Raw genomic sequence first — 55,682 nt, forward strand, 5'->3', positions numbered from 1 at the left:
CCGACAACGACGTGTCTGCGTACAGCGGCAAGCCTCGCAAGGGCTATCGCGCCCTTCTCGCTGACATCGACGCAAAGCACATTGATGCGGTGCTCGTGTGGCACACCGACCGACTCCACAGGTCACCTCGGGAACTCGAGGAGTACGTCGACCTCTGCGAGCGACACAAGGTCACGACGCAGACCGTCAAGGCGGGGGAGCTCGACCTCGCCACCCCGGCTGGGCGAGCCGTGGCGCGCACCCTCGGGGCATGGGCTCGGTTCGAGGTGGAGCACAAGAGCGAGCGAACCAAGCGGGCGCAGTTGCAGGCCGCCCAGGCAGGGAAGTGGCTCGGTGGGGCGCCGCCGTTCGGCTGGAACCTGCAGGACGATGGCAGCGCGACCCTGAACCGCCGCGAGGCCGGTGTCATCCGCGAGGCTTGCGCGTCCGTGCTTGCCGGCGCCTCCCTCGGGTCGCTCGTAGCTGACCTGAACCGCCGCGGCATCACGACGTCGACCGGGAAGCCCTGGAACTACACGAGCATGCGCCAAGTGCTCACCCGTCCGCGCAACGCTGGGCTGTCGACTCTGAACGGGGAGATCGTCGGCAAGCTCACGTGGCCGGCCATTGTCAGCGAGGAGACGTGGCGCGCGGTCTGTGCCGTCCTGACGGACCCCAGCCGCCGCCGCTCGACGAGCAACCGCGCTCGGTGGCTGCTCGCAGGCATCGCCATCTGCGGCACCTGTGGCGCCCCGCTCAAGTCGGCAACCGTGGCGCGGAATCGAGCCAAGCGCACAACGCGCACCATCTACCGCTGCCCCACGCCGGGGACGGGGCATGTTGCCCGATCGGCCGACGACCTCGACGAGCACGTGACTGGCGTGCTGCTGGCGCTACTGGGGCGTTCCGACGTTGCCCCCGCCTTGGCCGCCCAAGCGGTGGCATCCGATGGTGAGGCGCTGCGGGTCGAGGCTGTGACCATCCGGGCGAGCATGGGAGAGGCCGCTGACCTGTTCGCCGCGGGGAGCATCACGGGCGCGCAGCTCGCCAAGATCACGGCTGGGCTGCAACAGCGGCTGCAAGACGTCGAGGGCGCCATGGGTCGTGCTACTCGGGGGAGTGCGCTCGCCCAGTTCGCGGGTCGTGACCCGGAGCCGGTGTGGAAAGGGCTCACGATGGACCGCAAGCGCGCTGTGGTGCGCGAGCTGATGACCGTGACCGTGCTGCCCTCTGGGCGTGCGGGAAACGTCTACAACCCTGACTTGGTCAGGATCGAGCCGAGGGGGCAGATGTGAGCGACGTGATGGCCGACTACACGTTGGACGTCTACTGCGACCACAGCCGGAATCCGCTGCCAGAGAGTCGCATCGAGCGGCACGTGGCGCGGATCCTGCACGTCGATGCCCCGACTGGGGCAGTGGGTTTCATGGAGTGGCGCGAGGGTGTCCTTCCTGACGCGCCCGACTATCCCAGCGCCCTCCAGACGTTCTACGGGGAAGCAATGCGACTTGGCACCTTTGGCCTGCGCGCTGCCGATGGATCGCATCTTCGCCCGCAGCAGCTTGTGCGCGGCATGACGGAGGGGGAGCGCTGGCGTTTCTGGTGCGCCGACTGTGACGACACTTTTCCTGTCCGCGGCAGTCGAATCCGTCCGTATCTTGAGATTCTGCGTAGCCACGGGCTGGAGCGCGTAACGCTAGCGGCCCTTGCTGCTACTATCTAGGCACCTACCGGGCAGCCCCGGGCATTTTTCTATGCCCTGGAGGCGCCCGAAATGTCTCTCCACAGTCAACGCGGTCGAGTTGCCGCGCTGAGCAGGTCGCGAACCGCTGACGACCCCGACCTGATCGATGCTCGCCGCGCTCTGAAGTCCGCTCGGCTCGAGCACGCCATCGTCAAGACGGTGGCCGAATGGCCGCCACTCACCACGGCTCAACTCGACCGGCTCGCGATCCTGCTGCGAGGTGAGTCCGCTTGAGCGAAAAGCGAAACGGACCCGGTGGGCTAACCGAATCCGTTCCTGGAAGTCTCGACGCGACCAAGCCTCTCGACTGCTCCGATTCTCTCACGGGTCAAGGCTTTTCGCGACCTGCCAGCGTGATGGATTACTCGGCGGAGCGCTTCGCGGGATTCGTCGACGGCTACGCGTGCGGATACCGCGACGGCGCCCAGGCGGAGCTGGAGCGCCGCGAGGCTGACGACCGGCGCCTCTACGCCGAGGCCGTACGGATCGTGCACACCCTCGCCAACGTGCCCACGCATGAGGAGCTGCAGGAGATTCGCCGTAGTGGCTACGCGCGGAGGGCTGACCAGTGAAGCGAACCGCCTATCTAATCGACACCTCCTCCCCGCGCTATGTCCTCCTACGCGGTGCGCTGCGCCAATGGCTCAAGGACCAGCGCATCCCCGCCACGTGGGCACCCGCCCACCGTGGCTGGTTCCTCACCCGGGGTCGAGTCGCTGACGTCACCGCGCGCCTCGAGCACGCCGGCTACGTGGTGAAGGGGGACGTGCGATGAGCGCCGCTATCGACTGCATGACAGCCGACCAGTACGACGAGCACGGACGGCGCGTGTCGCCTTCAGGGGAGCAGCACTCCGGACAGGTCCGCATGGCCTACCGACTCGCCCGCAGCCACGTCGACCGCCTCCTCTACGTGCACGGCATAGGCTGGCACGCCTGGGACGGGCGGCGCTGGGCCGAAGACGACCACGGCCACGCCCGCCGAGCCGTCCTCGACGTTCTCTCCGACGCGCTCGCCGAGTCGGTGGGAGACAAGCAGCTCCGGGCCGACGTGGGGCGCTGCGAGTCGGACGCCGGCATCAGTGGCGTCCTCGGAATCGCCTCTGCTCTGGTCGAGTTCGCCGCTACCGTCCGCGACCTCGACGCCGACCCGTACCTGCTCAACGTCGCAAACGGCACGCTCGACCTGCGAACCCGCCGGCTGCGTCCGCACGACCCCCAGGACAGGCTCACGAAGGTCACCAGGGGCGCGTACTACCCCGACGCCGACACGAGCGTCTGGGATGCCTTCCTCGCCTCAGTTCTGCCTGACGCCGACGAGCGAGCCTATCTGCAGCGCGTCGTCGGACAGGCAGCCTACGGACGCGTGCGAGAGCACCTGTTCCCTGTCCTGATAGGAACCGGCGCCAACGGCAAGGGCACCGCCTACGGCGCCATGACGAACGCCCTGGGCGACTACGCGACGGTCATCAACCCCGACATGCTCATGGTCCGCGACCGTGGCGGCATCGGCGGGCCCGAAATGATGACCCTGCTCGGCGCACGCCTCGTCATCGGCTCAGAGACGGAGGAGGGGCGCAAGCTCGACGAGGCGACGATGAAGCGGCTCACGGGCGGCGACGAGCTCACCGCTCGCAGGCTCTACCGCGAGCCCGTGACTTGGCAGCCGACTCACCAACTGCTGTACGTCACAAACGCCCTGCCCATCGTGAAGGGCAACGATCCCGCGGTGTGGCGACGGGTGCGCGTCGTGCCGTTCGACGTCGTGGTGGCCCCCGAGGACCGCGACCCCGGCCTGCCCGAGCGGCTCGCCCTGCACGCCGACGCAGTTCTCTCGTGGATTGTCGCCGGCTACCTCGACTACGAGGACAACGGCGGCATGCGCGAGCCGGCCTCAGTGCTCCGCGCGACCGGCGCCTACCAGGCCGACAGCGACGCAGTGGCCCGGTTCATCGCTGAGCGCTGCCTTGTGTCGCCAGTCGCGACCTGTCCGACGCGTGACCTCTATGCCGCATGGCAGCGCTGGGCGCTGCGCGACGGGGCCGAGCCCATGTCCGAAAAGGCGTTCGCCAAGGAGCTTGATCGGCTTGGCCACGAGGTGCGCAGAACCAAGAGCGACAGGCGACGAATCGGCCTCGGACTGCTCGCCGACGACGACGAGACGGGAGGTGGTGACGGGTGGTGACGCTTCTATGTAAACCTCCCCGCGTAGGGGAGATAGGGAAAGTTCGCATAAACCCGTCACCACCCGTCACCCGAGCACAAAACGCGCCTCGCTGCCCTGTCTGCGGCGGCCAGCTTCGACCTAGCGTCGCGGTGCATCCGTCCTGCCAGAGGGGCACCCGATGAGCGCGCACGACGAGCTCGCACGGGCACTCGAGGAGGCCGTCGACCTCGGCCTCATCATCCCCTGCGCAGGCTCCGACGACTGGACCTCAGAAGACGCCGACACTCGCGCAGCCGCGGCCCAGCGCTGTGACGGCTGCCCGTGCCTGAACGAATGCGCCGCAGCCGCAGACGAGACGAAAGAGCGGTGGGGCGTCTGGGCCGGACGCGACCGCTCACCCCGAACCAAGACCAAGGAGAACCCCGCAGCATGACCACCAAGAAGACCCGACCCAGGACGCTGCACGTGTGGCGAGCCGAAGTCATCACCCCCAGCGGACGCCGCCGCCCCGTTTTCGGACGCGGCGTGCAGCTCCGCGGCCAAGAGACCGCTCTCGAAGCCATGCGACAGAGCGTCGACAAGCACTCACCCTTCGACGTGACCGCTGGCGACTGCGCCTACGGCCACGAACACACCCCACCCGCCCACGGATGCGACTGCGGCGTCTACGCCGTCACCGACCTCGCCGACCTCGACCTCGTCCTGCAGGCCGCAGAGTTTCAGCCGCCCGACGACCTCGCCCACCTGCAAGAACCCGGCACCGTCGTCCTCGCCGAAGGCATCCTGCGAAACGCAATCCCCTTCCCGACAAAGGCCGAGCACCGCCTCGTGCCCCTGCTCGAGGACGGCACCGTGCAGGGCAGCATCTTCGGCGGCCTCACCGCCCTGATGCTCGGACGCCCACAGCCGCGCGTCGTCGGCTACGGCATGGCAGGCGACCCCGCCACCACCGTCCGAGGCTCGTCCTTCACGTGCGAACGCCTCTACGTCCGTGCAGAGCACGCCAGCAGGCGCTACCTGCGTGACCTTCCAGTGCCCGTCATCCCCGTGAAGGGCGCACTCGCCACCTACGCAACCCGCACCGACGAGAGGAGCAACGCGTGAACGGCACGAGTAACGCACTGGTCGACGGCATCGAGCCTCCCGCCTTCGCGCACACCAACACCTGCCGCGGCCCACGCTTCACCTGGCGCATCGGCAGGGAAGGTGACCGTCTCTGGAAGTGCCACGGCTGCGGCCGGTTCAAGGTCGAGCAGACCACCAACGAACCAGCTCCCGCGGACGTCCCCGAGGCCAAGCCAAGCCGCGGATATGTCTGCCGCCCTCACTACGCCGACGTGACCTGGCAGGGCAGCGGATGCACCACGTGCGACGCCGAACTGTCCATGACCAAGAGCGCCCGCAGGCGCCGCCGACGCAACGAGCTGGAGGCCAACCGTGAGCTCTGACGACCGCGCGCGCCGCCTCATCCTTGAGCTGTGCCCTATCGCGGGAGACGCCGAGAAGGTCAGCGCCGCACTTCTCGCCCACGCCCGCACCGGAACCGCCGAGGACGCCGCAATCCTCGCCATGCAAGCACTGCGGGTGATCTTCACCGACTGCCTGCCCGAGCCCGTCCCCACCCAAACCGAAATGAGCCACGCATGAGCATCCGCGACGAGTTCCGAGCAGCAGCCGAGCAGTGGACGCCGCCCGACCCCGACCACAACGAGACCCCAAGAGAGCGCCACGACCGCCTTGCAGCCGAGTTCGCCGCCGCGCTCGAGGCCCACTTCGACAACACCGACAACACCCCTGAAGCCATCGAGAAGGAGCTTTTCTGATGTACGCAGCCCAGCACGCCAACGAGATCCACGCCCTCACCGCGACCGCGGCACGCCTCGGCGTCACCCTGCCGGCTGACCTCGACGCGCAGGCCCGCCACCTCGCCGCCCTCCAGGAGCAGCAGCGCACCACCCAGCCGCCCGCGCCGGCACAGTCCGCAGTCGACCTCACCGCCCACCTCGGCAACCCGGCCAGCATGAGCAAGGCACTGGCCAAGGCTGCCGCAGACCTCGCCAACGCCGAGGCCCAGCAGCGCATCCTCAGCGCCCTCGTGGACCGCTGCGCGTCCGTTGTGCGCCAGCGCTTCCGCCAGTCCGCAGACGCCATCCTCGACGCCTTCAAGCCCGCCCTCGGGGCAGCCCTCGCCACCCTGAACGAGGACGCCCACAAGCTGCCCCAGGCGTTCAAGGTCGAGCACGCCGCCGACCTTGACCCCGAGACGTTCGCCGCATGGACCCGCGTCCGAGACGCCTACGCCCTCCTCGAGTCCATCCAGAGCGCAGTCCGACCGCTCTACACAACCGCAGCCAACGACGTCCTCACGCCCGAGGCCGTGCGAGCCCTGCGCTACGTCAACCCGCCGCAGCTCGACAACCCGAGCGAGGCAGCCACCTTCGCCCGCGCCCTCGCCGGCATCCGCCACGGCGGCTCGACCGTCGGCCCCGTCAACCTCGACGGCATCTTCGCGCCAGCCGCAGTGGCACACCTCGGCGCCACCTTCGCCTGGGGCAACGCATCCACGGTCGCCGCCCGAGCCGAAGCCATCACCACCGCAGCCACACCCCGCAAGTCCGGCGTCCTCGCCGCGTCGTAACCAGACCGGGCTGGGGTGGAGGCGGGCACCTTCACCCCAGCCCCCAGGGCTAACCCGTGTGGAAAAACTCAAGGGAGGGGGAGACGCCACTGCCGAGAGAGGCGTCGGCGCCCGAAAGGGGTCACCGCCCCACCCACGCCCGGCTAACCCGAACACGTGTTCTAACCTTGAGAGATGGCAGGCGGCTCGGGACGAGGCGTTGAACACCCCATCCCACCCACGCCCGCCGCACGTCAACACTGCTGGGTCACCGGCCCAGACAAACGCCCACGGCCCGGCCTGCTCATCAAGTGGGAACGCCGGCAAACCGGATGGTTCGGCCTCGTCGTCTACTGGCTCGAAGAAGACTCGGCGCTCATCCAGCAATGGCTACCCGCACACCTGCTCGGCCGAGTCGGCTAGCGCGCCGCCTTGGCGCGCATCGCCGAGAGGATCTGCTCAAGGTGCCCCGGGTCGCCGCCAACCGCGACAACCCACTTCGCCTCCTGATGCACTTGATCACCCATCCCGGTGTAGTACTGCGCGCCGTCCTTTGCCTGCTTCTCGCTCGGGTATGTCGAGAACCGAACAGGAACGCCCGCCAAGCGACAATCCACGTACGAGGCGCCAGTGATGTCGGGATCAGGCGACGTCGACTCACAGTTGTTCCCTACCGCATCGAGTGCAGCCAACCGGAGATCGTTCGGCGCGGACACCTGAAGGGAAGCCAGCTCGGAGCCGCCACTGCTGCAGGCTGAAAGGGCACACGTCGCGGTCAGGGCGAGCTGGATTACAAGTCTCATGCGACCGAGTGTCACGGACTAGTGACTCTGATACGGACGAAACCGCATATTCTCGACGCCGTCCCCTTGACCCGGGCGGCCCTCTCCGTGTCCCTCACGTCAGGCACTCGGCATACTGACGCCTTCTCTCCACGCAGTTTCTGGGCCCTATGAAGTGGCCTCACAGTGGAAAAATGCTCTGTGTGTGAAAGCGTCAGTATGCCGACGAGCCTGACCGGCTGGCCGGCCTCGGGGTCCCCGCCCGGGGGCGAGATGGGCGGGCCAGCGAACTACTGCGGCAAGTCGTTCACACGCCCCGGCTCGGTCAGGGCGAGCGCAATCTGCTGGGCGCCGAAGCCGATGAAGTGGAGTGCTTCCGCGAGCTGTCGCACTTCGGGTGAGTCAGCGCTCTCTTTGAGTCGCGCCGCGATGGTCGTTCCGTGCGCCATGTTTGAGCGCGCCTCGTCGAGTGCCTCTTTTGTCGTCAGCATGACCGGACGCTAGCAGCGCATTTGGTGACAAGTGGGTCGGGCACGTGGACCTTCACGCACACGTCGCACAACGTAAGGTGCGGCCATGGCCACTGTGCTGTCCATTGTTGCGTTGTGCCTCAGCGTGGCCTCCCTTACGTGGCAGGTCACGTCCTTTCTGCTTACCGGGGCGCGGATCAAGGTGTCTGCTGCGTATGCCCTGCCGGTGGGCGGCCTCGATCGCCTGCCTGAATGTATGAGCATCACTGCTCGAAACGTCGGACGCTTTGCTACGACGGTTCGCACCGTGGGGCTCGAGGTCCGACCTGACGGAACGCAGGCGGTAATTAGCCATCAGTTCATACGTCAGCTCAGCACTGACATCCCGCATCGACTTGAGCCTGGCGACGAGGCTTCTTGGTTCGTGCCACTTGACGTGGTGCGTTCGATCAGCGCTGACCACCCAGCGAAAGGTTGGGCAGTATTCGTCACCTTGGGAACGGGCAAGCGGGTTCGAGGACGCAGGGGGAAGGTGCCTCGGTAGAGCCGGGTCACTGGCCCGGATGAACGGAACCCCCCGCCGCAGTGACGAGGGGTCCCAGCCTGACCGCACTACTCGGCGTGGGGCGCCGCGGTCAGCGTGTGCGATGTGGTCGCGCTGCGAGGCTATGACGCAGCACCGACAGTGCTCTCTTGCGTCCGGACAATCTGGGCCGAGGCCGGCAAGCCCCAACGCTCGAGGGCTGCGTCATCGCTCGGCAGGTCAAGCCTGGACAGGAGCGAACGTACTCCCTCACGGGTCACGCGCGGCCTTGACAGCGACGCCATGCCAGCGAGCTGCTGCCCGTCGAGCTGGCCGTGCTCATAGTCGCCGGGGGCGTCGTCGTGGATCCGGTGACCGAGGCGTGCGATCGCTCCGCCGAGGTTGCTCACGGCGTAGGCGAGCGAGCATCGCGGCTCTGTGATCCACAGTTCGAGCCGGCTGGCCTCGTCGCTCTCGAGCTGGTTCTTGGCGCGCCTGATGTATTTCTGGGCGGCGGTTGCCACACTCTTGGTCATGGTCGTGATGCCTTTCTAGGGAAGGTTGATCGTTCGAGGCCCCCGGCTGACGTGCCCGCGACGGCCGGGGGCCGTTCTGCATTCCTACGTCCGAGGGCAGCCCGTCGCCACTCGAACCCGGTTTGCACCGTTCGTCGGTGCTGTGTCTAAGCATTACTTGCGGTGCCCGGCATGTGCACCCTCCACGCCAACAGCGCCCGCGAGGCGGTCACCAAGATGTGCACGCTGCCCCTGCTGGCAGGTGAGAACGTGTCGAGCAGGTTCGTCGTGCCGACTGTGGCGGCGGCCGTCGACCTCGTGGTGCACGTGGCCCTCGAGCGTGATGGCGTCCGCCGGGTGCGCGAGATCGTCGCCGTGCCCGGCCGCGCCGAGGGCGACGTCATCGAGATCGCCGACCTTTTCGTCACGCGTGACGGGGCGCTGAGGCGCGCCGACGGCTTCCCGCCGCACCGAGAGGCGTTCGAGCGGGCCGGCTACGACGTGGCCGCTCTGCTGGGGCAGGTACACCCGTGATCCCGCCGTTGGCTGTCGGGCTGATCCTGGGCGTCGGAACCTTCTTCGTCTACTGGTCCTTCTGGCCGCAGGAGCCGGCGCAGGAGCGCACCCGTCAGGGCGGCTTCACCGCACAGCTGAGAGACCATCTGCACCAGGCCGGCTACGCGTCGCTGACGCCGGTGAACCTCGTGGTCGGGTCGTTCGTCCTGCTCGCCTTCACCTTCGTGCTCGTGGCCGCCCTGACCCGCGTGGTTCCCATCGCGCTCTGCTTCGGGCTGATGGCCGGCGCGTTGCCGATCTCGCTGGTGCGCATGCGAGCGCGCAAGCGCCGCAACAAGCTTCGTGACCTGTGGCCCGACGTCGTCGACAACATCACCTCCGGCGTGCGAGCCGGGCTCGCGCTTCCCGAGGCACTCTCGCAGCTGTCGGTCCGAGGTCCGGCCGAGCTGCGCCCGGCGTTCACGGCGTTCGCCGAGGACTACCGCACCACCGGGCGCTTCCACGACTGCCTCGACCGCCTCAAGGACCGGCTCAGCGACCCCGTCGGCGACCGCATCGTGGAGTCGCTGCGCATCGCGAGGGAGGTCGGCGGCAGCGACCTCGGCAAGCTGCTGCGCACGCTGTCGTCCTTCCTGCGGGAGGACGCGCGCACCCGGGCCGAGCTCGAGACGCGCCAGAGCTGGACGATCAACGCAGCCCGGCTCGCTGCCGGCGCGCCGTGGGTCATCCTCGGCCTGCTGGCCCTCAACGGCAGCTCGCTCGAGGCCTACTCCTCGCCCACGGGCTGGGTGGTGCTCGCCGTCGGGGCCGGGCTGTGCGTCATCGCCTACCGGTCGATGGTCTGGATCGGCCGGCTGCCCGAGGAAGAACGGGTGCTGCGGTGAGCGGCGCGGCCGGAGGCGTCGTGGACCTGCTGCGCGACGGCTGGTCGTGGACCGGCGCGGCGGCGGGGCTGCTCCTGCTCGCCGGTGTCGCTCTCGTGGTTGCGGGCCTTCCCGCGAGCCGACGCCCGACGCTCGACGACCGCCTCGAGCCCTACCTGCGCGACACGCCCCGGCCGTCCAGCCTGCTGTCGCGGCCGGCGCCGGCCCGGGGTCCGTTCGGCTTCGGCGAGCTGCTCGCCCCCTACGTCAGCCGGCTCGGCGCCCGCGTCGGTGCGGTCATGGGCGGTGCGTCGTCCGTCGAACGACGGCAGCTGCGGGCCGGGCGGCCCGCCGACGTCGACCGGTTCCGTGCCGAGCAGGTCATGGCCGGGGCCCTCGGTGGCCTCGGGGGGCTCGTCTTCACCGGGGTCGTGGCGGTGGCGCAGCGCCGCTTCCCCGTTCCGGTCCTCGTGTCGATGGTGCTCGTCGGGGTCTTCGGCGGCATCGCGGTGCGTGACTACCTGCTCACCCGGGCTGCAACGCGTCGCGAGGCTCGCATGCTGACCGAGTTCCCCACTGTCGCAGAGTTGCTCGCGCTCGCGGTGAGCGCGGGGGAAGGGGCGGTCGGTGCGCTCGAGCGCGTTTGCCGGCTGTCTCAGGGTGAGCTGTCCGACGAGCTCAGGCGGTGCCTCGCCGATGCCCGAGCAGGCGCCAACCTGCCCACCGCGCTCCAGGGACTCGCCGACCGCACGGGCCTGATGAGCCTCACCCGCTTCGTCGACGGCATCGTCGTCGCCGTCGAACGCGGCACGCCGCTCGCCGAGGTGCTCCGTGCCCAGGCGCAGGACGTCCGCGAGGACGGCCGGCGCACCCTGATGGAGCAGGGAGGGCGCAAGGAGATCTACATGATGGTCCCGATCGTCTTCCTCACCCTGCCCGTCACCGTGCTCTTCGCGCTCTACCCCGGCCTCAGCTTCCTGCACTTCCGGCTCTGATCACCTCGAGCCCGTGCAACCACCACACCGATCACAGGGAGAAAGACATGAACCGCATCATCGCCGCCCAGGCCCGCGCCCGAACGGCGTTCAACGCCGTGGGCCACCGCATCTCCGGTCCCCGTGACCGTGGTGACGTGCCCGGCTGGGTCCTCATAACGATCATGACCGCGGGGCTGGTCACCGCCCTCTGGGCCATCGCCGGTCCGCAGCTGGGGCAGCTCTTCAGCGACGCCATCTCCGACGTCAAGGGCCCGTGAGCCTGACGGTTCTCGGCACTCTCCCGACCCCGGCGACGCTGGTCGCGCGTGCCGAGCGGCATGCAGGCACGCACGCGCTCCCGCACGCGCGCGCCCTCGCCTCGAGGGACCGGGGCTCCGCCATCCCGGAGTTCGTGATGGTCGCGGCCCTGCTCCTCTTCGTCGCCATGGGGGTCTTCCAGCTCGGCCTCGCGCTCTACGTGCGCAACACCCTCATCTCCGCGGCGTCCGAGGGCGCGCGCTACGGCGCCCGAGCCGATGCCTCGCCCGGCGACGGTGTGGCCCGCACCGAGGCCCTCATCACCAGCTCTCTCAACGGCTCCTTCGCAGTGGACGTGCAAGGGGCACGCACGGTGACCGACTCCGGCGTGCGTGTCGTCGAGGTCCGGGTCACGGCGCCGCTGCCCGTGATCGGGCCCGTCGGCCCCTCCGGCATGCTCACCGTCTCCGGTCGCGCCTTCAGCGAGGAGCAGGTCACCACGGGGGCGTCCCCGTGACGCCCGCCGAACGCCTGCTCGCTCGGGCAGCACGGCGCGGCGCCCGGCGCGATCACCCAAGCGGCGCCGACGACGGTCGGGCCATCATCGAGTTCATCTTCCTCGGGATCCTGCTCCTGCTGCCGCTGACCTACCTCGTCCTCACGGCTGCCCGCATCCAGGCGGCGTCGTTCTCGGCCTCGCTCGCTGGGCGCGAGGCCGGCCGTGCCTTCGTGACCGCGCAGTCCGACGACGAGGGCCTGGTCCGGGCCCGTGCAGCGGCGGCCCTGGCGTTCGGCGACTTCTCGTTCGACCAGGGGGCCGCGGTCGCCGTGACGTGCGACGGCCAGCCGTGCCTGCGTCCGGAGGGCAGCGTCACCTCCGTCGCCACCATCGAGGTCCAGCTGCCCCTGGTGCCTGACTTCATCGCCGACCACGTCCCCTCGTCAGTGACGGTCACCTCGACGCACGTCGCGTCCGTCGACAGGTTCGTGGCGCGATGACCCTTGCGTATGCCGCCGGGCGCGCAGGCGCCTGCACCGCCCCCCGCCGCGTCCTCCGTCGCGTCCTCCGGCGCCTTCGCCCACCCGGTGCGGCGGACGAGGGGCAGATCGGCGTCCTCGTCCTCGGGCTCTTCGTCCTCGTGACGCTCCTCGTCCTCGGCGCCGTCGACGTCACCGCCGCGCAGCTGGCCCGGATGCGCCTGCTCGACACCGCCGACGCGGCAGCTCTCGACGCCGCGGACGCCCTCGACGAGCGCGTGGCCTACGAGGAGGGAGTGCTCGACCGGCTCGCGATCACCGACGGGTCCGTGTCACGGGCGGCTCGCGACCACCTCGCTCGCACGCCGCTGCCCCCGGGCATCACGTCGTGGGCAGTCGTGCCCGACACCGGCACCTCCGACGGCGCCACCGCCGTGGTGACCCTCCAGGGCACCGCCACCCTGCCCATGAGCGGGTGGGTCCTCGAGTCCCTCGGCGGCAGCGTGACGATCACCGTCACCTCCCGGGCACGCGCCCCTCTCGGCTGAGGCTCCAGACGGAGCTGAGGCTCCCGACGTAAAGGGGCAGTTCTCGCAAAACGGACTCACGGGCGTGCTTCTGGCCGTAGCCTCCGAGTCGACGCCCGCGCCGTGCCCAGCACGTCCAAGGCCGGCCGGTGCGGTGCGTCAGGACAGGGATCCGTGGCGCCGCCCTTCGGGCGGCGCCACTGGCATGCGACGCGGCCGCCGAGCCGCCCGGGTGAAGGAAGCACATGCACGCGTACGTCAAGAAGGCCGTCGTCGCGGCCACCGGCCTCGGCCTCGCCGTGGCAGCCCCGATCGCCGCCGCCGGCTCGGCCCAGGCCCTGCCCGCGATCATGATCTACAAGGTCCAGTACAACTCGCCGGGATCCGACACGGGCAGCAACACGAGCCTCAACGCCGAGTACGTCGTCATCAAGAACACGACGCGCACCAACCGGTCGCTCACCGGCTGGACGCTGCGCGACAAGACGGGCTACACGTTCAAGTTCCCCGCCTTCACGCTCAAGGCGGGCGCCACCGTGACGGTGCACACGGGCCGCGGCACCGCCACGGCGACCAACCGCTACTTCGGCTACACCTGGTACGTCTGGAACAACTCCGGCGACACCGCCTACCTCCGGACGGCCGCCGGCACGACGGTCCACACCTGCTCGTGGGGCAGCTCGGGCAGCGCGAAGTACTGCTGACGATCCCAAACCCCCGACGAAGGCCCAGCCCGCTTGCGCGGGGTGGGCCTTTCCTCGTTCCCGACCCGGCCGCCCTGTCCACCGAAAGGCCCGCAAAGGTCAAGAGATCGTCAAAAATGCCTCACGCAAGGACGAAGTCGATAATTTGGACAAACAGCGCCACCTCCCGGCGCACGCGGCGTTCATGAGCAGGAGCACTACATGAAGCGGATCGTCCTCGTCGCACTCGCGACAGCCGGAGCAGCAGGCATCGCCCTCGGCGCGGCCGCCCCCTCGCAGGCCGCCAAGCCGGCCCCGGCTGCCCCCACTGCGGCGTACCTCGGCCGTTGGGCCACCCAGGCCGTCGTCTACGACTCGACCGGAGGCGGCAACTGGTTCCGCATCGCGGAGGCGGTGAGCGAGTGGCGCACCTCCGGGTGGAACGTCGTCACCACGAGCGACCCGGCAGCGGCGAACATCACCGTCGTCGCCGAGGACTCCTCGATCTTCGGGGCGGTCGGAGACGCCAGCCCGTCGAGCAGCGGCGGCGTCATCACGTCCTGCGTCGTGCACCTCTCGCCCTCGTGGGCCACGCTCAAGGGCGGCCAGCAGCTCGCCATCCACGAGCTCGGCCACTGCGGGGGTCTGCCCCACTCCAGCTCGAGCAGGAGCTCGATGTACGCGTACACCAGCTCCTCCTCGACCCTGTCCAGCCCGACCCGGGACGACCTCAGGTGGATGGCCGGCAACTACAAGTAGGCAGCACCTCCGGCGTCACGACGAGGGGCCCACGGCAGTCCGCCGTGGGCCCCTCGCCGTGACCGGCGCCGGCCACGAGGCCGTACGCCGTCAGCGCGTCACGGGGTGAGCGCCGTGAGGTACGCGTGCTGGAACCGGAACTGACGCATCGTCGCGTCCTTGTACTGGTCGGAGCCGGACTCGAAGTTGACGTAGACCCAGTCGCTGACGGGGCCGGCCGCGCCGCGCGGCACGTTGACGATGCCCTCGCTCATCGGCGGGATCTCGATCGAACGGCCGTAGGTGCTCGAGCCGATCTTGCGGAACTTCAGGCGGCTGTAACAGTTGCGTCCGTAGGACGTGCTGAAGATGTAGTGCCCGTCGGCGACGACGGCGCCCTGCACCCGCGTCGGGGTGCTGATCGCGACCGGGGTGCCGGTGGGCGCCTGGGTCGAGGTGAGCGCGTAGCGCCACATCGTCGAGCTGCCGTTGAGCGCGTCGCTGAAGGTGCCGACGTAGAGGTAGCCTCCCGACGCCGTGTTGTACGAGCTGGCCTTGACCGACCAGGAGCCGTTCGTCTTCAGCGCCGTGTTGTGGGGCGCGAGCTCGAGCGCCCGCAGCGAGAAGCGGAAGAGGTTCCTGCCGTTCGAGCTCGTCGAGAGCAGCAGGCTGCCGCCGGCGACGGAGACGCCGCCCATGTGGCCCTCGATCTGCGCGCCGCTCGAGTACTGGACGAAGACCTTCTTGACGAGGGCGCCCGTGGAGCGGTTCTTCACCGCGAGGATGTTCTTGCCCGGCAGCCAGGTGTCGTCGCTCAGCGACGTGATGAGCCAGTCCTTGGCGGGCCAGTACGCGAGGCCCTGCGACACGTAGTCGGTGTTCGTGTAGGGGATGGTCGTCCCCGCGTCGAAGTTGTTGTTGAACCACGTCAGTCCCAGCCGCGGCGGACACACCACCGCGGCCTCCGACGGCGTGGAGGTGACGACTCCCATCGGAGCGACGAGCCCGACGACCGCGATGAGCCGCACGAGCGCAGCACGAATGCGCATACCCCTGTCCTTCCCCTGTTCCCCTGATCGACCGAGCGGCCTGGTGCTCACCCGGTGTGCGCATCCTGACCCACGGGGGCGCCGCTGGCAATGGGCAGGACTACCCGTGTCGGCGGCGCCCCTAAGCCGCACCCCGTCACGACGCGTCGAGGAACGTCACGACGGCGTCGTCCCAGCGGGCGCGGTCCGCGTTCCACGACTCCGCGTGCAGCGCGCCGGGGAACTCGACGAGCGTCACGAGGTCGGGGCGGGCGTCGCGCAGTCGGGTCGGGACGGTCGGCGGCACGGTCGGGTCCGCCGACCCCTGGGTCACGAGGGCCGGCACGGTGAGCCAGCGCGTGTCGTCGAGGTAGTCGACGGCGCCCCAGTCGATGCCGTAGCGCAGCGAGGCGATCCGCTCGGCCGACCACAGCAGGGTCCCGGGCACCGCGACGCCTCCCGGCAGCGCCTCGCGCGCGCCCCAGGCGACGACCTCGTCGAGCGAGAGCATGGGGCAGTCGAGGACGATGCGTGACACGGCCGAACGCCGGTCGGACTGCTCGAGGAAGGCCGCGACGACGGCACCTCCCATCGACTGGCCCGCGAGCACGACCCGCGTGGCACCGTGCGCCTGCACCCACGCGACGGCTGCGTCGAGGTCGCGCCACTCGGTCGCGCCGTACTGCAGTCGTCCTGAGGGATCGGCCGGAGCGGCGGCGTCGTTGCGGTAGCTGATGACGAGCACGGGCAGCCCGGCCCGGTGCGCGGCCTCGGCGAAGCGCAGGCCGTCGAGACGGGTGCCGTTCTGGCCGTGCACGAAGACGGCCGCCGTCCCGGCGACGGCGTCACCGGCAGTGCCGGCGTCCGCCGCGATCCACCACGCCGGCATACCGGCGACGGTGACCTCACTGAGGGTGAGACCGAGCTCCTTCGACGGGTCGGCGACGAAGTACGCGCGCTCGACCGCCGCGCCCGCGCCGGGCTTCGGCGCGACTCCCGTCACGACCTCGAGGGTGCGGGTGACGGTGCCGTCGGCGTTGACGGTGGCCGGGCCGATGTGACCGGCCCCGCCGTCCCACGCCATGCCGTAGGACGCCACGGCCTCGAAGTTGGAGGCGGCGTCGACGCCCCGCGCCAGGGTGACGCGGTCGCCGTCGACCGCCGTGACGCGTACGTCGTCGTGGGCCGGCGACATGGTGCCCGGCATCGCGGCAAGGGCCTGGCTCTCGATGCGGCCGGCGAAGTACCAGCCTCCGGCGGCGTGCACGACGAGCAGGAGGGCGGCGAGTCCCGCGAGCCACCAGCGGAGCCGGTGCGGGCCACGTCTGCGGGATGTCGTTGCTGCGACGTCGGTTCGTGGCCTGTCGGGCGCGGACCGGATGGTCATGACGCCCACCTCCTCCGCGTCCGTCCGGGACGATGCGTGCGCGGGGACGTCGGACGCTCAGCCGTTCCCATCCGACTCTCGTCCCGCGGCAGCGCACGGGTCAGAGGACAACGTCCCGCGCCGCCTGTGGCGTCGCTCACCCGTCCCGGCCGCACCGGCCACCGCCACCGCCGCACCCGTGCACGGCGCGGCCCGTGCTGCCGTAGGCTGTTGGATCGTGGCTGTTGACTTCACGCAAGAGATCAAGGAACTGCGCGCGACGATGGATTCCGTGCGCGGGGTCACCGACCTCGACGCCCTCGGCGTGACCATCGCCGATCTGGAGAAGCAGGCCTCCGCCCCCGACCTGTGGGACGACCCCGACAAGGCCCAGCAGGTGACGAGCGCGCTGTCTCGCGCCAACTCCGAGCGTGACCGTGTCGTCAACATGGACGCGCGCATCGAGGACCTCGAGACGCTCGTCGAGATGGGCCAGGAGGAGGCCGACCAGGCCACCCTCGACGAGGCCGAGCGCGAGCTCGACGCGCTGCGCAAGGACGTCGGCGAGCTCGAGGTGCGCACCCTGTTGTCGGGGGAGTACGACGAGCGCGAGGCGGTCGTGACGATCCGCGCCGGCGCCGGCGGCGTCGACGCCGCCGACTTCGCCGAGATGCTCATGCGGATGTACCTGCGCTGGGCCGAGCGCCACGGCTACCCGACCAAGGTCATGGACACCTCGTACGCCGAGGAGGCCGGCCTCAAGTCCGCCACCTTCGAGGTCAACGTGCCGTACGCGTTCGGCCACCTCTCGGTCGAGGGCGGCACGCACCGCCTGGTGCGCATCAGCCCCTTCGACAACCAGGGCCGCCGCCAGACGAGCTTCGCCGCAGTAGAGGTCATCCCGCTCATCGAGAGCGACGACTCCATCGAGATCCCCGAGAACGAGCTGAAGATCGACGTCTTCCGTTCGAGCGGCCCCGGCGGCCAGAGCGTCAACACGACCGACTCGGCCGTGCGCATGACGCACCTGCCGACCGGCATCGTCGTGTCGATGCAGAACGAGAAGAGCCAGATCCAGAACCGCGCCGCCGCCCTGCGCGTCCTCCAGTCGCGCCTGCTCCTCCAGCGCAAGGCCGAGGAGGCGGCGGTGAAGAAGGAGATGGCCGGCGACGTCAAGGCGAGCTGGGGCGACCAGATGCGCTCGTACGTCCTCAACCCGTACCAGATGGTCAAGGACCTGCGCACCGAGTTCGAGACCGGCAACCCGGCAGCGGTCTTCGACGGTGACATCGACGGTTTCATCGAGGCCGGAATCCGCTGGCAGATCGGCCAGAACCGGCGCCAGGGCTGACATCGAGGGCCGGCGGTCCGAAGTCGCGTTTCGGCGGGCGGGAGCCCCTCATCACTCGTAGGGTCGCGTCATCGGCTCCACCCGAGAGGCTCCACCCATGTCTTCCCTCCACGTCCTCCGGCGCGCCCTGACGACCCTGGTCGCGGCCGCCGCCACCGTCCTCGTCACCGTCGGTCCCGCGTCTGCGGCCCCGACGGCCCCGGCGACAACGAGCGCCGCCGCCCCGAGCGCGGTCGCCGCCACCTCCGCGCCGTGCTCCAGCGTGCGCCAGATCGGCGACAAGAAGGTCGTCGCCGACCTCGGCATCTCCGCCTTCACGGTGCGCCAGTACATCGGCTGGTGCCGCGACGCCGGCGGCTCGACCTGGATGAACTTCGCCTCCGTCTACGTGTGGGACCAGTATCACGCGCGGGGCACGGCCTACCGCTCGATGGTCGGGGTCGCCGTGCGCGGCGAGCCCGACACTCGCGGGTTCACCACGGGTGCGCTTCGACAGCAGCTGAGCTACTCCGTCCCGGTGCGCACCACCGCGCTGTGCACGCAGGGCTGGGGCAAGCTGGCGCGCTCCGGCGCGGAGTCCGCGCAGGGCCTCACCACCCTCGTCTGCTGACTGCCGGACGGCGCCCGGCCGCCACGCCGGGGCTGCCGGTTTTCCACGGGTTTCGCCGCCGCGGCCCGTAGCCTCGGAGACGGTCCTGCGCTCCCGCCCACGTATGCCGTCCACGCTTGCCGTCGACGTATGCCGCCCGGGTGGCCGCCCAGCCCGACCGCTGTCCCGCTGCAGTCCAGTACGAGTCGAGGCCCGACGCATGATCCTCTTCGAGAACGTGACGAAGACCTACCCCCGCACGACCCGTCCGGCGCTCGACGACGTCAGCCTCGAGATCCCTCGGGGCGAGTTCGCCTTCGTGGTGGGCACGTCCGGCTCGGGCAAGTCGACCCTCATGCAGCTCGTCATGAAAGAGCAGGACGCCACGCGCGGCCGCATCCTCGTCGCCGGTCGCGAGCTCGACCGCCTCCCCGAGCGCAAGGTCCCGGCGCTGCGCCGCGAGATCGGCTGCGTCTTCCAGGACTTCCGGCTGCTGCCCAACAAGACGGTGTTCCAGAACGTCGCCTACGCCCTGCAGGTGCTCGGCAGCAGCCGCGCGCGCATCCGCCAGACGGTGCCCGAGACCCTCGAGCTCGTCGGCCTCGCCGGCATGGAGAAGCGTCTGCCGCACCAGCTGTCCGGCGGCGAGCAGCAGCGGGTGGCAATCGCCCGCGCCTTCGTCAACCGGCCGCCGGTCCTGCTCGCCGACGAGCCCACCGGCAACCTCGACCCCGACACGAGCCTCGGCATCGTGCAGCTGCTCGACCGCATCAACCGCACGGGCACCACGGTCGTCATGGCCACGCACGACACGGTCACCGTCAACGCCATGCGCAAGCGCGTCATCCGGCTCGACCGCGGCGTGCTCGTCAGCGACATGGAGGCCGGCGACTACACGACCGGGTCGATCCCGCGCGTCCGGCTCGACGAGCCGGACGAGGCGCCCCGCCCGCTCGGTGCCGACACCCCGGACGTCGCCGACGGCTTCGACGACGCCGACCCGACGGCATACGGCGACGGGGATGCCGGGGCCGAGGGCGACCCCGACGCCCTGCCGCCCATCGGCCGCGACGCCGACGAGCCGCGCCCTCGTGGAGGGATCTTCAAGCGGCACAAGGCCGTCCAGACGAGCGACCGCTGACCGCGAGACGGAGCCAGACACACCATGCGATTCCAGTTCCTCCTCGGCGAGATCGGCAACGGCCTGCGGCGCAACCTGTCGATGGCGGTCTCCGTCGTCATCGTCACGATGATCTCGATGTACCTGCTGGGGCTCGGTCTCATGGGCCAGCGGCAGGTCGACACCATGAAGGACTACTGGTACGACCGCGTCCAGGTCACCGTCCTGCTCTGCGCGGAGAAGACCCGCTTCACCAACTGTGCGGGTGAGCCGACCACCGAGGCCCAGCGCGAGGCGATCAAGGCCGAGCTCGAGGCGCTCAAGCCGACGGTGAAGGAGGTCTACTACGAGTCGCGCGACGAGGCGTACGAGCGGTTCAAGCAGACCTACAAGAACTCGCCGCTCGCCCGGGCGGGGGAGTCGTACTTCGCCGACTCGTACCGCGTGAACCTCAACGACGCCGGCAAGTTCGACGTCGTCGCCAGCTCGATCAAGGGCATGCCCGGCGTCGCCGACGTGCAGGACCAGAAGAAGCTGCTCGAGAAGTTCTTCACCTTCATGAACACCGTCTCGTGGGCGGCCATCGCGCTCTCGTCGCTCATGGTGCTCGCGGCCGTCATGCTCATCTCCACGACGATCCGGCAGACGGCGTTCAGCCGGAGACGCGAGACCGGCATCATGCGCCTCGTCGGTGCCTCGAACTTCACGATCCGCTTCCCGTTCGTCATGGAGACGGTGCTCTCCAGCGTGCTCGGTGCTGTGCTCGCGATGGGCATGCTCTGGGCGACGGTGCGCTACGGCGTCGTCGGCTTCCTCAGCCAGACCCTCACCGACACCGCCTTCATCGGCGTGGCCGACGTCTACTACGTCGCGCCCTTCGTCGTGCTGGGCGTCGTCGTGCTGTCGAGCCTCACGTCGTGGGTCACGCTGCGTCGCTACCTGCGCGTCTGACGCATTCCCCGTCGCCACCGCGGGCGAACCGGCACAATCGTGCCGAACCCTCCCCAACTCCAGTGGCGTGTGGTACCAATGACACGTATGTGGCTCATGAGGCGTGATTCCCATCGCAGGCCCGCGACCGCTCTGACGGCCGCTGGCCTCGTCGTCGCGTGCACCGTCTCGGTCGGCACCGGCCTCGCCGCACGCGCCGACTCGGTCTCGGACCAGAAGAAGCGCAACGACAAGCGGATCGCCGCGCTCGGGCAGCAGCTCGAGGGCACCAACGCCGCCCTAGCGCGGGCCTACGTCAACCTCGAGCGCACCAACGCCGCCCTCCCGATCGCCCAGCAGCGGGTCGCCTCCGCCCAGGCCACCCAGGCACGTGCGCAGGCCGCGCAGGTGGCGGCCGAGGCCACCGAGGCACGCGCCATCGCCGCCGAGGCCAGTGCGCGCGCCCACAACGAGGAGGTGGCCCAGAAGCTCGCGGTCGCCCAGGCCAACGAGCAGCGCGCCAAGGAGCGCCTCGCCAAGAGCGCGACCGACCTCGTCTCCAGCCAGGACGCCCTCGACTCCTACGCGGCCGAGGTCTTCCAGGGCTCGAGCCAGGAGTCCCAGCTCGGCATGGTCTTCGGCTCGACGTCGCCGCAGGACTTCGCCGACCGCCTCGTGATGGCCGACACCGCCAGCGCCGTCGCGAGCGACACCATCGACAAGCTCGCCGCCATGACGGCCGACAACACCTCGACCCGCTCGTACCTCACGTCGGTGCGCGGCGAGATCGCCGAGCTCAAGCGCCAGGCCGAGGCAGCCCTGCGCAGCGCGGAGGCTGCCGCCGCCGCCGCGACCGACGCCAAGAACCAGGCGATCGTCGCCAAGAACAACGCCATCACCGCCGCCCAGAACGCGGCCGCGGCCAAGACCCAGCTCGACCAGCTCAAGTCGAAGCAGTCCACCTACGCCGCCGACCTCGCGGTGCAGCGCAAGAGCGAGGCGGCCGAGCTGTCCGCAGCCCGCGCCGAGTCCGCGCGCCTGCAGGCCATCCTCGTCGAGCGCGCCCGCAAGGCCCGCATCGCCGAGCAGAAGCGGCTGGCCAAGCTGCGCGCCGAGCGGGCCGCGAAGATCCGAGCCGAGCGAGCCAAGGCTGCGGCCGCGAAGAAGCGCGGGCAGGTCTACGTGCCCAAGACGCCGCCGCCCGTGCAGAACACCGACAACACGCCGTCGAACTACCTGACCTACCCGGCCAACGGCCCGACGACCTCCGGCTTCGGCATGCGCTGGCACCCGGTGCTGCAGAAGTGGATGCTCCACGACGGCCTCGACTGGGGGATCGCCTGCGGCACCCCGGTGTATGCCGCCGCGCCGGGTGAGGTCATCCGCGCCGGCTGGCGTGCGAGCGGGTGGGGCAACCAGGTCCTCATCGACCACGGCATCCACCGGGGCGTCGACCTCGTCACGAGCTACAACCACCTGTCGAGCATCGTGAAGTTCGGCGGCAGCGTGCAGCGTGGCCAGCTCATCGGCTACTCGGGCACCACCGGCTACTCGACCGGCTGCCACCTGCACTTCGGCACCTACGAGGACGGCACCCCGGTCAACCCCCGCCGCTGGCTCTGACCGCTCGCGTCAGGCCCGGCGAAACCCGCTCTGAGAAGAGCAGCCCTTCGGGGTAGCGTTGGTGCGCCCACCGCGCCCCGCGGCGGAGCAGAACCGCGCAGCCCCAGTCGGAAGGACGGTCCGGTGCCCAAGGAGAAGGAGCGGTCGCTCGTCGCGAGCAACCGCAAGGCCCGACACGACTACCTCATCGACGACACCTTCGAGGCCGGCATCGTGCTGTCCGGCACCGAGGTCAAGGCGCTGCGCATGGGGCGCGCCTCGCTCGTCGACGGCTTCGCGATGTTCACCGGTGACGAGCTCTACCTGGAGAACGTCCACATCCCCGAGTACCTCAACGGCACGTGGAACAACCACGCCCCGCGCCGCAAGCGCAAGCTGCTCCTGCACCGCGCCGAGCTCGAGAAGATCGCGCAGAAGACGCGCGAGAGCGGCCGCACCATCGTGCCGCTCTCGCTGTACTTCAAGGACGGCCGTGCCAAGGTCGAGATCGCGATCGCGACCGGCAAGAAGGAGTACGACAAGCGGCACGCCCTGCGCGAGCGGCAGGACCGTCGCGAGGCCGACCGCGCCATGAGCGCGGCCAACCGGCGTCGCTGACCCGCCCGGAACCTCACGCACCCGCGCAGCGTCCGGTGTCAGGATGCAGGGACGACGACTGGAGGGACCCTGATGATCGGATCGAGCGTGCGGCGCGGCAGGCGCCTCGGCGTGCTGGCCGTGCTCCTCGCGGCCGCGGTGCTGCTGGCCGGTCCGGGGGTCGCCGCGCACGCTGCCACCGACGAGGGGATGGACTCCTACGCCGCCGTCTACGACCTCCAGCCCGACGGGAGCATGAAGGTCACCGAGACGATCACGTGGCGCTTCCCGAGTGGTGCCGAGAAGCACGGCATCTTCCGCAACATCGTCGTGCGGATGGGCTGGAACGACGAGGAGGACCGCTACCGCTACTTCGACCTCACCGACGTCGACGTCTCGAGCCCGAGCGGCGCCCCCGACGCCTTCCGCGTGAGCGACAACGGGGCCTCCAAGGAGATCCGCATCGGGTCGGCCGACGAGTTCACGAGCGGCACCCAGGTCTACGAGATCCACTACACGCTGCACGACGTGCTGAACCCCATCACCGCCGACGGCCGGCCGGCCACGGGCACGGCCCCGGCCGACACCATCGAGCTCTACTACAACGTCTTCGGCGCCAACGAGATGACCGAGCGCGACCGGGTGTCGCTCACCGTCAACGCCCCGGCCGGGTCGACGAGGGTCGCCTGCTACCAGGGCGTCACGCGCTCCGACACCCCGTGCCAGGCCACGTCCGGCGAACCGGCGAGGTTCTCGGCGCAGGGCCTCACGTCGGGTGAGGCCATGTCCGTCCTCGCGTCCTACCCGGCGTCGGCCTTCGGCGACGTACGGCCCGACGTGCGGCAGGGCAGCTCGGGCTCGTCGGTCGGGTCGGCCGCGGCGCCCGCCGCCAACGCCGCCGCCTGGCTCGGTGGCATCGGCGCCCCCGTGCTGGCGCTGGCCGTCATGGGCACCCTCGTGTGGACCCGTGGCCGAGACGAGCGCTACGCCGACGTCACCCCGGGCCTGTCGCCGTCCTTCGGCACCGGGGCCGCCGGCGACGGCACACCGGCCGCCCCCACCGTGCGCGGCGGGTCCACCACGGTGGCCGTGCAGTTCCAGCCGCCGAGGGGCGTGCAGCCCGGCATGGTCGGCACCATTCTCGACGAGACCGCCAACCCCATCGACGTCTCCGCGACGCTCATCGACCTCGCCGTGCGCGGCTTCCTCCGCATCGAGGAGAACGACTCCGGCGGCATGTTCAGCCGCACCGACTGGACGCTCACCCGGCTCACGCCGCCGGCCGCCGAGCGACTGCTGCCCTACGAGCGCCAGCTGCTCGACGGCGTCTTCTCCAGCCGCGGCGACACGGTCCGTCTGTCCGAGCTGAAGAACACGTTCGCCAGCACCCTCAAGCGCATCCAGTCCGAGATGTACCAGGAAGTCGTCACCCGCGGCTGGTTCCGGTCCTCGCCGCAGACGCAGCGCGGCGTCTGGCAGGGCCTCGGACTCGTCCTCGCGGTGCTCGGCGGCCTTGTCCTCTTCTACGGTCGTCCCGCCCTCAGCGCCCTCCTCGGCGGTGGCTTCACCGGCGGCATCGCGCTCGGGATCGGCCTCGTGCTGTCGGGCCTCATCGTCTGGTTCCTCGGCGGCCGCATGGCCGCCAAGACGGCCGAGGGGTCGGCCGTGCTCGCGCAGTCGCTGGGCTTCAAGGAGTACCTCACGACCGCCGAGGCGGGGCAGATCGAGTTCGAGGAGGCGAGCAACATCTTCAGCCGCTACCTCCCGTATGCCGTCGTGTTCGGTGTGGCCGACCGGTGGGCCAAGACGTTCGCAGACGTCGCGAAGGCGGCCGAGGCCGCGAACCAGCCCCTCATCATGCCGACCTGGTACGTCTGGAGCGGCAACGCGTTCCCCGACTTCACGAGCATCGCCGACGGGGTCGACTCGTTCTCCACGACCTCCACGGGCACGTTCACGTCGACGCCGGGATCGTCCGGCTCGTCAGGCTTCTCCGGCGGTGGCGGCTTCTCCGGCGGCGGTGGTGGCGGCTCGTCGTCCGGCTCCTGGTAGCTCGGTCCGAGCAGAGGCTCCCCGGCGGCCCGCACGTCCTGACGCGAGGGCGAGCAGCGCGCCGATGCCCGCCACGACGCCGCAGAGGGGCCAGATCAGTCTCGGCTGTGCGGCGTACACGATCCCGCCGAGCGGCGGCCACCCCGACCCCGAGCCGGGTGAAGCCGAAGACGACGAAGCCGGCGGCCACGAGCACGTAGCCCGTGGCGATGAACGGGAGCGCGGCGCGACCGCGTCGTACGCGCCACGCTCTTCCCGATCCCCGACGTCACGGGTTCGGTCGGCGACGCCATCGAGATTGTCCGTGCCCTCCGGCACGAGGGCGACGGCGATGCCGCTAGCGCACGCGGCTCAGCCGGCCGGTCCTGCCTTCCCCGAGCTCGGTGCGGTAGGCCAGCACGTCGTCGCCGAGGACGAACAGCTCCCCGTCCCCACGGGGCACGCACTCGGGCGCGCTGCCGGGCGCGTACGACGGGATCGCGAACTCGAAGACGGGCCCGTCGCTGACGTGCAGGAGCTGGAGGGTGCCGACGCACGCCGGGACGGCGGTCGACAGGGTGCCGCAGTCCGCACCCTCGCTGCACGAGTCCGTGACGACGAGGGTCATCGGGGTGCGCTGGTCGCCCAGCCGCGCCACGCCGGTCCAGGTGCCCGTCAGCTGCTCGAGCGCAGCGGCCCTGGGTGGCGGCACCGGCGCGGGCGCGGGGGTCAGGAGAGCGTCATCGGCCTCGACCCCTGGCCTCGAGATGGTGCCGGCCCCCGACGTCGACACGACGGCGGCGACGTCCCGGCCGGTGGCCGGAGGCGGCAGCAGGCGGGTCAGCACGTTCACCCCGCCCGTGATGGCGAGCGCGCACATGGCCATGACGAGCGCCCATCCGGCCGCGCTGAGTCCGCGTCCGCGGCCCGAGCCGGCCGCGGGCCTTCTCGGCTCCTGAAGACCGATCATCACGCACCTGCCCAGACGTCCCGACCGTTCGAGCGTACCCACGCCCGGACGGCCCCCACAGGAGAACGCCGGGTATACCCGCCCTGGAGATCCGGCTCAGCCGATGACGACCAGCAGATCGCCCCCTTCGACCTGCTGGTGCGTGCCGATCGCCAGACGCGAGACCGTGCCGCCGGTGGGGCTGGTGATGTTCGCCTCCATCTTCATCGCCTCGATGGTGGCCACGACGCCTCCCGGTTCGACGGTGTCGCCCTCGGCGACGGCGAGCGTGACGACCCCGGCGAACGGCGCCGCCACCTGGCCCTTCGCACCGGGGTCGGCCTTCTCGGCCGACTTCACGTCGGCCTCGACCGACCGGTCGCGCACCTGGATGGGGCGGAACTGACCGTTGAGGGTGCACATGACGGTGCGCATGCCCTTGGAGTCGGCCTCACCGACCGACTGCACGCCGATGAGCAGCCGCTTGCCCTGCTCGATCTCGACCTCGTACTCCTCGCCCTGCTCGAGGCCGTGGAGGAACAGGGCGGTGCCGAGCACGGAGAGGTCGCCGTAGGACTCGCGCGAACGCTCGAACTCCGACGTCGGTCCGGGGAAGAGCAGCTGGTTGAGGGTGCGTCGCGGCGTCTCGGCGAGCGCGACCTCCTGCTCGGGTGTCAGCTCCGTCAGGCGCGGCCTCGACCGGCGCCCGGCCAGGGCCTTGGTGCGGAACGGCTCGGGCCAGCCTCCGGGCGGGTCGCCCAGCTCGCCGTTGAGGAAGCCGATGACCGAGTCGGGGATGTCGAAACGCTGGGGGTCGTCCTCGAAGTCCTTCGGGTCGGCCCCGGCGCCCACGAGGGCGAGGGCGAGGTCGCCGACGACCTTCGAGCTGGGCGTCACCTTGACGATGTTGCCGAGGATCCGGTTCGCGGCGGCATACATGTCCTCGACGGCCTCGAAGCGGTCGCCGAGCCCCAGCGCGATGGCCTGCTGGCGCAGGTTGCTCAGCTGCCCGCCGGGGATCTCGTGGAAGTACACGCGGCCGGTGGGGGAGTCGAGACCCGACTCGAACGGTTTGTAGACGTGGCGCACCGCCTCCCAGTAGGGCTCGAGCGCGAAGACGTGCTCGATGTCGAGCCCGGTGGGCCGTGCGGTGTCGTCGGTGGCCGCGACGAGGGCCGAGAGCGACGGCTGGCTGGTCGTGCCGGCCATGGTGGCCGTCGCGGCGTCGACCGCGTCGACCCCGGCCTCGATGGCGGCGAGCAGCGTGCCGACCTGGCCGCCGGCGGTGTCGTGGGTGTGCAGGTGCACCGGCAGGTCGAACCGCTCGCGCAGGGCGGCGACCAGGCGGGCGGCCGCCGGGGCGCGCAGCAGCCCGGCCATGTCCTTGATGGCGAGCACGTGGGCGCCGGTGTCGACGATCTGCTCGGCGAGGCGAAGGTAGTAGTCGAGCGTGTAGAGCCGCTCTCCCGGCGACATGAGGTTGCCGGTGTAGCAGAGCGCGACCTCGGCGACGGCCGTGCCGGTGCCGAGCACCGCCTCGACGGCCGGCCGCATCTGCGACACGTCGTTGAGGGAGTCGAAGATGCGGAAGATGTCGAGCCCGGTCGCCGCCGCCTCGCGCACGAAGGCGTCGGTGACGGCCGTCGGGTAGGGCGTGTAGCCGACCGTGTTGCGCCCGCGCAGCAGCATCTGAAGGGGGATGTTGGGCATCGCCTCGCGCAGCGCCGCAAGGCGTTCCCACGGGTCCTCGGCAAGGAAGCGCAGGGCGACGTCGTAGGTGGCTCCGCCCCAGGCCTCCATCGACAGCAGCTGTGGCGTCAGGTGCGCGACGTGCCGGGCGACGTGGAGCAGGTCGCGGGTGCGCATGCGCGTCGCGAGCAGCGACTGGTGGGCGTCGCGGAAGGTCGTGTCGGTGACCGCCACGTCGTTCGCCTCGCGCAGCGCCCGGGCGAAGGCCTCCGGGCCGTCGGCGATGAGCCGGTCGCGCGAACCGGGCGGAAGCGGTGCGTCGGGAAGCTGGGGGAGCTTGTGCCGCGGTCGGATCCGCGTCGTGACGGGACCGTTCGGCTGGTTCACCGTGACGTCCGCGAGGTAGGTCAGCAGCTTGGTGGCGCGGTCGGCGCCGACGCGCGCGGCCAGCAGCTCGGGGCGCTGGTCGATGAACGACGTCGTGGCCAGCCCCTGCTGGAACACCGGGTCGCCGAGCACCGCCTCGAGGAAGGGGATGTTCGTCGAGACGCCGCGGATGCGGAACTCCGCCAGCGCACGCTGGGCGCGTCGCACGGCGATGGGGAACGTCATGCCGCGGCAGGTGAGCTTGACGAGCATCGAGTCGAAGTGCGCGCTGACCTCCGCCCCGACGAAGACGGTGCCGCCGTCGAGGCGCACGCCGCTGCCGCCGGCCGAGCGGTAGACGGTGATGGTGCCGGCGTCGGGACGGAAACCGTTGGCGGGGTCCTCGGTCGTGATGCGGCACTGCAGCGCGAACCCCTTGGTGCGGATGTCGTCCTGCCGCAGCCCCAGCGTCTCGAAGGTCTCGCCCGACGCGATCTGCATCTGGGTGACGACGAGGTCGATGTCGGTCACCTCTTCGGTGACGGTGTGCTCGACCTGGATGCGGGGGTTCATCTCGATGAAGACGTAGCGGCCGTCCTCACCGAGGAGGAACTCCACGGTGCCGGCGTTGACGTAGCCGATGGAGCGTGCGAAGGCGACGGCGTCGGCGCACATCCTCTCGCGGATGGCGGGGTCGAGGTTGGGCGCCGGAGCGATCTCGACGACCTTCTGGTGCCGCCGCTGGAGCGAGCAGTCGCGCTCGTAGAGGTGCACGGTCTCGCCGGTGCCGTCGGCGAGCACCTGGACCTCGATGTGGCGTGGGTTGACGACCGCTTCCTCGAGGTAGAGCGTGGGGTCGCCGAACGCCGACTCGGCCTCGCGCTGGGCGGCCTCCAAGGCGTCGCGCAGCGTCTCCCGGCCCTCGACGCGCCGCATGCCGCGGCCACCGCCGCCGCTCACGGCCTTGACGAAGACGGGGAAGCCGATCTCGTCGGCCGACCGCTCGAGCGCGTCGAGGTCGGTGCCCGGCTCGGAGCCGCGCAGGGTGGGCAGCCCCGCCTCGCGGGCGGCCGCGATGGCACGCGCCTTGTTGCCGGTCAGGTGCAGCACCGAGGCGGGCGGCCCGATGAAGGTGATGCCTGCGGCGTCGCAGGCCTCCGCGAGCAGCGGGTTCTCCGAGAGGAACCCGTAGCCGGGGTAGATGGCGTCGGCGCCGGCCTCGACCGCCTTGGCGACGATCGCCTCGTGGTCGAGGTACGCGCGGACCGGGTGCCCCTCCTCGCCGATCTGGTAGGCCTCGTCGGCCTTGAGCCGGTGCTCGCTCTTGCGGTCCTCGTACGGGAAGACTGCGACCGTGCGGGCGCCGAGCTCGGTCGCGGCCCGGAAGGCCCGGACGGCGATCTCGCCTCGGTTGGCGACGAGAACCTTGCGGAACATCGGACCTCCAGGGTCGGGCGGCTCGGTGGTCCACGACGACCACGCCCCGCAGCCTAGTGGCGGGTGCGAACGGCCGAACCCGGTCGACCACGGGTCGGAGGCGGGAATGGCTTGGACCCGTCGAGCGTTCCTCCTGCATACTGTGGTCTCCACTCCGGTGGAGCAGCAGGTTGAGAACTGAACAGCGTGACGTGGACACCCCCATGGGGGTGATCGGTTTCGACGGTGGTCGACACATCAGGGGAAGCGGGTCGAGGATGCAGGGTTATCTCGTTAACGCTCCTTGCAAAACAATAGGTGCCAATTCCAAGCGCACCGACTTCGCCCTCGCCGCCTGAGCGAGCCCCGAAGTCTGTCAGCCTGAGCTAGTTTCCGACTCAGTGCCTGGCATCAGCTAGGAAACTTGCTGCGCAGTCATGTTGGGGGGCTGTGCGGGACTCTTACTCAACTGGGCCTGTCAGGGGACGTGTGCGTGCGAGCCCTGGGGCCGAGAAAAGCCGTAGCGCACTGCACCCGGAGAAGTCCTGGTCTCTCGTCATCGGACGCGGGTTCAATTCCCGCCACCTCCACCACCTCGTGGTGGCCACGTCACGCTGTTCCTCAGCCCGCGCGTCCGTCACGCGACGCGCTTGAGCTCGTAGTGACCGTCGGCCTTGGTGAACGTCGCCCGCACCGTCACCTTCTTGCCGTTGAGCGTCAGGTGGCAGTCCGTGTGCGTGCCCACCTTGAGGTTCGGGAAGTTCGCGCACGTGACGCCCGAGACCGTGTCGGACGGCGAGCTCGCCCTGGCGCGTGCCACGATCCGAGCGGCGAGGGTCTTGCCGCTCGTCGCCGGGTTGAAGACGAGGACCGACGGCGCGGCCGTGACCGTCTTCGTCACCGTCGGCGTCGCTGCGGGCGAGCCCTGCGAGCAGGCGCCGAGCGCCAGAGCGCTCGCCGCCGCGACCACGACGGCGAGCCTCGCCTCGTCGTGCGTCCGATCACGCATCAGTGCCTCCCCGCGCCGTCCTGCCGTGCGCCCCCCGCGCGGCGTGGGTCAAGTATCACGGGGTCGTCGCCGGTGCACAGCCGAAACGGCGGAGTACGTGACGAGGGCGCCCCGGCGGTCGGGGCGCCCTCTTGCGTATGCCGTGTGCCGGCGGATGGCCGTCGGGACTCAGGCCTGCTCGGGCGCCGCGGCCTCGGCGGCCATCTGCTGCTTGATCGGAGCCATGTCGAGGGCCTTGACCTGCTCGATGACGTCCTGCAGCGCCGACTGGGGGAGTGCTCCCGGCTGGGCGAAGACGAGCACGCCCTCCTTGAAGGCCATCAGGGTCGGGATCGAGGTGATGTTGGCGGCCTGGGCGAGCGACTGCTCGGCCTCGGTGTCGACCTTGCCGAAGACGATGCCCTCGTTGTCGCCGCTCTGCGAGGCGGCGTCGTAGACCGGGGCGAACTGGCGACACGGGCCGCACCAGGACGCCCAGAAGTCGACCAGCACGATGTCGTTGTCGAGGACGGTCTTCTCGAAGGACTGCGCGGTCAGGTCAGTGGTAGCCATGTCTCTCCCAACGGACGAGCAGTGGTGGGTATTCCGTGCGGTGGCCGTGCTCGCAGCAGGCTCAGACGAGCTCCCAGGTCACGGTGACGCTCGCCACGAGCTCGAGGTCGCCGCCCTCGACTGGCATGCCGCCGTCGGAGGCGGCCGCGACGGCCATGAACTTCGCCTCGCGCCTGCCGACTGGCATCGCTCCGCCCTCGGCCACCCCGAGCACCGCGCCGAGCTCGGCACCCGACAGGCCGGCATACTGCTGTGCCTTGTCGCGCGCGTCCGCGAAGGCGCCGTCACGCGCCTTGCGGAGCCCGCCGGAGCGGTCGGACACGTCGAGGCGCACGGAGTCGACGAGCAGCGCGTTGCAGACGGCCGCGGCGGCGGCCTCGAGGATCTCGCCGACCGCCTCGAGGCGACGCACGGTGACCGCGAGCCGCTGCTGGGCCGTGAAGCCGACGGCCGTGCCGGTGTTGTCCCAGCGCTGGTTGACCCCCGCGTCGAGCGTGCGGATGTCGGCGTCGGCGACCCCGCGGTCGCGCACGACGGCGCCGACCTTGCGGATGCCCTCTGTGGCCCCTGCGAGCGCCGCGGCGACGTCGTCGGCGTCGTGACCCACCCGCAGGTCGAGCCGAACGACATCGGGGGAGACCGAGGCCCGCCCGCTGCCGTTGACGGTCACCGTGCGCTTGAGCTTGCCCATGCGTGTCCTCTCGTCGGCCGGCCCGGGGCGGCACGTGGCCCTCGTCGCAACCTACCTAGACTCCGTGACCATGACGACCCCTCCGTCCTCCCGGCGCTCCCGCGTGCTCGTCGCGCTCGCCGTGGCAGCCGTCGTCGTCCAGCTCGCGGTCCTCTACTGGCCCGTCGTGACGGTCGAGGGGCCGGTCAGCTGGACCGACAAGGTGGTCCACCTGCTCGTCTTCGCCGTGCCCACGTATGCCGTCGGGCGCGCCCTCGGGTCGGTGCGGGCCGCGGTCGTCGCCTTCGCGCTGCACGCCCCGGTCAGCGAGCTGGTGCAGCACTTCCTGCTGCCCGGCCGCTCCGGTGACGTGTGGGACGCGGTGGTCGACCTCGTGGGGGTCGGCCTCGGCGCCGCGGTGCTCGTGGTCGGGACGCGTCTGCGTCGCTGGTAGACTGGACGGCATCCGACTCCGAGGTTTCCTCGGATCACGACGGAAGAGATGGCGCCGGGGATGCCCGGCGGGCAGGCTCGTCCGACGAGGTGACACCCCTTCCGGAAGATCGCGCAGACGGCGCGGCCCGGCACCGACGCGGAGCGGATCCGAACACCGGACGGCACAGATGCCGGGGACCGGTACACATGGGGCGCAGACAGTTCTGCGCCTGAGGCTCGTCTGCATGGTCGTGGTGTGACTCACGGCTCGAGGCGAAGTCTGCATCGAGTCGAAGAGAGTTGAATACGCAATGCCCAAGCACACCCCCTCCGGCGCGCCCAAGAAGGCCCGCTGGTCCACCGAGAAGAAGGCCGCCGCGGCCAAGAAGCCGCACCGCGGTCAGGCCGGCAAGGGCGGACCCAAGTCCGGTTCCTTCTCCGGTCCCAAGAGCTCCCGCCCGGCCTCGTCGAGCAGCTCGCACGTCGGTGGCCGCGAGTGGCGCGCCCCCCGCGACGAGCACCGCTCGTACGACCGCCGTGACGACCGCGGTGACCGCGGCTTCCAGCGTCGCGATGACCGTCCGTCATTCGACCGTCGTGACGACCGCGGTGACCGCGGCTTCCAGCGTCGTGACGACCGCGGTGACCGCGGCTTCCAGCGTCGCGATGACCGTCCGTCGTTCGACCGCCGCGACGACCGCGGTGACCGTGGCTTCCAGCGCCGCGACGACCGTCCGTCGTTCGACCGCCGCGACGACCGCGGTGACCGCGGCTTCCAGCGCCGCGACGACCGTCCGTCGTTCGACCGCCGTGACGACCGCGGTGACCGTGGCTTCCAGCGCCGCGACGACCGACCGTCGTTCGACCGTCGTGACGACCGCGGTGACCGCCGTTCGTTCGACCGCCGCGACGACCGCGGTGACCGCGGCTTCCAGCGCCGCGACGACCGTCCGTCGTTCGACCGTCCTCGCGCCGAGCGTGACGACCGTGGCGGCGAGCGTCGCTCCTTCGACCGGCCGAAGTTCGACCGTCCGAGGTTCGACCGCGACAGCCGGGGCGACCGCCGGTCGTTCGACCGCCCAAGGTTCGACCGTGACGCCGAGCGCGCGCCGGTGAGCTTCGAGGACGCCGAGGCCGAGCGCATGGACGCCGACAACTGGACCAAGGCCACCCGCGCCGACATCTCCGACGGCCCCGTCGACGTCGCGGCCGACAACGGCTTCGCCGCCCTCGGCCTGCCCGAGCGCGTCGTCGAGCGCCTCGCCCGCGAGGGCATCACCGCGCCGTTCCCGATCCAGGCGGCCACGATCCCCGACGCGCTCGCCGGCAAGGACGTCCTCGGCCGTGGCCAGACCGGCTCCGGCAAGACGCTCGCCTTCGGACTCCCCGTCATCGCGCGCCTGCTCGAGGCCCAGGCCCCGCGCAACCCGCGCCGGCCGCACGCCCTGATCCTCACGCCGACCCGCGAGCTCGCGATGCAGATCTCCGACGCGCTCGAGCCGCTCGTGCACGTCGTCGGCCTGCGCCACAAGCTCGTCGCCGGTGGTCTCAGCTACACGACGCAGATCAACGCCCTCAACAAGGGCGTCGACATCCTCATCGCCACGCCCGGCCGTCTCAACGACCTGCTCGAGCGTGGGGCCGTCGAGATGGACGACATCGCGATCACGGTGCTCGACGAGGCCGACCACATGGCCGAGATGGGCTTCATGGCCGAGATCACGACGACGCTCGACAAGATCCCGTCCGACGGGCAGCGACTGCTGTTCTCGGCGACGCTCGACCGCGGCATCGACGACCTCGTCGCGAAGTACCTGAACGAGCCGGTGGTCCACTCGACCGACGACGCCACCGCCTCGGTCGAGACGATGGAGCACCACGTGCTCCTCATCGACCCGCAGCACAAGAAGGTCATCACGGCCGAGGTCGCCAACCGCGAGGGCCGCACCGTCGTCTTCTGCCGCACCAAGCTCGGCGCCGACCGCATCGCGCTGCAGCTGCGCGAGCAGGGCGTCATGGCCGCCGCGCTGCACGGCGGGCTCAACCAGGGCCAGCGCAACCGCGTCCTCGGCGCGTTCCGTGACGGCACCCTCCCGGTGCTCGTCGCGACCGACGTCGCCGCCCGCGGCATCCACGTCGACGACGTCTCGGTCGTGCTGCAGGTCGACCCGCCGGCCGACCACAAGGACTACCTGCACCGCTCGGGCCGCACCGCTCGCGCCGGCGACAAGGGCACCGTCGTGACCCTCGCCCTGCCGCACCAGCGCAAGACGATGGAGCGCCAGCTCAAGGAGGCCGGGCTCGAGATCGCGCCCGTCCGGGCCACGCCCGGCGACGCGATCATCGCCGCCACCGGTGCTACGACCCCGAGTGGTGTCGCCATCGCCGAGGACGAGTTCCAGCGCCTCATCTCCGGCCCGAAGCAGCACCGGCGTGGTCCGGCCGGCGCCCGCGGTCCGCGGCAGGGCTCGCGCGGCGGCTTCCGCCCGCACCACGGTGGCGCTCGTGACGACCGTCGTGGCCGCCGGGGCGACCGCGGCGACGGTCTCGTCTCCCGCTGGGGCGACGACGAGCGCGGCGGTCGACGGGGCGCTCGCTTCTGAGTGGTCGCCGGTGTGGAAGGCTGTGCTCCGTGAGCTCGACGTTCCACACCGGCCGCCTGCTCGTGGCGACACCGTCCGTCGAGGGTGACGTCTTCCACCGGTCCGTCATCCTCATGCTGCACCACGACGACGGCGGGGCCCAGGGAGTCGTGCTCAACAAGCCGCTGTCGGCCGAGGTCGACTCGGTGCTGCCGGGCTGGCAGCGCGTCGTCACCGCGCCGCACGTGCTCTTCCAGGGCGGCCCTGTGTCGACGTCGTCGGCCCTGGGGCTCGTCACGGTCCCGGGGGACGAGCCCGAGCCGCTCGGCGTGAAGCGCCTCTTCGGCTCCATCGGGCTCGTCGACCTCGACGTGCCGACCCCGGTCGTCGAGGCCGAGCTCGCCGGCCTGCGGATCTTCGCCGGCTACTCCGGCTGGGAGTCCGGCCAGCTCGAGAACGAGATCGCACGCGGCGACTGGTACGTCGTCGACGCCGAGGTGCGAGACGCGTTCACGTCCCAGCCCGGCAGCCTCTGGCGCGACGTGCTGCGGCGCCAGCGTGACAGCCTCGCCTACGTGGCGAGCTTCCCCGACGACCCGTCGATGAACTGACGTGGACGTCGTCACCGGCACGGTGCCGCCCGCAGAGCCGCGACCCGGGCCCCGCGCGTCGACCAGGCGAGTTGCCTTCGTCGACAGCGGGCTCGGGCTCCTGGGGTACGCCGACGCGCTGCACTCGCTGCGCCCCGACCTCGGGCTCGTGCTCTCGCTCGACCCCGACAACATGCCCTACGGCCCGCGCACGCCCGACGACGTGCAGCGGCTCATCCTCGCGTCCGCGCGGGCGACCCTGCCGTACGCCCCCGACGCGATCGTCGTCGCCTGCAACACGGCCTCGGTGCACGGTCTCGACGCCCTGCGCGCCGAGCTCGAGCCGGACGTCCCGGTCATCGGCACCGTTCCTGCCATCCGGCCGGCGGCGGCAGCCGGGGGACCTGTCGCGGTCTGGGCCACGGCCGCCACGACGGCGAGCGACTACCTGCGCGGGCTCATCGACGCGTTCGCCGCCGACGTCGGGACGTATGCCGTGGCGGCGCTGGGCCTGGCCGAGGCCATCGAGGGCGGCGACCCGCGGCTGGTCGACGAGTGCATCGCGTATGCCGCCTCGCAGACACCCGCCGGAGTGCGTTCCCTCGTGCTGGGCTGCACGCACTACGGGCTCGTCGTCGACCGCATCGTCGCCGCCCTCGGCGAGGGTGTCGTCGTGCACGACTCGCCGGTGGCCGTCGCCCGCCAGACCCTCCGCCGCATCGGCCTCGAGCCCGACCGCGACACGGCAGATCCGGGGGGCGGAAGGGGTGTCGAGGCCGTGCTGCTGAGCGGCAGGCCCGGTCCCGCGCCGTCGTCGTGGCGGGCCTACCCGGCGGGGGAGCGACTCCTGGGGAGCGCGGCAGGGCGGCATACACTCTCGTCATGAGCACGATGCCTCCCGACCCCTTCGAGCCGGAGCCGCTGCGCGGCACGAGCACGGCGACGATCGAGCGCGAGGAGGTCCGTGAGGAGCTCCAGGAGCCCGGCGACCACGAGCGCTTCTCGCACTACGTGCGCAAGGAGAAGATCCTCGAGAGCGCCCTGTCGGGAGAGCCGGTCGTCGCGCTCTGCGGCAAGATCTGGGTGCCGAACCGCGACCCGCAGAAGTTCCCCGTCTGCCCCGTCTGCAAGGAGATCTACGACGGCCTGCGCGACCCGCAGGACGGCGGCGACGCCTGACCCGACCGACGCAGGGGACGGGTCGCTGGGCGATTCCTTACGGCTTCTTTACGTTCGGTGGCTCCGCGGCAGACGTTCGCGTACCTATCGTCGCTGGGGTCGGCACCCGATCGGGAGCCGTGTCGGACGAGAAAGGTCTCCCCATGAAGCTTCGCTCCCTGGTCCTTGCGGCACCCCTCGCGCTGGCCACCCTGTCCCTGGGTTCGCCGGCCCAGGCGGTTCCCGTGGCCGACGGCCACGCCAAGGCGGCGTGCGTCGACCCCGCGGCGGTCGGTGCTCGTGGCACGCACGGCACGGCCAAGGACCCGCACGAGCTCTCCGACGCCCAGGTGCGCGCCAACGAGGCCGCCCTGACGCAGGCCCTCGCGGCCAAGGGGCTGACCCGCGACTCCTCGGGCAAGCTCGCCAAGGCGACGGGGACGAACGGCAAGCCGGGCTCCGGTGCCGCCTTCGTCGCCGCGAACGTCAAGGTCTACTGGCACACCATCACCAACGGCTCGCAGGGAGCGGTGAGCGCCAGCAAGATCAGCAGCCAGATCAGCGTGCTCAACAACGCCTACGCGGGCACCGGGCTCAGCTTCACGCTCGCCGGCAGCGACTCCACGAGCAACGCCTCCTGGTACACCGTGACCCCCGGGTCGTCGGCCGAGCGCAGCATGAAGACGGCGCTGCGCAAGGGCACGATGGCCGACCTCAACCTCTACTCCGCCAACATCGGCCAGGGCCTGCTCGGGTGGGCGACCTTCCCGAAGAACAGCTACGACGTGATGGACGGTGTCGTCGTGCTCACCGGCTCGCTGCCCGGCGGCACCGCGACGAACTACAACCAGGGCGACACCGCCACCCACGAGGTCGGCCACTGGGCCGGGCTCTACCACACGTTCCAGGGCGGCTGTAACGGCAACGGCGACTACGTCTCCGACACCCCGGCCGAGGCGAGCCCCGCCTACCAGTGCCCGACCGGTCGCGACACCTGCACGAGCCCCGGCCTCGACCCCATCAAGAACTTCATGGACTACACGTACGACTCGTGCATGAACACGTTCACCGCCGGTCAGGTCTCGCGCATGCAGGCCCAGTGGACGGCCTACCGCGCCGGCAAGTGACCCGACGCGCAGGCTGCTGACCTGCGAAAACCTCTCTGCGGCATACGAACTCGGATGCCATACCAAACCGGTCGAGGCCCCGCCAACTTGGCGGGGCCTCGGCATGTCGCGGGGGCCGACCGGATACCGTGGGCGGCCTATGAGTTCAGGGGCCGCCTTCCACCTCCCACCCGCCTTCCCGGAGCGGGCAGCGTGGGGTACCGCCAGCAAGCTGCGTGCCTGGCAGCAGGAGGCGCTCGACCTCTACCTGTCGAAGGCGCCGCGCGACTTCCTCGCGGTCGCGACCCCCGGTGCCGGCAAGACGACCTACGCGCTGCGGGTGGCGACCGAGCTGCTGAGCGCGGGCGTCGTGCACCGGGTCACGGTCGTCGCGCCCACCGAGCACCTGAAGACGCAGTGGGCCGACGCCGCCGCCCGGGTCGGCATCAGCCTCGACCCGAAGTTCAGCAACTCGATCGGCCGGCACTCCGACGACTACCACGGGGTCGCCGTCACCTACGCGCAGGTGGCCTCGCGACCCTCGCTGCACCGTGAGCTGACGACCACCCGCCCGACGCTCGTGATCCTCGACGAGGTGCACCACGGCGGCGACAGCAAGAGCTGGGGCGACGGCATACGCGAGGCCTTCGAGCCGGCCACCCGCCGCCTCAGCCTCACGGGCACGCCGTTCCGGTCCGACACGTCACCGATCCCGTTCGTCACCTACGAGCTCGACGCCGAGGGCACGCTCGTCAGCTCGAGCGACTACACCTACGGCTACGCCGAGGCCCTGCGCGACGGCGTCGTGCGTCCGGTCCTCTTCATGGCCTACGGCGGCAGCATGCGCTGGCGCACGAAGGCCGGCGACGAGCTCGAGGCTCGCCTCGGCGAGCCGATGACGAAGGACTTCGTCGCCCACGCCTGGCGCACCGCGCTCGACCCGAAGGGGGAGTGGATCCCGGCGGTGCTCGCCGCCGCCGACCGGCGCCTCGCCGAGGTGCGCCGCCACGTCGAGGACGCCGGTGGCCTCGTCATCGCCTCCAACCAGACGCAGGCGAGGGCGTATGCCGCCATCCTCCGTGAGCTGACGGGCGAGGCTCCCACCGTCGTCCTCTCCGACGACCTCGGCGCGAGCAAGCGCATCGAGGACTTCGGCGCGAGCGACGAGCGGTGGATGGTCGCCGTGCGCATGGTCTCGGAGGGCGTCGACGTGCCGCGTCTCGCCGTCGGCGTCTACGCGACGTCGACGTCGACCCCGCTCTTCTTCGCGCAGGCCGTCGGCCGCTTCGTGCGCGCCCGCAAGCGGGGCGAGACCGCCTCGGTGTTCCTCCCGTCGGTGCCGGTCGTCCTCGACCACGCCGCGCGGCTCGAGGAGCAGCGCGACCACGCGCTCGACCGCAAGCCCAACCCCGACGACGTGGGCCAGATGTGGGCCGAGGAGCAGGCCCTCATCGACGACGCGAACCGCGCCGAGAAGGCGAGCGGTGCGCTCGACGAGGGCGCCTTCGAGGCGCTCGAGTCCGACGCCCACTTCGACCACGTGCTCTTCGACAAGCAGCAGTGGGGCATGCACGCGCAGGTCGGCTCCACCGACGAGGAGGAGTACCTCGGGCTGCCCGGGCTGCTCGAGCCCGACCAGGTGTCGGCCCTGCTGCGCGAGCGCCAGAGCCGACAGGTGAAGAAGGCCCCGCAGGGGGCCCAGGCGCCGACGCCGGTGGCCGCGCACCGGGCCCTCGCCGCGCAGCGCAAGGAGCTCAACAAGCTCGTCTCGACCTACGCCCGGCAGAAGGGCCTGCCGCATGCCAACGTGCACATGGACCTGCGGCGCGTCTGCGGGGGACCCGACCTCGCGGCGGCGACGTCCGAGCAGGTCGGCGAGCGCATCGACAAGATCCGCCTCTGGCTCGTCGGGCGCCGCTGAGCCGTTCCCGGGCCCCGTCGGCCGGTCCGCCGGTGTTCACGAATCGGTGGCATCTTGTCCGCCTTCGTCCCGGTCTGGGCGGCTAGGGTCGTGCGGGCGCCTCGGCGCGCCCCGCTGGAGACCACCGGCACCCTGACCCCGCGACCACCCTCGCGCCCCCCGAAGGACGACATGAGCACCGACCCCACCCCCTGCACCCCTGCCTCCACGGCTGCCGGCCACCCGGACCGCGCCCCCGGCTTCCTCGCCTCCGCCGCCACGCGGCGCCAGCTGCTCTCGCTGGCTGCCGTCGGCGGCGTCGGGCTCGCCTCGGTGCGTGCCGCGGCACCGGCCACCGCCGCCACCGGGCCCGCCACCAACGGCGAGACCGTACGCCTGACCGTGCTCGGCACCACCGACCTGCACGGCAACGTCTTCAACTGGGACTACTTCAACAACCGCGAGTACGACGACAAGACGCACAACGACATCGGCCTCGCCAAGGCCTCCTCGGTCATCAAGATGCGCCGCGCCGACCTCGGCGCCGCGTCGTGCCTCACCCTCGACGCCGGCGACACCATCCAGGGCACGCCTCTCGCGTACTACTACGCCAAGATCGACCCGATCACGGGCGGCTCGACCCACCCCATGGCCGCCGCCATGAACGCGGTCGGCTACGACGCCGCGGCCCTCGGCAACCACGAGTTCAACTACGGCATCGACACGCTGCGCGCCTTCGAGAAGCAGCTGGACTTCCCCCTCCTGTCGGCCAACACCGTCGACTGGGACACCGGCTCACCGGCCTTCAAGCCGTGGGTCATCAAGACCGTCAAGATCGCCGACCAGAAGCCGATCCGGGTCGGCATCCTCGGCCTCGTCACGCCGGGCGTCGCGATCTGGGACAAGGCCAACGTCGAGGGCCGGCTGAAGTTCCCCGGCATCGTCGAGCAGGCTCGCATCATGGTGCCGCGCCTCAAGGCCGCCGGCGCCGACGTCGTGATCGTCTCGGCCCACTCGGGCACCAACGGCCTGTCGTCGTGGGGCGACGCGCTGCCCTACGTCGAGAACGCCAGCCGGATCCTCGCCGAGGAGGTGCCGGGCATCGACGCGATCCTCGTCGGGCACTCGCACGTCGAGGTCGTCGACAAGGTCACCAACAAGCAGACCGGCAAGAAGGTGCTGCTCTGCGAGCCGCTCTACTGGGGCATGCGCGTCGCCGAGATGACCCTCAGCCTGCAGAAGGTGCGCGGTCAGTGGCAGGTGGTCGACAGCGCCGGACAGCTGTGGAACGCCAACGCCGTGCCCGAGGACCCCGCGGTCACCGGTGCCGTGCGGGCAGCGCACGAGAAGGTCCTCGGCTACGTCAACGGCGTCATCGGCACGTGCACCGAGGCGATGTCCGCGGCGACCTCCCGCTACGAGGACACCGCCGCCATCGACTTCATCAACTACGTCCAGGCGGGTGCCGTCAAGGCGGCCCTGGCGGGCACGCCCGAGGCCGTCCTGCCGGTGCTGTCGATCGCCGCGCCGTTCAACGCCCTCGCCGCGATCCCCGCGGGTGACGTGACCATCCGCGACGTCGCAGGCCTCTACATCTACGACAACACCCTGCTCGGCATCGTGCTGACCGGCGCCCAGGTCAAGGACTACCTCGAGAAGAGCGCCGGCTACTTCAAGCAGGTCTCGGGCACCGGACCGTTCACGGCCGACCAGGTGACCCGCGCGAACAACACGCCCGACTACAACTACGACATCATGGGCGGGCTCGACGCCGACCTCACCTACGACATCGACATCGCCAAGGCGGCGGGGTCACGCATCGCGAACCTCGCGTACGCCGGCGCCCCCGTCCTGCCGGACGCGCGGTTCGTCATCGCGATCAACAACTACCGCCAGTCCGGTGGTGGTGGCTTCCCGCACGTGACGACGGCTCCCGTCGTCTACAACCGCCAGATCGAGATCCGGCAGCTGCTCATCGACTGGGCGACGGCGCACAAGGTCATCGACCCGAAGACGTTCTCCAGCATGGACTGGAAGCTCGTCAGCAACGGCAGCCCGGTGACCGTCACCGGCTGAGGCCACGGGGACAGAGGGCGTACCCGCCGGGACAGGGGAGCACCGACGGGTACGCACCTCCATCCTCGCGGATCGACCCCTCCCGCGTCAGCGGTTTCGGCGCGTTTCGGCCCAGAATTCGCGCGGGTCGATCGGGCGGACTCAGGCGCCGACGAGCACCTGGTAGCCCCAGGCCGGGAGCGTGTACGACTGACCCACCGCGAGCTCGAGGGTCTCGCCGGTGAAGGCGTCACGCCACGACCCGGTCTGGGGGCCGTCACCGAGCACCACCGTCTGCTCCTCGCCGCTGAAGTTGAACGCGCCGAGGACACGGTCGTCGCCCACGGCCCGGACGAAGCTGAGCACCGCGGCCTCGGCCGAGTTCGGCACCCGCACCATCCGCCCACCGGCGGCGCCGTTCCACAGGGCCGGGTGCTGCTTCTTCAGTGCGAAGAGCCGGCGGTAGAGCTCTCCCTGCTCGTCCTCGCGCCACTCGATCTCGTCCTTGTCGAAGAAGACCAGCCTCCTGTCGCTGCCGGCCTCCTGGCCGTTGTAGACGAGCGGCATGCCCTCGCTGACGACGGACAGCACGATCGCGGGCTCGAGCGCGTCGCCGAACTGCTCGTACTCCGTGCCCTCCCACGCGTTCTTGTCGTGGTTGCTGACGAAGAGCATGCGGTAGGCGTCGCGCTGGTAGAAGCGGTCGTTCCACGCGTAGTACACCTTGAGCGCCTCGACGTCGGCCTTGCCGTGCGCGATCTTGTGAAGGGTGTCGTTCCAGCTCCACGCGTACGTCATGTCGAAGGCGCGCACGTGGAGGTCGCGCGACTCCCACTCGGCGAGCATGAAGACCGGCTTGATCGCGTCGAGCTCGCGACGCACGTTGTCCCAGAAGTCGACGGGCACGAATCCGGCCACGTCGCAACGGAACCCGTCGACGTCGACCTCGCGCACCCAGTACGCCATCGCCTCGGTCATGTAGCGACGCAGGTCCTCGTTGCCGTAGTCGAGGTCGATGATGTCGTCCCAGTCCCACCACGGGGTGGGACGGAAGTCGCCCTTCCAGTCACGGGCGTACCAGTCGGGGTGCTCGGTGACGAGCGGGTTGTCCCACGCGGTGTGGTTGGCGACCCAGTCGAGGATGACGTGCAGCCCGAGGTCGTGCGCGGTCGCGACGAAGTGGCGCAGGTCCTCGAGCGTGCCGAACTCCGGGTTGACCGCGAGGTAGTCCTTGACGGCGTACGGGCTGCCGAGCACTCCCTTGCGGTTCTGCTCGCCGATCGGGTGCACCGGCATCAGCCAGACGATGTCGATGCCCAGGTCACGCAGTCGTGGCAGGTGGGCCTCCGCGGCCCGGAAGGTGCCCTCGGGCGTGAAGTGACGCTGGTTGATCTGGTAGATCGTCGCACTCCTGGCCCACTCGGGGTGGGTCAGCTCGACGTCGGCTCTCGGGGCGTAGGGGTTGGCGCTCACGGGTTCGGCGGTCACGGGTGCGGCTCTCCTTGGGCGAGGTCGAGCAGGTGCTCGACGAGGGGGACGGTGCGGTGGTCGAGTCGGGTGGCGAGCGAGATGACGGTCGAGGCGCGGGTGACGTGCGCGTCGTCGACGACCTGGTCGATGACGCGCTGCAGGTCCGCGTTGTCGCGCCCGACGATGCGGATCAGCACGTCTCCCGAGCCGGTGATGGTGTGCGCCTCGAGCACCTCCGGGATCGCGGCGAGGTGCTCGACGACGGGGGAGTGGCCGCCGCGGCCCTGACGGATCTCGAGGGTGCAGAACGCGGTCACGGGGTAGCCGAGCGCCGCCGGGTCGACGTCGGGGGCCATGGAGCGCAGCACGCCGGTGCGCTGGAGGCGGTCGATACGGGCCTGGACGGTGCCACGGGCCACGCCCAGCCGGCGTGACGCGCCGAGCACGCCGACGCCCGGCTCGGTGAGCAGGAGCAGCAGGATGCGGCAGTCGAGGGCGTCGACGGCGGTGCGAGCACCCAGCCCAGCGGTCGCGGTCATGAGCAAAGTGTCCAGCACAAGCCGGCATACGGGCAACACTTTGTGCACTGTGTCCAGACTTCACGGGTTCTGTTGCACAGTGGTTGGGTCTGGTCCACCCTCGCTCCATGACTGACACGATGCCGTCTCAGGCCGCCGACCTCACCGACGACCGTACCCAGCAGGAGCGCGAGGCCGACCTCGACCTCGAGCAGCTCAAGCAGCTCGTGGGCCTCGTCGAGTACGACGAGAACACCGACGTCTTCCCCGTCACCGGATGGGACGCGATCGTGTTCGTCGCGGGCAACGCCACCCAGAGCGCGCACTACTACCAGAGCGCGTGGGGCATGGACCTCGTCGCCTACTCCGGTCCCGAGAACGGCAACCGCGACCACAAGGCCTTCGTCCTGCGCAGCGGCTCCATCCGCTTCGTCGTCAAGGGCGCGGTCGACCCCGACAGCCCGCTCGCCGACCACCACCGCCGCCACGGAGACGGCGTCGTCGACATCGCCCTCGAGGTGCCCGATGTCGACAAGTGCGTCGCCCAGGCCCGCAGCGCCGGCGCGACGGTGCTCGAGGGGCCCACGAACCACACCGACGAGCACGGCACCGTGCGCACCGCAGCCATCGCCACCTACGGCGAGACGCGCCACACGCTCGTGCAGCGCACGGTCGACGGCCAGACGTATGCCGGCCCGTACCTTCCCGGCTACGTGCCGGCGAGCTCCACCCACGTCAAGCGCGAGGGCCAGCCCAAGCGGCTCTTCCAGGCGCTCGACCACATCGTCGGCAACGTCGAGCTCGGCCACATGGACGAGTGGGTCTCCTTCTACAACCGCGTCATGGGCTTCGTGAACATGGCCGAGTTCATCGGCGACGACATCGCGACCGACTACTCCGCCCTCATGAGCAAGGTCGTGGCCAACGGCAACCACCGCGTGAAGTTCCCGCTCAACGAGCCGGCCATCGCGAAGAAGAAGAGCCAGATCGACGAGTACCTCGAGTTCTACCGCGGTGCCGGCGCCCAGCACCTCGCCGTGGCGACCAACGACATCCTCGCCTCGGTCGACGCCCTGCGCGACAACGGGGTCGAGTTCCTCGAGACCCCCGACAGCTACTACGAGGACCCCGAGCTGCGCGCCCGCATCGGCAACGTCCGGGTGCCGATCGAGGAGCTGCAGAAGCGCAAGATCCTCGTCGACCGTGACGAGGACGGCTACCTGCTCCAGATCTTCACCAAGCCGCTCGGCGACCGGCCGACGGTGTTCTTCGAGCTCATCGAGCGGCACGGCTCGCTCGGCTTCGGCAAGGGCAACTTCAAGGCGCTCTTCGAGGCGATCGAGCGCGAGCAGGACAAGCGCGGCAACCTCTGAGGCCGACGCCCGACGCACCGCCCTGACCCGCCGGGCAGGATGCCGCCCCCACGTCCGTCGACGGACGTGGGGGCGGATCCTTCTTCCCGGTCCCACGCGAGGGGGGGGCGACCGCGGTCCCGGTCAGGTCGTGGGCATCACGCCCGTGTCGTGAAGGACCACGACGTTGCCGTGAGGGCGTTGCCGGCACGGTCCTTGATGCCCGCGGTGAGCCGCAGCGTGTAACGAGTACGCGGCGCGAGCGTGACGCTGGGGTTGAGCGTGGCCCGGCGGGTCGTCGCGTTGTAGGTGACGACGGCACGCACGACAGCCCCGCTCGGTGAGCGCAGGCTGACGGTGGTCCCGTTCACCCCGGTGATCGCCTCGTTGAAGCCCGCCGTGACGTTGCTCAGCCGGCTCACGCCGACCGCGCCCGCTGCCGGACTGCGGAAGTTGACCACCGGCGCCGGGCCGGTGACGAACGCCCACGCGGTCGGGGTGAGCCCGACTCCGAAGTCGGCGCTCTTGACCGCCGAGGTGAGGCTGGCCGTGTAACGGGTGTCCGCGGCGAGCGTGGCGGTCGGGTTGAGGGTCGCCACCCGGGTCGTCGCGTTGTACGTGACCGCCGCCGGGACGACCGTCCCGTTCGGCGCCTTCAGCAGGAACGAGGTCCTGTTGACGGTCGTCGCGTTCACAGCGCGGCTCATCGTGGCCGTGATGTTGGCAGTCTGGCCGATCCGCGTCTGGTTCACCAGCGGCGTCCGGGCGGTCACCGTCGGGGTCACACCGACGGCGAAGGCAGCGGTGGCGTTCGGTGCGGCGTTGCCGGCCCGGTCCTTCACGCCCAGGGTGAAGGTATAGCGACCGTCAGCGAGCGGCCCGAACGTCTTGCCGGACACGCAGGCGGCGGCGGCCGCGCCCGGCGTGAGACCGCAGGTGAAGGCCGCGCCCGCCTCACCCGTGAAGGTGAACCGCGGGGAGCGCACCGAGCTCGCCGCAGCGGGCTTACCCGTGATCACCCCGGCGGCGGGCGCCACGGTGTCGACCGTGACCTGGAGCGACCCGAGCCCCATGGTCTCAGCCCCGCCCGCGGAGGACTCACCCGCGGTGATCGTGTGGACCCCGTTCGTCAGGGGCGCATCCGGCGCGACCGCCCACGTGCCGTTGGCCGCGATCGCCGTGGTGGAACCGGCGAGCACGCCGTCGACGTAGAGGTTGATCCGGTCGGCTGTCGTCGCGTCGCGGTTGCCACCGAACGTCGGCGTCGCGACGTTCGTGATGTTGTCGGTGGCGGACGCGCCCGAGTCGCTTATCGCGAGCAGGTCCGGCGTGCTCGGGCCGCGTTCGGCCGGAGCTTGGCAGGGGAGGCTGGGACCGCCCACCGCCCCTGCTTCGAAGATCGTCAGCTCGTTACCCGCAGCGGGCGTGCCCCCGAGCCACATCCCTCGGCTCTCGTTCTGCGCGTTCACCGCGCGGTCAGCATCGCTCAGGCCATCGATCGAGCCCGGGAGCCGGAACGTGGCCGTCCAGCTCGTGCCCGCGGGCGTGTCGTAGGCGAGAGTCCCGTCAGCTGCACCTGTGAAGTCTGCGCGGATGCTTCGCTTGCCGTTCGAGAACCGCTGGTTCGGGGCAATAACGCGAGCCTCGAGCTGGTCGACGGGGATCTGAGCGCCGCCCGGCGTGACCGCCGTGCCCTTGATCTGGACCGTGGTCGCGTCGATCTTGGTGGCCGGCTGAGTAACGATGACGCTCGCCGTTGTCGTGCTGTCGCCTTCCCCAGGACCGGTGAGGATCTCGATGACGTCTCCTGGTCGGATGTTCGGCGTGACTCCCTCCCAACATCCGCCGCCGGGGTGGTTGACCTCGACCAGGCCCTCGACCACGTCGGGGGTACTGATGTCGTCCAGTGGGTCGACCGTAGCGGTGCTCACGACGAAGCCGTTACGAAGCACGTTGACGACGACGGGGTGACCAGGCGTGTATCCGTCGGCCGAGATGAAGTCTCGTTCGGGGAAGGAGATGATCGAGTGGGGCAGGACTGGGGGACTGTTGACGCCGGCGGCGAGGGCCGGCAGAGCTGAACCGAGGCCTGCGGCCATCACCACCGTCCCGGTCACTGCTGTCAAGAATCGAGTGCGTTGCCGTCGCGACATTGGCCATCCTCCTGTGTCGGTGCGGCGGCCGGGTGGAGCCACGGCCCCGGCTCGTCCCCCCGACGGCGACGAGTCCACCGCACGCTCATGGTGTCGAGGCGTCCTTGAGGAAACCTTGTGTAGAGATTGCGTGATATCGGCCGATAGGCGTGATTCGCCGGGCAAGCCGGGCAGGTCGTGGTCCTGGGGGTCGCTGCCGGGCGGGCGACCCCCGCCGTGGCAGAGTTGGGTCATGAGCCAGCAGCCCTCCGGGTGGTACGACGACCCGAGCCAACCCGACATGCTCCGTTACTGGGACGGCGTGTCGTGGACGAACCACACGGCGCCCAAGAAGTCGCCGACGGCGTCGAAGAGCACCATCGGCCTCCCGCAGCAGTCGCGGGGGGACCAGTCGTCGACCGACCGCACGGGAGCCGCGGCGCCCACGCCGACCACGCCGATGCCGCAGGGCAGCGGTTGGCAGGGCCAGTCGCAGACGCCGCAGCAGTCCTACCAGCAGGCACCGGCCAACGCGCAGTGGATGTACAACATCCGCACCACCGCCGACGGCATCCCGCTCGCGTCGTGGGGCAAGCGTCTCGGGGCCTGGCTCATCGACGGCATCATCCTCTTCGTCGTCGGTGGTGCGCTCTCTTGGGGGGCCACCCCGCGCATGGGCCAGCTGTTCTCCGAGATGGTGACGGCAGCCGAGGTCAACGACCGGGCGCGCCTGACGGCGATCCAGGGCGAGCTCACCGGGCCCGCCCTCCAGTTCTCCTTCATCCTCTGGCTCATCACGACGGCCTACTGCCTCATCTTCTGGACCACCACGGCGCAGACGCCCGGCAAGATGGTCGTCGGCATCAGCGTGCGTCGCGCCGCTGAACCCGGGCCCCTGCCGCTCGGCACCGCGGTGGTGCGCCGCCTCGTGCCGCTGGCCGGGCAGTTCATTCCCTTCCTCTCGCTGCTCGACGGGCTGTGGCCGCTGTGGGACGACAAGCGGCAGGCCCTGCACGACAAGGTCGCCGGCACCCAGGTCGTCGAGGGCAAGCAGCCCCGCAAGCAGGGCTGAGCCCGGTCGACGCGTAGTCCCCTCCCGGATGGCGGGTGGGGCGTAAGTGGGTTGCGCCGCTGTCGGGGGTGCGCGGCACAATCGAGGGTGCGCGGCCACCACCGTTGCCACGGCGTCGTCGTCGCCGTTCCTCACCTCTGAAGACCATCGGAGCCCATCTGTGTCTGCACCAACCGCACCACCCGCCGGTCCGGCATACCCCGACAAGATCGACGCGGCCGTCCTCAAGGTCGCCGGGGTCGTCGTCCTCGGCGCGATCATGTCGATCCTCGACATCACGGTCGTCAACATCGCCCTGACCAAGTTCCAGACGGTCTTCGCGCAGCCGGGCGGCCAGCCGCTCCTCTACTCCACCGTCGCGTGGACGGTCACCGCCTACACGCTGGCCCTGGCCACCGTCATCCCGCTCACCGGGTGGGCGGCCGACCGGTTCGGCACCAAGCGCCTCTACATGCTCGCGGTCGTGCTCTTCACGGCCGGCTCGGCCCTGTGCGCGACGGCCGGCTCCATCGAGATGCTCATCGGCTTCCGGGTGCTGCAGGGCCTCGGTGGCGGCATGCTCATGCCGCTCGGCATGACGATCATGACCCGCGCCGCGGGTCCCGACCGCATGGGCAGGCTCATGGCCGTGCTCGGCATCCCGATGCTTCTGGGCCCGATCTTCGGCCCGATCCTGGGCGGCTGGCTCATCGACAACTACTCCTGGCACTGGATCTTCCTGATCAACGTGCCGATCGGCATCATCGCCGTCGCGTATGCCGCGTGGGCCCTGCCGGCAGACAACCCCGAGCCGTCCGAGTCCTTCGACGTCATCGGCATGCTCCTCATGTCGCCGGGCCTGGCGCTCTTCCTCTACGGCGTCAGCTCGATCCCGGGCGAGCGCACCGTCTCGTCCGCCAAGGTGCTCGTCCCGGGCCTGGTGGGCCTCGCGATGATCGTCGTCTTCGTGCTCTACAGCTTCCGGCCCAGGCACCCGCTGCTCGACCTGCGGCTCTTCAGAAACCGCCGGCTCACCGTCGCGACGATCACCATGTTCCTCTTCGGTGCGGCCTTCTTCGGCGGGCTGCTGCTCGTGCCCCAGTACCTCCAGCAGGTGCGCGCCGAGACGCCGCTCCACTCCGCGTACCTCATGGTCCCGCAGGGCATCGGCGCGATGCTGACGATGCCGGTCGCCGGGGCGCTCGCCGACCGCTTCCCCGTCGGGCGCATCGTCCCGTTCGGTCTCGTCGCCATCGTCGCGGGCATGTTCGCGCTGACGCAGGTCGGCCCCGACACGTCCTACTGGGGCTACATCATCCCGGTGCTCTTCGTGATGGGTCTCGGCATGGGCGGCACGATGATGCCGATCATGACCTCGGCGCTCAAGACGCTGACCCACCACCAGGTCGCGCGCGGCTCGACGCTGCTCAACATCACCCAGCAGATCGCGAGCTCGATCGGCGTGGCTGTCATCTCGGTCGTCTTCACCAACTACCTCAACAGCTCGCCGAGAGCCGGGGCCGTGCTCGGTGCCCAGTTCGACCCCTCGGTCAAGGACCGACTCGGCCCGCAGGGGATGGCCCAGGCAGTCAGCGACCTCGCCGACGTCTACGGCCGCACCTTCCTCATCGCGGCGATCCTCTGCGCGGCGACCCTCGTCGCGGCGTGGTTCCTACCGCGGCGGCACGAGGAGTCGCATCTTCTCGACGACGAGTCCGACCCGGCCGCAGCACCTCCCGTCGTCCTGCACTGACGCCGGCCGGCGCCGCACCCGAGTGCCCACTTCCCCTGGCGGGAGGTGGGCACTCGACCTCTTCAACCAGACGCACCCGTGTGAGGAACTGCGCACTCGATGGTCGAGTGCTCAGTTCCCGACGCGCGACGTCCCGTCGAGTGCTCAGCTCCCGACGGGCGGCGTGGTTCAGCGGGCGGGGACGATCGTCCCGGTCACCTCGGCGATGCCGACGCGGGAGCCGTCGGGGCCGGGCGCCCAGGCCGTCATCGTGACGGTGTCGCCGTCCTCGAGAAAGCCGCGGGTCGTACCGTCGTCGAGGGTGAGCGGCTCGGTGGCGTTCCAGGTCAGCTCGAGCAGGCTGCCGCGGCTCTCGCGGGTCGGGCCGCTGATGGTCCCCGAGGCGAAGAGGTCACCGTCCCTCAGGGACGCTCCGTTGACCGTCAGGTGCGCCAGCATCTGGGCCGGTGACCAGTACATCGCGGAGTGCTCGGGGCGCGAGACGACCGTGCCGTTGAGGGTGACCTCCAGGTGGACGTCGAGGCCGAACGCACCACCCTGAAGGTAGGGCAGGACCTGCGGATCGGACTGTCCCGGAAGGGGGATGCGTGCATCGGCGAGGGCGTCGAGCGGTGTCACCCACGCCGAGACCGACGTCGCGAACGACTTGCCGAGGAAGGGCCCGAGCGGGACGTACTCCCAGGCCTGGATGTCGCGGGCGCTCCAGTCGTTGAGGATGACGACGCCGAAGAGGTGGTCGGCCGCGTCGTCGACGGAGACCCGAGAACCGAGCTCTGTCGAGCCGCCGACGACGTAGCCGAGCTCGGCCTCGATGTCGAGACGGACGCTGGGGCCGAAGACGGGGGCGGGGTCGGACGGCGCCTTGCGCTGGCCGGTCGGTCGGACGACGTCGGTGCCGGAGACGACGACCGTGCCCGCGCGGCCGTGGTAGCCGATGGGAAGGTGCTTCCAGTTCGGCGGCAGCGCGGCGTTGTCGGGCCGGAAGATCTTGCCGACGTTGCTCGCGTGGTCCTCGCTCGCGTAGAAGTCGACGTAGTCCGCGACCTCGACGGGTAGGTGGAGCTCGACCTCGGCGATCCGGTGCACGTGGGGGGACACGCCGGCGCGGTGCACCTCGTCGGTGAGGACCTCGACGAGCCACTCGCGCGCCACCGTCCACGCGGGACGGCCGAGGGCCAGGAACGCGTTGAGGTTCGGGGTCAGCCACGCGGTCGCGAGGTCGGGGCCGTCACCGACGAGCCCTGCGTCACGACCCACCGCGGCAACGGCACCGGCGTCGAGCACCAGGTCGCCGATGCGCACCCCCACCCGGCGAGTGGGGTCGTCGCTCGTGCTGAAGACGCCGTAGGGCAGCGTCTGGATGCCGAAGGGGTGGTCGTCGGGGACGTCGAGCCAGGTGGACTTCTGGGCGGGCGTGGTCACGCGCGGGTCTCCTTGGTGGGAACGAGGCCGAGCGCCTCGAGTTCGGTCAGGGGGTCGAGCACGCCGCAGCAGCCGTATGCCGTGAAGCTGGTGCGCAGGCGTCGGGCGTCGTCGTCGTGCAGGCCCGACACCGCGGTGACGAGCACCTCGGTGTCGCGGCGCCCCAGCTCGACCGCGAGTTCGCGGGTCTCGGCGCCGTCGAGGGCCTCGTGGGTGGCGAGGAGCACGTTCAGCAGGCCGTGCATGGGCTCACCGCCGTGGTCGCCGCGCACCACGTGGTGCAGCCCGCCGGTCAGCTTGAACGACAGTCCGCGCAGCACGACGGCGTCGAGGAACCCGGCGAGGGTGGTCTCGTCGGGCCACGGCCAGGCCGGGGTCGCTCCGGTGCGGAACTTGGCGGTGACGTCGTGCTCGTGGTCGACGGCTTCGGCGATGTCGTCGAGGCCCGACTCCTGGTCGGAGCCCAGTCCGACCTCGACGACGAGGGGGACCTCCAGGTCGAGCGCGCGGCGCCAGCCGGAGTCGCCGTCCGCCCAACCGAGCTCGACGGCGGTGACGGCGACGCGGGGGTCGTCGCGCAGCAGGTCGACGGCGTCGAAGAGCGGGGCGAGGGGGGCGCCGGGACGCACGACCAGCCCGACCTGCAGGGGGTCGGCGACGGCCCTGTCGTCCTTGGCGGCCAGCACTGCGACCTCGGCCGCCGCGGTCGCCGGCACGAGCAACGGACCGAGGTGCACGGCATACGGCCCGGTGCGACGGTCGAGGTGCTCGCGGACCGCGACGTCGACCGGGGCGAGGCCCGGCGGGAAGACGGCGGCGTCGTCGACGAGGTGGTCGAACAGAGGCGCGAACGGCGTCCTTGACATGACCGGGAGCGTACTCCACTGTTGCGATAGTGATACACCAGCGTCCGCTGAGCGGACGCGCTCGACGGAGAGGCTCGCACCCGTGGCGCACTACCAGGCTGTCGGAGACATCCCGCCCAAGCGGCACACCCAGCACCGCCGTCCCGGCAAGGGCCGCACGCCGGGCGAGCTCTACTACGAGGAGCTCATGGGCGAGGAGGGCTTCAGCTCCGACAGCTCGCTGCTCTACCACCGCAACATCCCGTCGACGACGGTCGGCGCCGCGGTCTGGGAGCTGCCAGACCAGTCGACCACTCCGAACCACCCGCTGGTGCCGCGCCACCTCAAGCTGCACGACCTCTTCGACGCGAAGGCGGTCCGCGACACCGACGTCGTCACCGGACGACGCCTCGTGCTCGGCAACGGCGACGTGCGCATCTCGTATGCCGTTGCGGCACAAGCGAGTCCGTGGTACCGCAACGGCATCGGCGACGAGTGTGTCTACGTCGAACGGGGCCGCGCCAGGGTCGAGACCGTGTTCGGCGCGTTCGAGGTCGGTGAGGGCGACTACGTGATCCTCCCTCGCGCGACGACGCACCGCTGGATCCCGAAGCGCTCGACGAAGGACCCGCTCCGCGTCTACTGCATCGAGGCCAACAGCCACATCGCGCCGCCGAAGCGCTACCTGAGCAAGTACGGCCAGCTCCTCGAGCACGCCCCCTACTGCGAGCGCGACCTGCGTCAGCCCGAGGGGCCGCTGCTCGCCGAGCACGTCGGCGCCGACCCCGACGAGCAGACCGACGTCTACATCAAGCACCGGGGCAACGGGCCCGGCGGTGTCGTCGGCACGATCCACACCCTGCCCTTCCATCCACTCGACGTCGTCGGGTGGGACGGCTGCCTCTACCCCTACGTCTTCAACGTGCGCGACTTCGAGCCGATCACGGGCCGCATCCACCAGCCGCCGCCCGTCCACCAGGTCTTCGAGGGTTGGAACTTCGTCATCTGCAACTTCGTGCCGCGCAAGGTGGACTACCACCCGCTCGCGATCCCGGTGCCCTACTACCACTCGAACGTCGACAGCGACGAGATCATGTTCTACGTCGACGGCGACTACGAGGCGCGCAAGGGCTCCGGCATCGGCAGGGGCTCGATCTCGGTGCACCCCGGCGGTCACCCCCACGGTCCCCAGCCGGGAGCGACCGAGGGGTCGCTCGGGGTCGAGCGGTTCGACGAGCTGGCGGTCATGGTCGACACCTTCCGCCCCCTCGAGCTGGGTGAGGGCGGCCTCGCCGTCGACGACGGGGTCTACGCGGCGTCGTGGTCCAAGGGCCTCGGCGGTGCGTCAGGTCCCGGTGGCGCCCACTCCGAGGGCTGAACGTGGTCCCCGGCCCGGAGGTCGGTCGCGGGCCCGCGCGAGTCGAGTCCTCGCAGACCCTCGACCGCGGCATCCGGGTGCTCGAGGCGCTGGCGGGGAACGTCGGGCCCGGAGGCCTCACCGTGACCGAGCTCGCGGCCTCGCTCGGTGTCGGTCGGCCCGTCGTCTACCGCCTCGTGACGACCCTGGAGGAGCACCGCCTGGTCTCGCGGGCCGCCGACGGCCGCCTACGTCTGGGGCTCGGCGTGAGCCGGCTCGCCGCGGCGGTGACGCCCATCGTCCGAGCCGAGGCGCGACCGGTCCTGCGCGAGCTCGCGGACGCGGTCGGGGCCACGGCCCACCTCACCATCGCCGAGGGGGACGAGGCGCTCGCGCTCGTCGTCGTGGAGCCCTCGTGGACCGACTTCCACGTGGCCTACCGCTCCGGCGCGCGCCACCGGCTCGACCAGGGCGCAGCCGGGCGCGCCATCCTGGCCGGCCGCGCAGGCCGAGCCGGGCTCGTGGCGACGGACGGCGAGCTGCAGGCCGGCGCCCACGGGCTCGCAGTGCCGCTCGGCGTGGGTGCAGACGCCCTGCCCGGCGGTGTCGAGGCGTCGGTAGGTGTCGTCTCCCTCGAGCCCCTCGACGCGCGCAGTGTGGGCCCCCGCCTGCAGCGAGCGGCTAAAACCCTGCGAGCCGTCCTGCGCTGACAGCCCACCGTGACGGGTCGAGGTGTGACGTCGCAACCGAGCGCGACGGCATACCTCGATCCGGCGTCAGCCGGCGACCGCCGGTGCGCCCAACAGCCTCACGCCGGCTTCGCTGAGCTCAGCCAGCGCCGCGTCGGTCGTCCCTCGCGCGACACCGGCGGTCAGGTCGAGCAGGACGGTCGTGTGCAGACCCTCGCGCCGCGCGTCGAGCGCCGTGGCTCGCACGCAGTGGTCGGTCGCGATGCCGACGACGTCGACCTGGGCGACACCCCGGTGCCGGAGCCAGTCGGCGAGCGGGACGTGGTCGTCGTCGTCGGACCGGCCCTCGAAACCGCTGTAGGCCGCGGCGTGCTCACCCTTGCGGAAGACCGCCTCGACGTGGCCCAGGGCCCCAGCGAGACGTGGGTGGAACTCGGCACCCTCGCTGCCGGCGACGCAGTGCACGGGCCACGTGTCGACGTAGTCGGGGCGCTGCGAGAAGTGGTCGCCCGGGTCGATGTGCCAGTCGGCCGTGGCCACGACGTGGTCGTAGTCGGCGGCGTGCCGGCTCACGTGCTCGGTGACCAGTCGGGCCACCTCGGCGCCTCCCGCGACGGCGAGCGACCCGCCCTCGCAGAAGTCGTTCTGCACGTCGACGATGACCAGCGCCCGCGTGCTGCCGGCGGGGGCGTCGGGATGGCTCTCGCTCTTGGATGCGGCCACGGCTCAGTCCTCCTCGTAGATGGTGGGGATCACCGGCTCGCCGCGTGACAGCTGCGCGGCAGCGCGCGGCAGCTCGGCACGCGAGGCCTCGTGGCGAGCTCTCGCCTCGTGGATGTCCTGGTGGTCGACGACCTCGCCGCCACGCACCAGCTCGATCATGAGGGGCCGGTCGTCGCCGTCGTCGCGAGGACGCTCGCCGATGCCGATGACCTCGGCCTGGGCGACCCCGTCGGGTCCGAGCCGCCGCATCGCCCACTTGCGGCCACCGACCGAGGTCTTGTCCTTGCTCTTCTTGGCCACCCCCTGCATCACGCCGGCGGCGTCCTCGCGCTGGACGAGCTTGTAGACCATCGACGCGGTGGGGGCTCCGGAGCCGGTGACGAGCGCGGTGCCGACGCCGTAGCCACTGACCGGGCCTGCGGCCAGTCCCGCGATGGCGTACTCGTCGAGGTCGGACGTCACGATGATGCGGGTGTCGGTGTTGCCGGCGGCGTCGAGCTGGGCGCGCACCTCCGTGGCCTGGATCAGCAGGTCGCCGGAGTCGAGCCGCACCGCCCCGAGCTCCGGACCGGCGATCTCCATCGCGAGCGCGACCGCCGTCCTGACGTCGTAGGTGTCGACGAGGAGGGTCGTGCCCTTGCCGAGCGACTCGACCTGCGCGGTGAACGCCTCCCTCTCGGAGTCGTAGAGCAGCGTGAAGGCGTGGGCCGCCGTTCCCGTCGTCGGGACGCCGTAGCGCCGACCTGCCTCGAGGTTGCTCGTCGCGTCGAACCCGGCCACGTAGGCCGCTCGGGCAGCGGCGACGGCCGACTCCTCGTGGGTGCGGCGCGACCCCATCTCGATGCACGGGCGACCCCCCGCGGCGCTGGTCATGCGCGAGGCCGCCGACGCGATCGCCGTGTCGTGGTTGAGGATCGAGAGCACCAGCGTCTCGAGGATGACG

General features: G+C 70.6%; 56 protein-coding genes, 1 other RNA gene and 1 pseudogene (2 of these 58 cut by a window edge). 41 read left to right on the plus strand and 17 right to left on the minus strand.

What is annotated here, in order from left to right:
• From ACYVNR_RS00855 to ACYVNR_RS00905, 11 genes are all read left to right on the plus strand, one after another.
• On the plus strand, nt 1-1,274 hold the 3' portion of the coding sequence (locus ACYVNR_RS00855; RefSeq protein WP_461045901.1) for a recombinase family protein. 133 nt of this gene lie to the left of the window's left edge; the window shows 1,274 of its 1,407 coding nt (coding positions 134-1,407); the start codon falls outside the window, past its left edge; it ends in the stop codon at nt 1,272-1,274.
• The gene (locus ACYVNR_RS00860) at nt 1,271-1,702 is read left to right on the plus strand and encodes a hypothetical protein (RefSeq protein ID WP_461045903.1); all 432 of its coding nucleotides are present in this window, start codon (nt 1,271-1,273) and stop codon (nt 1,700-1,702) included. The genes ACYVNR_RS00855 and ACYVNR_RS00860 overlap by 4 nt, the downstream gene beginning before the upstream one ends.
• Before the next feature lie 374 nt (nt 1,703-2,076).
• A complete protein-coding gene (locus tag ACYVNR_RS00865; RefSeq protein WP_461045905.1) occupies nt 2,077-2,295 on the plus strand; it encodes a hypothetical protein in 219 nt (72 codons plus the stop codon).
• A complete protein-coding gene (locus ACYVNR_RS00870) occupies nt 2,292-2,498 on the plus strand; it encodes a hypothetical protein (RefSeq protein WP_461045907.1) in 207 nt (68 codons plus the stop codon). The genes ACYVNR_RS00865 and ACYVNR_RS00870 overlap by 4 nt, the downstream gene beginning before the upstream one ends.
• The gene (locus ACYVNR_RS00875; RefSeq protein WP_461045909.1) at nt 2,495-3,907 is read left to right on the plus strand and encodes a DNA primase family protein; all 1,413 of its coding nucleotides are present in this window, start codon (nt 2,495-2,497) and stop codon (nt 3,905-3,907) included. The genes ACYVNR_RS00870 and ACYVNR_RS00875 overlap by 4 nt, the downstream gene beginning before the upstream one ends.
• A 160-nt stretch (nt 3,908-4,067) precedes the next feature.
• The gene (locus ACYVNR_RS00880) at nt 4,068-4,322 is read left to right on the plus strand and encodes a WhiB family transcriptional regulator (RefSeq protein WP_461045911.1); all 255 of its coding nucleotides are present in this window, start codon (nt 4,068-4,070) and stop codon (nt 4,320-4,322) included.
• Complete coding sequence (locus ACYVNR_RS00885) at nt 4,319-4,993, plus strand: hypothetical protein (RefSeq protein WP_461045913.1); 675 nt, start codon at nt 4,319-4,321, stop codon at nt 4,991-4,993. The genes ACYVNR_RS00880 and ACYVNR_RS00885 overlap by 4 nt, the downstream gene beginning before the upstream one ends.
• Nucleotides 4,990-5,337: a hypothetical protein gene (locus tag ACYVNR_RS00890; protein ID WP_461045915.1), complete on the plus strand. Its 348-nt coding sequence runs from the start codon at nt 4,990-4,992 to the stop codon at nt 5,335-5,337. Before ACYVNR_RS00885 ends, ACYVNR_RS00890 begins: the two co-directional genes overlap by 4 nt.
• Nucleotides 5,327-5,536 carry a hypothetical protein gene (locus ACYVNR_RS00895; protein WP_461045917.1) on the plus strand — a complete coding sequence of 70 codons (210 nt, stop codon included), beginning with the start codon at nt 5,327-5,329 and terminating at the stop codon, nt 5,534-5,536. The genes ACYVNR_RS00890 and ACYVNR_RS00895 overlap by 11 nt, the downstream gene beginning before the upstream one ends.
• Nucleotides 5,533-5,712, plus strand: a complete 180-nt coding sequence (locus tag ACYVNR_RS00900; RefSeq protein WP_461045919.1) for a hypothetical protein — start codon at nt 5,533-5,535, stop codon at nt 5,710-5,712. The genes ACYVNR_RS00895 and ACYVNR_RS00900 overlap by 4 nt, the downstream gene beginning before the upstream one ends.
• On the plus strand, nt 5,712-6,527 hold the full coding sequence (locus tag ACYVNR_RS00905; protein WP_461045921.1) for a hypothetical protein: 816 nt from the start codon (nt 5,712-5,714) through the stop codon (nt 6,525-6,527). Before ACYVNR_RS00900 ends, ACYVNR_RS00905 begins: the two co-directional genes overlap by 1 nt.
• Nucleotides 6,528-6,925: 398 nt before the next feature.
• Here ACYVNR_RS00905 and ACYVNR_RS00910 read toward each other — a convergent pair whose 3' ends face one another.
• From ACYVNR_RS00910 to ACYVNR_RS00920, 3 genes are all read right to left on the minus strand, one after another.
• Nucleotides 6,926-7,309 (minus strand): hypothetical protein, encoded by a 384-nt coding sequence (locus ACYVNR_RS00910; protein ID WP_461045923.1) that lies wholly within the window; start codon nt 7,307-7,309, stop codon nt 6,926-6,928.
• A 269-nt stretch (nt 7,310-7,578) separates the two neighbouring features.
• Nucleotides 7,579-7,779: a hypothetical protein gene (locus tag ACYVNR_RS00915; protein ID WP_461045925.1), complete on the minus strand. Its 201-nt coding sequence runs from the start codon at nt 7,777-7,779 to the stop codon at nt 7,579-7,581.
• A gap of 645 nt (nt 7,780-8,424) precedes the next feature.
• Nucleotides 8,425-8,817 (minus strand): hypothetical protein, encoded by a 393-nt coding sequence (locus ACYVNR_RS00920; protein WP_461045927.1) that lies wholly within the window; start codon nt 8,815-8,817, stop codon nt 8,425-8,427.
• A 162-nt stretch (nt 8,818-8,979) separates the two neighbouring features.
• Here ACYVNR_RS00920 and ACYVNR_RS00925 point away from each other — a divergent pair.
• From ACYVNR_RS00925 to ACYVNR_RS00965, 9 genes and pseudogenes are all read left to right on the plus strand, one after another.
• A pseudogene (locus tag ACYVNR_RS00925) lies at nt 8,980-9,330 on the plus strand (CpaF family protein); the annotation flags it as partial.
• Complete coding sequence (locus ACYVNR_RS00930) at nt 9,330-10,196, plus strand: type II secretion system F family protein (RefSeq protein WP_461046356.1); 867 nt, start codon at nt 9,330-9,332, stop codon at nt 10,194-10,196. The pseudogene ACYVNR_RS00925 and the gene ACYVNR_RS00930, both read left to right, overlap by 1 nt.
• The gene (locus ACYVNR_RS00935; RefSeq protein WP_461045928.1) at nt 10,193-11,170 is read left to right on the plus strand and encodes a type II secretion system F family protein; all 978 of its coding nucleotides are present in this window, start codon (nt 10,193-10,195) and stop codon (nt 11,168-11,170) included. Before ACYVNR_RS00930 ends, ACYVNR_RS00935 begins: the two co-directional genes overlap by 4 nt.
• Before the next feature lie 47 nt (nt 11,171-11,217).
• Nucleotides 11,218-11,430, plus strand: a complete 213-nt coding sequence (locus ACYVNR_RS00940; protein ID WP_045192157.1) for a hypothetical protein — start codon at nt 11,218-11,220, stop codon at nt 11,428-11,430.
• Entirely contained in the window at nt 11,427-11,927 is a 501-nt protein-coding gene (locus ACYVNR_RS00945; RefSeq protein WP_461045930.1) for a TadE/TadG family type IV pilus assembly protein, read from the plus strand. The genes ACYVNR_RS00940 and ACYVNR_RS00945 overlap by 4 nt, the downstream gene beginning before the upstream one ends.
• Complete coding sequence (locus ACYVNR_RS00950; RefSeq protein ID WP_461045932.1) at nt 11,924-12,409, plus strand: pilus assembly protein; 486 nt, start codon at nt 11,924-11,926, stop codon at nt 12,407-12,409. Before ACYVNR_RS00945 ends, ACYVNR_RS00950 begins: the two co-directional genes overlap by 4 nt.
• A complete protein-coding gene (locus ACYVNR_RS00955; RefSeq protein WP_461045934.1) occupies nt 12,406-12,936 on the plus strand; it encodes a pilus assembly protein TadG-related protein in 531 nt (176 codons plus the stop codon). The genes ACYVNR_RS00950 and ACYVNR_RS00955 overlap by 4 nt, the downstream gene beginning before the upstream one ends.
• Nucleotides 12,937-13,160: 224 nt before the next feature.
• Complete coding sequence (locus ACYVNR_RS00960) at nt 13,161-13,619, plus strand: lamin tail domain-containing protein (RefSeq protein WP_052677410.1); 459 nt, start codon at nt 13,161-13,163, stop codon at nt 13,617-13,619.
• Nucleotides 13,620-13,820: 201 nt separating this feature from the next.
• Nucleotides 13,821-14,357: a matrixin family metalloprotease gene (locus tag ACYVNR_RS00965; RefSeq protein WP_045192155.1), complete on the plus strand. Its 537-nt coding sequence runs from the start codon at nt 13,821-13,823 to the stop codon at nt 14,355-14,357.
• 98 nt (nt 14,358-14,455) lie between these two features.
• Here the strand turns inward: ACYVNR_RS00965 and ACYVNR_RS00970 are convergent, their stop codons facing one another.
• Both ACYVNR_RS00970 and ACYVNR_RS00975 read right to left on the minus strand, forming a co-directional pair.
• Nucleotides 14,456-15,385 carry a hypothetical protein gene (locus ACYVNR_RS00970; RefSeq protein WP_461045937.1) on the minus strand — a complete coding sequence of 310 codons (930 nt, stop codon included), beginning with the start codon at nt 15,383-15,385 and terminating at the stop codon, nt 14,456-14,458.
• A 136-nt stretch (nt 15,386-15,521) separates the two neighbouring features.
• Nucleotides 15,522-16,751, minus strand: a complete 1,230-nt coding sequence (locus tag ACYVNR_RS00975; RefSeq protein WP_461045939.1) for an alpha/beta hydrolase — start codon at nt 16,749-16,751, stop codon at nt 15,522-15,524.
• A gap of 217 nt (nt 16,752-16,968) precedes the next feature.
• Here ACYVNR_RS00975 and prfB point away from each other — a divergent pair, with 217 nt between their 5' ends.
• From prfB to ACYVNR_RS01010, 7 genes are all read left to right on the plus strand, one after another.
• Nucleotides 16,969-18,081 carry a peptide chain release factor 2 gene (gene prfB / locus ACYVNR_RS00980; protein WP_045192150.1) on the plus strand — a complete coding sequence of 371 codons (1,113 nt, stop codon included), beginning with the start codon at nt 16,969-16,971 and terminating at the stop codon, nt 18,079-18,081.
• A gap of 97 nt (nt 18,082-18,178) precedes the next feature.
• A complete protein-coding gene (locus ACYVNR_RS00985; protein WP_461045942.1) occupies nt 18,179-18,691 on the plus strand; it encodes a hypothetical protein in 513 nt (170 codons plus the stop codon).
• A 199-nt stretch (nt 18,692-18,890) separates the two neighbouring features.
• Complete coding sequence (ftsE, locus tag ACYVNR_RS00990) at nt 18,891-19,811, plus strand: cell division ATP-binding protein FtsE (RefSeq protein WP_461045944.1); 921 nt, start codon at nt 18,891-18,893, stop codon at nt 19,809-19,811.
• Nucleotides 19,812-19,835: 24 nt separating this feature from the next.
• Nucleotides 19,836-20,741 (plus strand): permease-like cell division protein FtsX, encoded by a 906-nt coding sequence (gene ftsX / locus ACYVNR_RS00995; RefSeq protein WP_045192147.1) that lies wholly within the window; start codon nt 19,836-19,838, stop codon nt 20,739-20,741.
• 96 nt (nt 20,742-20,837) lie between these two features.
• The gene (locus ACYVNR_RS01000; RefSeq protein WP_461045947.1) at nt 20,838-22,343 is read left to right on the plus strand and encodes a peptidoglycan DD-metalloendopeptidase family protein; all 1,506 of its coding nucleotides are present in this window, start codon (nt 20,838-20,840) and stop codon (nt 22,341-22,343) included.
• A gap of 123 nt (nt 22,344-22,466) precedes the next feature.
• Entirely contained in the window at nt 22,467-22,940 is a 474-nt protein-coding gene (gene smpB, locus ACYVNR_RS01005) for an SsrA-binding protein SmpB (protein ID WP_461045949.1), read from the plus strand.
• 72 nt (nt 22,941-23,012) lie between these two features.
• Nucleotides 23,013-24,971 carry a DUF2207 domain-containing protein gene (locus ACYVNR_RS01010; protein ID WP_461045951.1) on the plus strand — a complete coding sequence of 653 codons (1,959 nt, stop codon included), beginning with the start codon at nt 23,013-23,015 and terminating at the stop codon, nt 24,969-24,971.
• A gap of 337 nt (nt 24,972-25,308) precedes the next feature.
• On the opposite strand, the gene ACYVNR_RS01015 is transcribed toward ACYVNR_RS01010, so the two are convergent.
• Both ACYVNR_RS01015 and ACYVNR_RS01020 read right to left on the minus strand, forming a co-directional pair.
• On the minus strand, nt 25,309-25,920 hold the full coding sequence (locus tag ACYVNR_RS01015; protein ID WP_461045953.1) for a hypothetical protein: 612 nt from the start codon (nt 25,918-25,920) through the stop codon (nt 25,309-25,311).
• A 96-nt stretch (nt 25,921-26,016) separates the two neighbouring features.
• Nucleotides 26,017-29,391 carry a pyruvate carboxylase gene (locus ACYVNR_RS01020; RefSeq protein ID WP_461045955.1) on the minus strand — a complete coding sequence of 1,125 codons (3,375 nt, stop codon included), beginning with the start codon at nt 29,389-29,391 and terminating at the stop codon, nt 26,017-26,019.
• A gap of 205 nt (nt 29,392-29,596) precedes the next feature.
• On the opposite strand from ACYVNR_RS01020, the gene ssrA reads away from it, so the two are divergent.
• Nucleotides 29,597-29,963, plus strand: a transfer-messenger RNA (tmRNA) gene (gene ssrA / locus ACYVNR_RS01025).
• Between the two features lie 44 nt (nt 29,964-30,007).
• Here ssrA and ACYVNR_RS01030 read toward each other — a convergent pair.
• The 3 genes from ACYVNR_RS01030 to ACYVNR_RS01040 all read right to left on the minus strand — a co-directional run bounded on the left by ACYVNR_RS01030 (nt 30,008) and on the right by ACYVNR_RS01040 (nt 31,622).
• Nucleotides 30,008-30,379: a DUF4333 domain-containing protein gene (locus ACYVNR_RS01030; RefSeq protein WP_461045957.1), complete on the minus strand. Its 372-nt coding sequence runs from the start codon at nt 30,377-30,379 to the stop codon at nt 30,008-30,010.
• 168 nt (nt 30,380-30,547) lie between these two features.
• Nucleotides 30,548-30,931: a thioredoxin gene (gene trxA / locus ACYVNR_RS01035; RefSeq protein WP_045192139.1), complete on the minus strand. Its 384-nt coding sequence runs from the start codon at nt 30,929-30,931 to the stop codon at nt 30,548-30,550.
• Between the two features lie 61 nt (nt 30,932-30,992).
• Nucleotides 30,993-31,622: an SIMPL domain-containing protein gene (locus ACYVNR_RS01040; protein ID WP_461045959.1), complete on the minus strand. Its 630-nt coding sequence runs from the start codon at nt 31,620-31,622 to the stop codon at nt 30,993-30,995.
• Nucleotides 31,623-31,692: 70 nt separating this feature from the next.
• Here ACYVNR_RS01040 and ACYVNR_RS01045 point away from each other — a divergent pair, with 70 nt between their 5' ends.
• The 8 genes from ACYVNR_RS01045 to ACYVNR_RS01080 all read left to right on the plus strand — a co-directional run bounded on the left by ACYVNR_RS01045 (nt 31,693) and on the right by ACYVNR_RS01080 (nt 41,448).
• The gene (locus tag ACYVNR_RS01045) at nt 31,693-32,055 is read left to right on the plus strand and encodes a VanZ family protein (RefSeq protein ID WP_461045961.1); all 363 of its coding nucleotides are present in this window, start codon (nt 31,693-31,695) and stop codon (nt 32,053-32,055) included.
• Nucleotides 32,056-32,347: 292 nt separating this feature from the next.
• Nucleotides 32,348-34,639, plus strand: a complete 2,292-nt coding sequence (locus tag ACYVNR_RS01050; protein ID WP_461045963.1) for a DEAD/DEAH box helicase — start codon at nt 32,348-32,350, stop codon at nt 34,637-34,639.
• 29 nt (nt 34,640-34,668) lie between these two features.
• The gene (locus ACYVNR_RS01055; RefSeq protein WP_045190283.1) at nt 34,669-35,229 is read left to right on the plus strand and encodes a YqgE/AlgH family protein; all 561 of its coding nucleotides are present in this window, start codon (nt 34,669-34,671) and stop codon (nt 35,227-35,229) included.
• Between the two features lies 1 nt (nt 35,230).
• Nucleotides 35,231-36,094: a glutamate racemase gene (locus ACYVNR_RS01060; RefSeq protein WP_461045965.1), complete on the plus strand. Its 864-nt coding sequence runs from the start codon at nt 35,231-35,233 to the stop codon at nt 36,092-36,094.
• Entirely contained in the window at nt 36,091-36,387 is a 297-nt protein-coding gene (locus ACYVNR_RS01065) for a DUF3039 domain-containing protein (RefSeq protein ID WP_461045967.1), read from the plus strand. The genes ACYVNR_RS01060 and ACYVNR_RS01065 overlap by 4 nt, the downstream gene beginning before the upstream one ends.
• A gap of 143 nt (nt 36,388-36,530) precedes the next feature.
• A complete protein-coding gene (locus tag ACYVNR_RS01070; protein WP_458802248.1) occupies nt 36,531-37,493 on the plus strand; it encodes a zinc metalloprotease in 963 nt (320 codons plus the stop codon).
• Between the two features lie 139 nt (nt 37,494-37,632).
• Nucleotides 37,633-39,393 carry a DEAD/DEAH box helicase gene (locus ACYVNR_RS01075; RefSeq protein WP_461045969.1) on the plus strand — a complete coding sequence of 587 codons (1,761 nt, stop codon included), beginning with the start codon at nt 37,633-37,635 and terminating at the stop codon, nt 39,391-39,393.
• A gap of 171 nt (nt 39,394-39,564) precedes the next feature.
• Nucleotides 39,565-41,448 carry a bifunctional metallophosphatase/5'-nucleotidase gene (locus tag ACYVNR_RS01080; RefSeq protein WP_461045971.1) on the plus strand — a complete coding sequence of 628 codons (1,884 nt, stop codon included), beginning with the start codon at nt 39,565-39,567 and terminating at the stop codon, nt 41,446-41,448.
• Between the two features lie 141 nt (nt 41,449-41,589).
• Here ACYVNR_RS01080 and ACYVNR_RS01085 read toward each other — a convergent pair whose 3' ends face one another.
• A complete protein-coding gene (locus tag ACYVNR_RS01085; protein WP_461045973.1) occupies nt 41,590-42,915 on the minus strand; it encodes an alpha-amylase family glycosyl hydrolase in 1,326 nt (441 codons plus the stop codon).
• The gene (locus ACYVNR_RS01090) at nt 42,912-43,436 is read right to left on the minus strand and encodes an Lrp/AsnC family transcriptional regulator (protein WP_461045975.1); all 525 of its coding nucleotides are present in this window, start codon (nt 43,434-43,436) and stop codon (nt 42,912-42,914) included. The genes ACYVNR_RS01085 and ACYVNR_RS01090 overlap by 4 nt, the downstream gene beginning before the upstream one ends.
• Before the next feature lie 107 nt (nt 43,437-43,543).
• Between ACYVNR_RS01090 and hppD the strand changes: the two genes are divergently transcribed.
• Complete coding sequence (gene hppD / locus ACYVNR_RS01095; RefSeq protein ID WP_461045977.1) at nt 43,544-44,788, plus strand: 4-hydroxyphenylpyruvate dioxygenase; 1,245 nt, start codon at nt 43,544-43,546, stop codon at nt 44,786-44,788.
• Between the two features lie 137 nt (nt 44,789-44,925).
• On the opposite strand, the gene ACYVNR_RS01100 is transcribed toward hppD, so the two are convergent.
• Entirely contained in the window at nt 44,926-46,884 is a 1,959-nt protein-coding gene (locus tag ACYVNR_RS01100) for an Ig-like domain-containing protein (protein ID WP_461046358.1), read from the minus strand.
• Between the two features lie 268 nt (nt 46,885-47,152).
• On the opposite strand from ACYVNR_RS01100, the gene ACYVNR_RS01105 reads away from it, so the two are divergent.
• Entirely contained in the window at nt 47,153-47,971 is an 819-nt protein-coding gene (locus ACYVNR_RS01105) for an RDD family protein (protein WP_461045979.1), read from the plus strand.
• Nucleotides 47,972-48,131: 160 nt separating this feature from the next.
• On the plus strand, nt 48,132-49,703 hold the full coding sequence (locus ACYVNR_RS01110) for a DHA2 family efflux MFS transporter permease subunit (RefSeq protein WP_045190270.1): 1,572 nt from the start codon (nt 48,132-48,134) through the stop codon (nt 49,701-49,703).
• Nucleotides 49,704-49,871: 168 nt separating this feature from the next.
• Here the strand turns inward: ACYVNR_RS01110 and fahA are convergent, their stop codons facing one another.
• On the minus strand, nt 49,872-51,125 hold the full coding sequence (fahA, locus tag ACYVNR_RS01115; protein ID WP_461045981.1) for a fumarylacetoacetase: 1,254 nt from the start codon (nt 51,123-51,125) through the stop codon (nt 49,872-49,874).
• A complete protein-coding gene (locus tag ACYVNR_RS01120; RefSeq protein ID WP_461045983.1) occupies nt 51,122-51,991 on the minus strand; it encodes a hypothetical protein in 870 nt (289 codons plus the stop codon). Before ACYVNR_RS01120 ends, fahA begins: the two co-directional genes overlap by 4 nt.
• Nucleotides 51,992-52,073: 82 nt before the next feature.
• Here ACYVNR_RS01120 and ACYVNR_RS01125 point away from each other — a divergent pair, with 82 nt between their 5' ends.
• The gene (locus ACYVNR_RS01125; RefSeq protein WP_458803096.1) at nt 52,074-53,348 is read left to right on the plus strand and encodes a homogentisate 1,2-dioxygenase; all 1,275 of its coding nucleotides are present in this window, start codon (nt 52,074-52,076) and stop codon (nt 53,346-53,348) included.
• 2 nt (nt 53,349-53,350) lie between these two features.
• Entirely contained in the window at nt 53,351-54,037 is a 687-nt protein-coding gene (locus ACYVNR_RS01130; RefSeq protein WP_461045985.1) for an IclR family transcriptional regulator, read from the plus strand.
• 66 nt (nt 54,038-54,103) lie between these two features.
• On the opposite strand, the gene ACYVNR_RS01135 is transcribed toward ACYVNR_RS01130, so the two are convergent.
• Both ACYVNR_RS01135 and ACYVNR_RS01140 read right to left on the minus strand, forming a co-directional pair.
• The gene (locus tag ACYVNR_RS01135) at nt 54,104-54,739 is read right to left on the minus strand and encodes an isochorismatase family protein (protein WP_461045987.1); all 636 of its coding nucleotides are present in this window, start codon (nt 54,737-54,739) and stop codon (nt 54,104-54,106) included.
• Nucleotides 54,740-54,742: 3 nt separating this feature from the next.
• A protein-coding gene (locus ACYVNR_RS01140; RefSeq protein WP_461045989.1) for a nicotinate phosphoribosyltransferase crosses the window boundary here: on the minus strand, nt 54,743-55,682 show its 3' portion. The gene runs 374 nt beyond the window's last position; 940 of the gene's 1,314 nt are visible here — the last part of the coding sequence; the start codon falls outside the window, past its right edge; the stop codon is at nt 54,743-54,745.

It is taken from the genome of Terrabacter koreensis (genome assembly GCF_054783315.1).

Coding starts and splice junctions, on each gene's coding strand:
- ACYVNR_RS00875 (WP_461045909.1), top strand. CDS start 2,495: ATGAGCGCCGCTATCGACTGCATGACAGCCGACCAGTACGACGAGCAC.
- ACYVNR_RS00880 (WP_461045911.1), top strand. CDS start 4,068: ATGAGCGCGCACGACGAGCTCGCACGGGCACTCGAGGAGGCCGTCGAC.
- ACYVNR_RS00885 (WP_461045913.1), top strand. CDS start 4,319: ATGACCACCAAGAAGACCCGACCCAGGACGCTGCACGTGTGGCGAGCC.
- ACYVNR_RS00900 (WP_461045919.1), top strand. CDS start 5,533: ATGAGCATCCGCGACGAGTTCCGAGCAGCAGCCGAGCAGTGGACGCCG.
- ACYVNR_RS00905 (WP_461045921.1), top strand. CDS start 5,712: ATGTACGCAGCCCAGCACGCCAACGAGATCCACGCCCTCACCGCGACC.
- ACYVNR_RS00910 (WP_461045923.1), bottom strand. CDS start 7,309: ATGAGACTTGTAATCCAGCTCGCCCTGACCGCGACGTGTGCCCTTTCA.
- ACYVNR_RS00915 (WP_461045925.1), bottom strand. CDS start 7,779: ATGCTGACGACAAAAGAGGCACTCGACGAGGCGCGCTCAAACATGGCG.
- ACYVNR_RS00920 (WP_461045927.1), bottom strand. CDS start 8,817: ATGACCAAGAGTGTGGCAACCGCCGCCCAGAAATACATCAGGCGCGCC.
- ACYVNR_RS00940 (WP_045192157.1), top strand. CDS start 11,218: ATGAACCGCATCATCGCCGCCCAGGCCCGCGCCCGAACGGCGTTCAAC.
- ACYVNR_RS00955 (WP_461045934.1), top strand. CDS start 12,406: ATGACCCTTGCGTATGCCGCCGGGCGCGCAGGCGCCTGCACCGCCCCC.
- ACYVNR_RS00960 (WP_052677410.1), top strand. CDS start 13,161: ATGCACGCGTACGTCAAGAAGGCCGTCGTCGCGGCCACCGGCCTCGGC.
- ACYVNR_RS00965 (WP_045192155.1), top strand. CDS start 13,821: ATGAAGCGGATCGTCCTCGTCGCACTCGCGACAGCCGGAGCAGCAGGC.
- ACYVNR_RS00970 (WP_461045937.1), bottom strand. CDS start 15,385: ATGCGCATTCGTGCTGCGCTCGTGCGGCTCATCGCGGTCGTCGGGCTC.
- ACYVNR_RS00975 (WP_461045939.1), bottom strand. CDS start 16,751: ATGACCATCCGGTCCGCGCCCGACAGGCCACGAACCGACGTCGCAGCA.
- ACYVNR_RS00985 (WP_461045942.1), top strand. CDS start 18,179: ATGTCTTCCCTCCACGTCCTCCGGCGCGCCCTGACGACCCTGGTCGCG.
- ftsE (WP_461045944.1), top strand. CDS start 18,891: ATGATCCTCTTCGAGAACGTGACGAAGACCTACCCCCGCACGACCCGT.
- ftsX (WP_045192147.1), top strand. CDS start 19,836: ATGCGATTCCAGTTCCTCCTCGGCGAGATCGGCAACGGCCTGCGGCGC.
- ACYVNR_RS01000 (WP_461045947.1), top strand. CDS start 20,838: ATGAGGCGTGATTCCCATCGCAGGCCCGCGACCGCTCTGACGGCCGCT.
- ACYVNR_RS01010 (WP_461045951.1), top strand. CDS start 23,013: ATGATCGGATCGAGCGTGCGGCGCGGCAGGCGCCTCGGCGTGCTGGCC.
- ACYVNR_RS01015 (WP_461045953.1), bottom strand. CDS start 25,920: ATGATCGGTCTTCAGGAGCCGAGAAGGCCCGCGGCCGGCTCGGGCCGC.
- ACYVNR_RS01020 (WP_461045955.1), bottom strand. CDS start 29,391: ATGTTCCGCAAGGTTCTCGTCGCCAACCGAGGCGAGATCGCCGTCCGG.
- ACYVNR_RS01030 (WP_461045957.1), bottom strand. CDS start 30,379: ATGCGTGATCGGACGCACGACGAGGCGAGGCTCGCCGTCGTGGTCGCG.
- trxA (WP_045192139.1), bottom strand. CDS start 30,931: ATGGCTACCACTGACCTGACCGCGCAGTCCTTCGAGAAGACCGTCCTC.
- ACYVNR_RS01040 (WP_461045959.1), bottom strand. CDS start 31,622: ATGGGCAAGCTCAAGCGCACGGTGACCGTCAACGGCAGCGGGCGGGCC.
- ACYVNR_RS01045 (WP_461045961.1), top strand. CDS start 31,693: ATGACGACCCCTCCGTCCTCCCGGCGCTCCCGCGTGCTCGTCGCGCTC.
- ACYVNR_RS01050 (WP_461045963.1), top strand. CDS start 32,348: ATGCCCAAGCACACCCCCTCCGGCGCGCCCAAGAAGGCCCGCTGGTCC.
- ACYVNR_RS01065 (WP_461045967.1), top strand. CDS start 36,091: ATGAGCACGATGCCTCCCGACCCCTTCGAGCCGGAGCCGCTGCGCGGC.
- ACYVNR_RS01070 (WP_458802248.1), top strand. CDS start 36,531: ATGAAGCTTCGCTCCCTGGTCCTTGCGGCACCCCTCGCGCTGGCCACC.
- ACYVNR_RS01075 (WP_461045969.1), top strand. CDS start 37,633: ATGAGTTCAGGGGCCGCCTTCCACCTCCCACCCGCCTTCCCGGAGCGG.
- ACYVNR_RS01080 (WP_461045971.1), top strand. CDS start 39,565: ATGAGCACCGACCCCACCCCCTGCACCCCTGCCTCCACGGCTGCCGGC.
- ACYVNR_RS01090 (WP_461045975.1), bottom strand. CDS start 43,436: ATGACCGCGACCGCTGGGCTGGGTGCTCGCACCGCCGTCGACGCCCTC.
- hppD (WP_461045977.1), top strand. CDS start 43,544: ATGACTGACACGATGCCGTCTCAGGCCGCCGACCTCACCGACGACCGT.
- ACYVNR_RS01105 (WP_461045979.1), top strand. CDS start 47,153: ATGAGCCAGCAGCCCTCCGGGTGGTACGACGACCCGAGCCAACCCGAC.
- ACYVNR_RS01120 (WP_461045983.1), bottom strand. CDS start 51,991: ATGTCAAGGACGCCGTTCGCGCCTCTGTTCGACCACCTCGTCGACGAC.